Raw genomic sequence first — 56,571 nt, 5'->3', positions numbered from 1 at the left:
GCCGGTCGGGTCATCCGGTGGTGACGGCGGCCCGGCCGTACGGCGTGAGGACCACCGGGCCGAGCAGGCCGTTGCCGGTGCGGGTCCGGCCGCTCGCGCCGGTGCCGGGGGCGACCCGGACGGCGTTGACCAGCGGGGTGGCGACCTGCACGGTGATGGTGTTGTCCCCGCTCCTCAGCGCGTCGCCGAGGTCGATCCGGGACGGGTCGGCGAAGTCCACCGGTGGCAGCGGCGTGCCGTTGACGGTGACCTCGGCGGTGTCGGTGACGCGGCCGAGGTCGAGGAAGGCGTGCCGGCCGCCGGTCCAACCCGGCGGCAGGGTCAGGTGGGTGGTGTAGTCGGCGGTGCCGGCGACGTCCTGGAGGTCGACGGGGTAGCCGGCCGCCTTGGTGACGGCGGTCCAGGCGGGCAGCGCGCCGGTGCCCGGGTCGGCGCTGACGGCGATCGGGCCGATCATGGTGTGGGCGGTGTCGCCGGGCGCGCCGCTCCGGCCGGGGGTCCAACTGTCCACGGTCAGCTGCCAGTTCGCGAGGGTGGCGGCTGCCGGCACGTCGCTGATGGCGGTGCCGGCCGTACGGCCGTCGGACAGCGTGGTGCGGAACGTGCCCGGGTGGCTCGACTCGATCGCCAGGCCCCCGCCGGCGTCGAAGACCGCCCGGTCGGCGGTCGTGGCCGTGGCGGAGACCGGGCCGGGACCGGTGCCGAACTTCCCGGTGTCGGTGCTCACGGCGACCACCGTGGCGTCGTGGGCGCCGAGCCGCACGTCGAGCGTGACCGCGCCGCCGGACGCGGTGTACTGCGCGAGCGGGGTGACGGCCCCGGTCCACGTGTCCAGCGCGTAGGGCGTCCCCTTGCCGGTGAGGGTAAGGCGCTGATCCACCGCCCGGGCCGAGTTGTTGTACAGGTAGTAGTACTGCGTGGCGCCGTCGTCGCGGCGGACGTCCAGGAGGGCGCCGCTGGTGGGGTCACCGGTGTGCGCGGCGGCCGGGGTGATGCCCAGGCGCGCCAGCGCGGCGGGCACGGCCGCCTCCGCATCCACCCGCACCACATGGTGCCCGGCCGCCTTCGCCGTCGCGCCGTCCTCGCCGGCCAGGGCGTAGAGGGCGTCCCAGTCCGCCTGGACACTCCGGTCGGCCGGGCCGGCGTCGTATCCGGGGGTGGCCATCGCCGCAGGCGCGGCCGGGCCGATGACGACCACGGGCAGGCCCGCCCGGGCGAGCGCCAGGATCTGGGCGGCGTCGGCGGCCTTCAGCGACCGGGGGTCGTCGAGGACCAGGGCGTGGTAGTCCGACGCCCCGGGGAAGAGCACGCCGTCGCGGTAGTCCTTCGACGCGTCGGTGAGGAAGGCGGAGTCCGCGTAGCCGTAGGTGTAGCCGGCCGCCGCCATCGCCGAGGTGTTCTTGACGACGCTCGCCGGGTCGTCGTACGCCTGACCCGCCAGCCCCACGTTCTGGTAGTAGACGCCGACGTCGTAACTGGGCCTGCCCTGGCGCAGCACCAGTGACATGCGGGCGATGTCGTCGTTGAGTGCCCTGGCGTCGCGCCACTGCGGCATCCGCGGGCCCCACGCCTCGGAGAAGCTGGTGTTGCCGCCGTAGCTGAAGCCGGGCCAGACCGACCCGGCGCCCGAGCCGGCCGGGGCGGTCGGGTAGGGCATGCCGTGCCAGACGATCTGGTTGTCGCCGCCGGCCATGTCGACGTAGACCTCGCTGGTGAGGTTCTGCGCGGCGGTGGTGGCCCAGACCTGCGTCTTGATCGCGCAGCACTCGCCGGACACGATGGTCGCGCCGGTCCGGTCGGCGCCCGCCGCGATGACCTTGAAGTCCTGGTCGGGGTTCTTGCCGTTGAACTCGAAGCCCTCGCCCTCGGGGATGCCGACGTGCGTGCCGGCCTCGGCGGCGTCGATCGGGGCGCCGTACGCCTGCGCCCTGACGGTCAGGCCGTTGGCCTCGGCCCAGCTCTCCAGCGTGGTCAGGTAGCGGTTGCCGTACAGGTCGCTGAAGGTCTGTTCGTAGTCCCTGACCATGCGGGCGCTCTGGCCGTCGCTGTAGGTGAACGCGACCGGGTGGCCGCTCACCCGGCGGGCGTCGAAGCCGGCCAGCGCGGGCAGCGCCTGGTCGACGGAGTAGCCGCGCGACTGCCGGAACCGGTCGGGGAAGTCCCAGGTCCAGGTGAGCTCGTCGGACAGCTCCAGCGAGTCCTCGAAGATCGCCGGGGTGCCGGCGGTGCGGGCGGTCCGCGCGATGGCGTCCTTGACCGCCGGGTCGGCGAGGATGTTCCGGTCCCAGAAGCCGGTGAGGGCGGTCGCGCCGTCCGCCGACAGGTGGTCCAGGACGTACGCGGAACCGGTCGGCGAGACGTTGGTCGCCGCCTGGCCGTCGGCGGTCTGGTAGAAGTCCAGCACCACCCACGGATGGCCGTTGCCGCGCGGGAACGTGTGGCTCAACCCGCCCCGGGCGTCGAGCTTCCCGGTGACGTCGGTCACCGAGGAGCGGTCCAGGGAGACCGGCGCGGTGGAGGCGTCGCAGGCGGTGGCGCACTGCGCGACCTCGACCGCGACGAGTTCCTCGGCGGCGGTGTCCACCGCCCGCTCGCCGACGGCGTGCGCGCTCGCCACCGGGGTGACCGTGACGCCGGTGCCGGGCGCGACGATCCGCTCGCCCGCCGCGTGGGCGTGCGCCAGGGCGGTGGTGAAGGTGAGGTCCTGCCCGGCGTCGCTCACCGCGGCGCCTGGCGGGTGCGCGGCGCCCAGCGCGGTGCGGACGGTGACCTGCCTGGTGGCCGGGTCGACGGCCGACACCCGCGCGGACTCGACGGCGGCGCCCGGGTCCACGGTGAGGGTGTCGCCGGCCTCGATCCCGGCGACGGAGGACAACACGAGCGTGGTCGCGCCGGCGCTGGTGGCGGTCGACAGCGTGGTGCCGCCGGCCGCGCTGCCCGCTGATTTGATCGTCGCGGTGTCCTGGTCGGCGCCCGACCCGATCGTCACGGTCACGCCCGCGACCAGGTTGGTGTCGGTGGTCGCCGTCACCACCCGGGTCGCGCCCGCACCGGTGGCGCCGGCGAGGGTGGTGCACGGGGAGGAGGTGCCCACCTTCCGCACGGTCACCACGTCGGTGGCGGTGTCCGTCCCGGTGGCGCCGGCCGGGCCGAGCGCGATCCGGTCCCCGACGGCGAGGTTGCGCGTGGAGTCGAGCAGGACCGTGCCGGCGCCCGCGGCGACCCGGCCGCACAGCGTCCTGGTCACCGACGGCGGCGGCACGAGCGTGGCCGGCAGGGCGCCCGCGCGGGTGCTGCCGGGCGGGTCGAACTCCCGCCCGTAGAGGACCTGCTGGGCCACCTGCGGCTGGTTGAAGCTGTCGACGCTCGGCACGGTCGGCGGCCACCTCGGGCCGGCGGCGAGGTCCAGGATCAGCCCGTCCTTCACCGCCTCCGCCTCCATCACCCGCACCCGGTGCGACCACAGGGCAGTGCCGTAGCCGTACGTCGACAGGTACGGCTCGCTGCTGTGCAGGGTGCTTCCGGGGGCGTTGGGGGCAGGGAAGGCCGTCACCTCCGCGCCGCCGGCGCCGGCCGCGGCGATCTGCCCGAGCTGGGAGCGCAGTTCGGCGTCCGACTCGTCGGCGACCGGCAGCCACCAGCGGTACTTCGGCCGGTCCACCGCCGGCGGGTCCGCGAACGAGGCGGCGGTGAGCACGGGGTTGGGCTCCTTCACCCGGGGCGCGGCACCGGCTGTGGCGGCGCCCTCGCCCGTAGCCGTGGCCGTGCTCGCCGTCGTCGCGGAGGCGAGCAGCGCGGCCGCCATGGCCAGTGCCGCCCAGGAACCGCGCCGGGTCCGGTGCCCGCTGCCTCGTGGTCTGGTCACTGCGCCTCCGGACGTGTGGACGCGATCCGGACCGACCGACGTCAGAACGCCCTTTGTATCCGGCGGATTCGCGGGAGAAAAGCACGACACGTCCGTGTTCGCGCGGAGATGTCGACGAGCGCCCGCCGTCCACCTGACCGGCCGTCACGCGCGGTGCCGCGCAGGGCGCGTGGCCGCGCCGACCGCGTGCCCGACCGAGACGCGCGGGAAGGGGATGCGCGGGAAGCAGGGGCGTGGGGGAAGAGCGGGAGCGTGCGGGAAGAGGGTGCGCGGGAAGCGGACTCGGGGGCCGGGAGAAGCGGGCCGCGGAGGCGCGGGAGCGGACTCCGCTTGTGCGGCCGGGCGCGATTGGCCATGATCGAGCGGTGAGCGACGGTGTACAGGGCGTGTTCAACTCCGTGGCCGCCGACGTGTACGCGCCGGTGGTCCAGGCGGGCTCGGTCACCGGCGGGGTCACCATCCACCACCACGGGACGGCCCGCCGGCCGGTCACCGCGGTGGGCAGGCTGGCGCACCGCCCGCCGTGGCTGGCCCGCCTCATGTCCGCCGACGGCGGCACCGCGCAGGCCGGCGCGCTGGTGGACGACCGCCACCTGATCACCTCGGCGCGGGCCGCCGCCGGGCAGACCCCCGCGTGCGCGGCGGCCCCCGGCGCGCAGGTCCTCGTCGAGTTCCCCTTCACCGGCGAGCCGACCGCCCACCACGCCACGACCGTGGAAGTCGTCGAGGGCGCCGCGCTGTTGCGGCTGGACCGGCCGGTCCCGCACACCCCCGCGCCGCTGTCGGCACCGCCGGAGCTGTACGGCCACGGCTTCTGGGTGCACGGCTTCCCGGCCGGCCAGCCGGGCGCGCGCCAGGAGCACGGCACCCTCGACGGCGCCGCCGGTCCGGGCGGCCGCTGGCTACAGGTCACGGGGCCGACCGGCTGGCGGACGGACCCCGGCTTCGCCGGCTCGCCCGTCTTCGACGACGACCTCGACGCCGTGGTGGGGATCATCGGGTGGCACGACGGCCCGTACCGCGGTTGCCATGTGCTGCCGGTGTCCGCCTGGCTGACCCGGTGGCCGTTCCTGCGGGCCCGGCTCGGCTGGCGGCTCGACCTCGATCCGCACCTGAAGACGCACTGGCTGCCCCGCGCCCGCGGCTCCGAGGTGGAATCCGACTCCGGCGCCTGGTACTTCACCGGCCGGCACGCCGCGCGGCAGGCCGTCTGCGACTGGCTCGCCGAGCCGCACCGCCCGCTGCTCGTGGTCACCGGCGGCCCCGGCACGGGCAAGTCCGCGCTCCTCGCCCACCTGCTGGTCTCCTCGGAGCCGCGGTGGGCGGGCGAGGTGCCGACCGACGGTCCCCGGCCCGCCGCCGGGTCGTTCGACGCCGCCGTGCACATGAAGGGCAGGACCCGCGACGAGGTCGTCGAACTGCTCGGCTCGCTCGCCGACGTCCGCGCCGGCAGCCAGCAGGAGCTGCTGATCGGCCTGCGGGAGCGGCACGCGGCGACCGGTGAGGTCTTCACGGTGCTGGCCGACGCCGTCGAGGAGGCCGCCGGAGTGGAGGAGGCCACCCGGATCGCGAGGCTGCTGCGGGAGTTGGCGAGCACCTCAGCGGTCCGGGTGGCGGCGGCGGTGCGGACCGCGCCGGCCGGCACCGAACGCGCCCGGATCATGGCGGCGTTCGGCCGGACCGCCCCGCAGATCGACCTGGAGTCCCGCGAGTACCAGCGCAACTTCGACGTCGCCGACTACGTACAGCGCCGGCTGACCCACGAGGACGCCGAGAGCCCGCGCTACCGGCGGCGAACGGAGGCCGAGACCCGCGCCATCGGCCGGGCGGTGGCCCGCAAGGCGGGCTACAACTTCCTGATCGCCCAGGTCACCAGCCGCTGGCTGCTGCTGCCCGACACGCCGCCGCTGGACCTCGACGACCCGGAGTGGGACCGGGCGCTGCCGGAGACCATCGGCGAGGCGATGGAGAAGTACCTGGACGCCTTCGGCGACGACAAGCCGCTCGTGGAGCGGTTGCTCACCGCGCTCGCCTTCGCCCGCGGTGACGGGCTGCCGCGCGGCCCCGGCTGGCTCGCCGTCGCGGACGCGCTGCACCCCGGCCACGCCCATACCGGCGCCGAGCTGGCGAAGGTCTTCCAGAGCGCCGCGAACTACCTGGTCGAACGCATGACATCGGCCGACGGGGAACCGGCGTACCGGCTCTACCACGACGCGCTGGACGAGCATCTGCGCGGCCGCTGCCCGGAACGCGACCCGCACCGCGCCATCGTGACGACGCTCCTGGCGGCGGTGCCCGCGCACGGCCGCGGGCGCGCCTGGGCGGACGCGGACCACTACACCCGGGCCCAACTCGCCGTCCACGCGGCCGACGTGGCCGACCCGGACGGATCGTGCGAGCTGGACCTGCTGCTGGCGGACGGCGGCTTCCTCGGGCATGCCGTGCCCAGCCCGCTGCTCGCGGTGCTGCCCCGGGCCGGCACGGAAGAGGGCCGGCTCGCGGCCGCCGTCTACCGCGCCTCCAGCCACAAGCACCGCCACGCCGAGCCCCGGACCCGGTGCCTGCTCCTCGCGGTCGACGCCGCCCGGTTCGGCGCGCACCACCTGCGCGAGAGCCTGAACCGCGCGCTCGCCGACCTGTCCGGTCCTGCACGGGACCTCGGCTGGCAGGTCGGCTTCGCCACCGGCGGCAAGGTGCACGCGGCGAACACCGGGACGCTCGACGGACATCGGACCGTGGGCGTGGTCAAGGTCGTGGCGGCCGGCGCGTTCGACGACCGCGTGCTCGGGGTGAGCGGCTGCGGGCAGGGCATGGTCCAGGCATGGGACCTGACGGAGCAGCGCCCCATCGGCGACACCTTCCTCGCCATCCCCACCAGCGTCCCCGGCACCGAACACCGCAAGGAGATCACCGCACTGGCCGTCGCCGAACTCGACGGCCGTCCCGTCGCCGTGTCGGCGGGCCAGGACGGATGGCTGCGGGTCTGGGACCTGGCCGGGCCGCAGCGGATCGGCGAGATCCCCACCGGACAGGGCGGTGCGGTGCAAGGACTGGCGGTCACCGAACTCATGGGCGCCCTGGTCGCGGTGACCCTCGGCAAGGACGGGACCCTCCGGATGTGGGACCTCGCCGAGCAGCGTGCGTGCGGCGGCCCGTTCGCCGGGCACCGGGGCACCATGACCGCGGTCGAGGTGGTCGACATCGACGGCGGTCCGGTGGCGGTCACGTTGGAGATGACCGTGGGCCCGTTCGGGCAAGGCGGGGTGATACGGCAGTGGGATCTGCGGGCGGGTGCGGAGATCGGCGCCCCGATGGAGATCAGCGGCTGGGTGTGCGGCCTCGCTGTCGCCCAGGTCGAAGGCCGTCCGGTGGCCCTGACCGCCGGCCAGGCGTTGTGCGTCTGGGACCTGGCACGGCGCAGGAAGCTCGCCACCCTCACCACGGACGACAGCTCTCTGGTCGCGACCACGGTGCGGAACGGGCGCCCCGTCGCCGTCAGTTGCCGGAGCCGCGAGGACGGGGCGGGCACGCTCCAGGTGTGGGACCTGGCCGAGCACCGCAGGATCGGCGGCGACCTCACCGGCCACACCAACGGCATCGTGGGCCTGGCGACCGCGACGGCCGCGGGCCGGCCGATCGCGGTCACCTGCGGGGCCTACCAGAGCACCTTGCGGCTGTGGGACCTGGGCGAGGTCGAGCACCGCCGGATCGGCGCCCCGCTGGAGGGACATCGCCAGCAGACGACAGGAGTCGCCGTCCTGGAGCGGGCCGGCCACCGGTTCGCGGTCACCAGCAGCCTCGACCGGTCGGCGCTGGCCTGGGACCTGCACGGCGCGAGGCGCGCCCACGCCCCGCTGCCGGTGTCGTACGTCTACGGCATGTCCACCGCGATGGTGCGTGACGAGCCGAGCGCGATCGTCTGCACCACCGACAGGGTGCACCTGTGGAACCTGCGCACCGGCAGGTCCGTCCCGTTCCCGCTGGTGGCCGTGGTACGGCAGCGGTACCCGGAGTCGATGGACGTCGCCGAGATCGGCGGTCGGCCGGTCATGGTCGGGGTGGACTCCGATCGGCTGTACACCTGGGACCTCACCAGAGGCCGCCGGCTGACCGGACCCGTGGACATCGGAACCAAGGCCAAGGTCCGCCTGGTCGAGATCGACGGCCGTCCCGCCGCTGTCACGGCCGGTGTCGTGGACAACGGCGACGCGTGTCCCGTACGGCTGTGGGACCTCGCCGCCGGCCGGCTGATCGGTGAGATGGGGTCGGCGGTGTCCATGGCGCTGGCGGTCACCGAACTGCACGGCCGTCCCGCCGCCGTCACCGCGGGCGCCGACGGGGCGGTTCAGGTGTGGGACCTGACCGGTGGAACCAGGATCATGGAACTGGGCGGTGGCACCGGGGTGTTCTGGTACGTCGTGACCGGGCGACTGCCCGACGGGAGCCCCGTCGCCCTCACCGTCGGACGCGACCGGACGCTGAGGGTGTGGGACCTGGACGCCCGGCAGGCCATCGAGGAGATCGCACTTCCCGGCGACCCGCACGGGCTGGCGCTCGGCGAGGAGGGCACCGTGGCCCTGGCCCTCGACGACGACCTCGTGGTCCTGGAGACGAACCTGACGAGCACGGGGTGGGCACCCGCGTCCGCGCCACCCCGCGGCTGAGCCCGAGCCGCCGCCCGCCCCGGCCCGTACCGGTCGGAGCCGCCAGGGCAGGCCACGGCGCCGCCGCTCGACTCGGCGGTCGGGATGATCCATGGGATAATCGGATAAGCGCACGGACGAGGCGCACGCCAACGGTGTGCGCGGTGCGTGCCGGTGAGGGGGCTCACCAAAACCGCGGCTCTCCGCTGCTTACGGTCCCTGGTCGATGCATCGATCAGGAGGCGCCGTGCCCGTATCCGTACCTCCCCCGCCGACGGCGACGCGCCGCGGTACCCGTCGTGCTCCGGTCCCGCAGCCGCGCCCCTTCCCGCCGGGCGGGCCCGCCACCGCCCGTACGCCCTCGGTCGCCCCCCGTACCTGGCCGCGGCTCGCGCGCCCGTGAGCGGTCCTGACCAGCGGTCCTGACCAGCGGTCCTGATCATCGGGGGAGTCCGACCACCGGACGAGGAGGACGTCGTGGAAGCGGAATTCGACGTGACCGTGGAGATCCCGCAGGGTTCGCGGAACAAGTACGAGATGGACCACGAGAAGCACCGCATCCGGCTGGACCGGACGCTGTTCACCGCCACCCGCTACCCGGCCGACTACGGCTACATCGACGGAACGCTGGGCCGGGACGGGGACCCGCTGGACGCGCTCGTGATGGTCGGCGAGCCCACGTATCCGGGGTGCGTCATCAACTGCCGTGCGGTCTGCGTGTTCAGGATGAGCGACGAGAAGGGCCCGGACGAGAAGGTGCTGTGCGTGCCCGCCCGCGACCCGCGGTACGCGTACCTGCAGGACATCGGCGACGTGCCGCGGTACGACCTGCTGGAGATCACCCACTTCTTCGAGGTCTACAAGGACCTCGAACCCGGCAAGTCCGTCGAGGGCTCGCACTGGGACGGCAAGGACGCGGCGTACGCCGAGATCGACGCGTCCCGCGAGCGCGCCGCCCACGCCCGGGCCCGGACCTGACCGCCGCGGACCGGTCGTCCCGACGACGCCCCGCGCCCCGAGAACGGACCAGCCATGACTTTGCGCATCTCCGAGTTGCACGCGGTCGAGATCCTGGACTCGCGGGCTCGCCCGACGCTCGCGGTGACCCTGGCCACCGCGGACGGGACGCGGGTGCGGGCGGGGGTGCCCTCGGGTGCTTCCACCGGCAGCCGTGAGGCGGTGGAGCTGCGTGACGGCGATCCGGCGCGGTTCGGCGGGCAGGGTGTGTCGAGGGCGGTGGCGCAGGTCAACGGTGAGATCGCGGAGGCGCTGGCCGGGCGGGACTTCGGGTCGGCGGCGGACGTCGACGCCGCGCTGATCGAGCTGGACGGGACGCCGACCAAGTCGCGGTTGGGTGCCAACGCGATCATCGGTGTCTCGATGGCGGCGGCGCGTGCGGAGGCCGCGGCGCGGGGCGCGGAGTTGTGGGAGTCGCTGTCGGCGGTGGCTCACACGCCACCGCGGCTTCCGGTGCCGCACTTCAACGTCGTCAACGGCGGCGCCCACGCGGCGAACGCCCTGGACTTCCAGGAGTTCATGCTCGCCCCGCTGGGCGCGCCGGGTCTCGCCGAAGCGGTACGGGCCGGTGCCGAGGTGTACGGGCGGCTCAAGGCGCGGCTGGCCGCGGCCGGCCATGCGACCGGACTCGGTGACGAGGGCGGTTTCGCGCCCGCCATCGACAGCCCGGAGGAGGTGCTGGGCCTGCTGGTCGAGGCGATCGAGGACGCCGGCTACACCGCGGGCCGGGAGGGCGTGGCGATCGCCCTGGACCCGGCGGCGAGCGAGTTCTGGCACGAGGACCACTATGTGGTGGCCGGCGAGCGGCTCTCCTCCGACGAGTTGATCGACCGGTACGAGGAGATCGTCGGGCGGTTCCCGGTCCGGAGCATCGAGGACGGGCTCGCCGAGGGGGACTGGGACGGCTGGGTCCGGCTGACGGCGCGGCTGGGCGAGGAGGTCCAGATCATGGGGGACGACATCTTCGTCACCAACCCGGCGATCATCACCGAGGCGATCGACCGGAAGGTCGGCAACTCCGCGCTGATCAAGGTCAACCAGATCGGCACCGTCACCGAGACCCTGGAGGCGATGCGGATCTGCCGTGACGCGGGCTACACCCGGATGGTCTCGCACCGCTCGGGGGAGACGGCGGACACGTTCATCGCCGATCTCGTGGTGGGTACGGGTGCCGGTCAGCTCAAGTCGGGGGCGCCGGCGAGGGGCGAGCGGGTGGCGAAGTACAACCGGCTGCTCGAACTCGCCGACATCCAGCCGGAGTTGCCGTACGGCCTGGCCTGAGCCGCAATCCGTGGGGCCGGCGGCGCCTCGTCGGGACCGGTGGGGCAGGCGGGTCCGGGATCAGCCGGCGGTGTTCGAGCCGATCCCGCTGGGCCCGGTCGAGATCCTTGCGGGCGTGGCCGTCTCCGCGGGCGAGGCGATTCCCGCGGTGTGACGGCCCGCGGCCGGCCGAACCGGCCCCGGGCGTACGCCTGGAGGGGCGTTTCGGCGGGGCGACCGCGGAGCGTCGGCGGGCCGACTACGTCGCGCGGCCGGCCGCCTCGGCGAGGTGGCCGGCTACGGTCCGGGACCCGGACCCGCCCAGCAGCAGCGAGTAGTGGTTCTCGTCGGGCACGAAGCACACGTCCACGCCCTCGTCGGCCAGCCCGCTGGAGGCGATCACCTCCGGCGGGTACAGGCCCACCGGCTCGTTCCGCAACCCGCGCTCGGCCCACAACAAGGTGGCGGGCAGGGTCAGTTCGTGGATCGCGGCGAAGACCTCGGGGTTGCGCAGCTGGTCCCTGCCGTCCTCCCGGACCGCCGCCGCCCGGCACGCCGAGCGCAGGTGCGGCTCCTCGCCGGTAAGGTCGCGCTCCAGGTACCGGGCCAGCGCCGGCCCGCCGAGCCGGCCGAAGGCCGGATGCCCGGCCCAGAACCGGTGGTAGGCCGCCCGGTCGGCGAACTCCATGTCCAGCCTGGCCATCGCCGGGCCGAGCACCGAGCGCAGCATCGCGTCGACGTCCGCCCCCGCCGGCACCGGGACGCCCAACCCGCCGTCCACGAGGACCAGTTCGCTGTAGCGCCCCGGGTCGCGCCGGGCCGCGGCGCACGCGGCGTACCCGCCCATCGAGTGGCCGGCCAGCACCGCCCGCCCGATCCCGAAATGGTCGAGTACCGCCACCAGGTCCTCGGCGTGCCGCGCCATGCCGTACGGGCCCGGCAGGTCCCGGCTGTGCCCGCGCCCGCGCAGGTCGGGGGCGATCACCTCCACGTCGCCGAGCGCCTCGGCGACCAGCGCCCAGGACAGCCCGTTCCCGGAGATGCCGTGCGCGGCGAGCACCACGCCCGCGCCCGGCCGGCCCGGCCATCGCCGTACCGCCAGCCGCCCGCCCGCCACCTCGACAGCCGTGTCCTCCCACGCCCGCATGCGCGACTCCCGCTTCCCGCCGTCCGATACGGCCCGAGCAGGATCAGGATAAGGACCGCGGGGCCGCACGTCATGGGCGCGGCGCACCCCGCGCGCACGCCCCCCCACGCGCCGGACGGCCGTATCCGGCGGGCCGGGGGCATCCAGGGGCGGGTGTCGGGTGTCCGGGAGCGGGTGCTCAGGGGCGGGCGCCCTGCTCCAGCCGGGTGCGGAGGGTGGCGGCGAACTCCTCGGCCCGGGCCAGCTGGACCCGCAGGTCCTGGATCTTCGTCGCGGCGGTCTGCTCGTACGCCCTGACGCGTTCGAGCAGGGCCTCGCGCTCGGCGGGGGAGGGGGCCGGGGTGTCCAGGCGGTCGGTGGCCGCCAGCAGGTCGCGCATCTCCTCCAGGGTGAAGCCGAGCGGCTTCATCCGGCGGATGACCATCAGGCGGGCGACGTCGGCTTCGGTGTAGAGGCGGAAGCCGCCCTGGGACCGGGCGGAGGGGGTGACCAGGCCGGTCTCCTCGTAGTGCCGGATGGTTCGCAGGGACAGTTCGGTCCGTTCGGCCACCTCGCCGATCTGCATGTGCCTGCTGTCCACGACCGTGTTCCCGGCCCCTTCTCTTCCGTGGGTTCTCTTCGCTGGGACGTCACGCCGACGTCACGTGCCGCGGGCCGATCGCCAGCCATCTCTACCCTAACGTTAGGGTAGAGTTTCCGATGGTGAGGGCGGCCCGCGCCGCCCCCCACCAGTGTGCGGGCTTCCGTGCTCGCGCGCTGCCATGTCGGGGCCGACGACGCCCCCGCCGAACCCGCGAGCAGGAGAGACGAGGCGTGCGCATGTCCCAGCCGCTCGCTGCCGCCTGCTGTCCGCCGTGAGGCCATGAGGCCGCCCGCGCGCTGAGCCGGTCGGCCGCCGTGCGCCCGGCCGACGCCGGGCACCCCCTCGTCGCCCCATCGGACCCCGCGCCGCATGCCGGCCCGCTGCCGAACTCCCCCCGGCCGCACGCCACTTCCCCGACCTCCGCCCGCCCCGACGGGCGATCCGCGCACCGCCGCCTCGGCCCCGCGCGTCCTCCTCGCGCGGCCGTGACCGGCCGCGCCCGAGCCCGACAGGCACCCGGTCTTGCTGACATCGCCCTCGCCCCCTCCGCCCCCTCCGCCCTCGCCTTCGAACGTGCCCGTGCGTCCTCGCGGCCTGCCCCGACCGCCCTGGCTGTCCCCGAACGTCTTCCGGGTGGAGGTGCTGGCCGGCCTGGTGGTCGGACTGGCGCTGATCCCCGAGGCGATCTCGTTCTCCGTGATCGCCGGTGTGGACCCCAAGGTCGGGCTCTTCGCGGCCTGCACGATGGCGATGGTCATCGCGTTCGTCGGCGGGCGGCCGGCGATGATCTCCGCCTCCACCGGCGCCGTCGCGCTGGTCGTGGCACCGGTCGTCCGCCACCACGGACTCGGCTACCTGATCGCGACGGTGATCCTGGCCGGCGTCTTCCAGATCGTGCTGGGCTCGCTCGGGGTGGCCAAGCTGATGCGGTTCGTGCCGCGTTCGGTGATGGTGGGCTTCGTCAACGCGCTGGGCATCCTGCTGTTCACCGCGCAGATCCCCAACCTCCATGACGTCCCCTGGGCGGTGTATCCGCTGGTCGTCGCGGGGCTGGCGATGATGGTGTTCTTCCCGCGCCTGACGAAGGCGGTGCCCGCGCCGCTGGTGTCCATCGTGATCCTGACGGTGGTCACGGTGGCGGCGGGGATCTCGGTGCCGACGGTCGGCGACAAGGGCAGGCTGCCGTCGTCGCTGCCGGCGCCGGGACTGCCGGACGTACCGTTCGACCCGCACACGCTGACCGTGATCGCGCCCTACGCGCTGGCGATGGCACTGGTCGGCCTGATGGAGACGCTGATGACCGCCAAGCTCGTGGACGACATCACCGACACCCCCTCCAACAAGACCCGCGAGTCCATCGGGCAGGGCGTGGCCAACATCGTCACCGGGCTCTTCGGCGGCATGGGCGGCTGCGCGATGATCGGACAGACCATGATCAACGTCAAGAACGGCGCCCGAACCCGGCTGTCCACGTTCCTGGCGGGGTTCTTCCTGCTGATCCTGTGCATCGTCCTCGGGCCGGTGGTCTCCCGCATCCCGATGGCCGCGCTGGTCGCGGTGATGGTGCTGGTGTCGGTCGGCACCTTCGACTGGCACTCCGTCAAGCCCGCCACGCTGAAGCGGATGCCGATCGGCGAGACCACCGTGATGGTCGTCACCGTCGCCGTGGTGGTGGCCACCGGCAACCTGTCGATCGGTGTCGTGGTCGGCACGGTCCTCGCCATGGTGATCTTCGCCCGCCGGGTCGCCCGACTCACCGACGTCACCGCGGTCCTCGACCCCGACGGGAAGAGCGTCGTCTACGCCGTCACCGGCCAGCTCTTCTTCGCCTCCGCCAACGACCTGGTGGCCCGGTTCGACTACGCCGGCGACCCTGACCGGGTCGTCATCGACCTCAGCGGCGCCCGCGTCTGGGACGCCTCCTCCGTCGCGGCTCTGGATGCGATCACCACCAAGTACGCGGGCCGCGGCAAGGCCGTGGAGATCGTCGGGCTCGACGAGCACAGCGCCCGGGTGCACGGCGACCTCAGCGGCGCGCTCACCGGTGGCCACTGACCCCCTCCCGCCGCGCCGGCGGGGAGACGCGTACGGCCGACCGGGTCGCGACCGCCGGCCTGCCGCAACCGGGGGCGGCCGGGGTGCGTTGTACACAGAGCGGGGGCGGATGCCGCCGGGGCAGGTGCGGTTGCGGAGGAGCGAGGGACCGATGGGACGAGAGCGCCGGCGTGAGCGGGGAACGGCGACGGCCGCGGCCGACGGCGGTGGTCGTGGAGCGGCGCGTGCCGTGGCCGCCTGCCTTGCCGTGATGGCCGCGGGCGCGGTGCTGGGGGCGCCCGACACCGCACGCGCGGCGTCCACCGCCACGGTGCCGGGCTCGGTCTCCCCGGCGGTGCCCGCCGCGACTCTCGTCGGGGCCGCGCCCTCCTCCCAGGCGATGACCGTCCAGGTGTGGCTGGCGCCCGACCTCGCGGGCGCCGAGGCGTTCGCGGACGCGGTCGCCACGCCGGGCAACGCCGAGTACCGGCACTACCTGGCGCCGAGCGCCTACACCGCGCGGTTCGCCCCTACGGCCGCACGCGCCGAGGCGGTCGCGTCGTGGCTGACCGCCAAGGGGCTCAAGGCCGTTCACGTCGACGGCGGGCGTGACTACGTCTCGGCGACCGGGCCGGTGTCCGCGGTCCAGTCGGCGTTCCAGGTGCGGATCGGCCGGTACCGCGCGAAGGACGCGGCGGGCGGTGGCGCGGAGTTCCAGTCCAACGACCGCGAGGTGTCGGTGCCGGCCGCGCTCGCGCCCGACGTGCTGGGCGTGACCGGGCTCGGCGACGGTTCCGCGGCACGACGCGGCACCGCTCAGTCGGCCCCGACGGCTCCGACGGCATCGAACTCCCCGGACTCCCCGAACTCCCCGGACTCCTCGAACTCCTCGAAGCCGGCGACGTGTTCCCGCTCCTGGGCGCAGCACGTGCACGGCTTCCACCCGGCCTACCGGGGGCTGACCAAGGCGTCGCTCCCGATCTGCGGCTACTCCGCCGCCCAGTTGCGCGCGGCCTACGGGGCGACGTGGACGGCCACCGGCAAGGGCCAGACCGTCGCCCTGACCGAGGAGACATCGCCGACCGCGATGTTCCAGACGCTGACGGACTACGCGAAGAGCAACCACCTGCCGCTGCCGAAGCGCTCCCAGTTCAGGCAGGTCACCGCCGGCAGCGCCTGCGCGTCGCCGACCCGGGCCCGCGACGCGGCGGACGGGCCCGCCGTCGACGACGAGGCGGAGATGGACTCCGAGGCGGTCTACGCGATGGCGCCCGGCGCCGACCAGTTGATGGTCGTGGGCCAGGGCTGCGACGAGGACCAGGCGCTGCTCGACGCCGCGCTCGCGGTACTGAACGGGAAGGGCGACCGTCCGCGGGCCTCCCTCGTGTCCAACTCGTGGCAGATCCCGCTGGGAGAGGTGCCGGCGAAGACCGTGCACGCGATCGACGTGCGGGCCGCCGCCGAGGGGGTCGGCATGTACTTCGCGTCCGGTGACACCACCGGCCTGACGGTCACCGACTCCGACCCGTACGCGGTCGCGGTCGGCGGCACCACCGTCGGCCTCGGGCCGGCCGGGAACCGGGTGTTCGAGACCGGCTGGTCCGACGACTACGGCTACCTGGACGGCGGCAAGTGGACCGACGTCGGCATCAGCGGCGGCGGCGGAGGCACCAGTGGCGTGTACCGGCAACCCGCCTACCAGAAAGGCGTCGTGCCCCCGTCGATGGCGCGGGTCCGGGTCGGCAAGCAGACCGTCACCGGCCGGGCGGTGCCCGACATCGCGGCCGACGCCGACCCCGACACCGGCATGCTGACCGGCTACATCGACACGGTCAGCCACGGCAAGCCGGGGCCGTACCACACGATGCCGAACGCCGGCACCAGCCTGGCGTGCCCGCTGATCGCCGGGCTGGTCGCCGACGCGCAGCAGGGCCGCGAACCCTTCGGCTTCATCAACCCGCTGCTCTACCGCCTGGCCGGCACCCGAGCCCTCCACGACGTCCTGCCGATCCGCCCCTCGGCGCCGCAGCAGGACCGGAGCGCCTGGATCGCGGCCGACGGCGCCGGGACCAGCCCGGGCATCGACGTCTTCGACGCCCAGGACCCCGCCCAGACCCAGCAGGTCACCGCCAAGGGCTACGACACGATGACAGGCGTCGGCACCCCGAACGGCCCCGCCTTCCTCACCGCCCTGCGCCGCGCCCCCCGCTGACCGTCCCCCGACGCGCACCCGCTGGACCCGCACGCCCGGCGCACGGTCCACCAGAGGTCGTGCCCGAGGGGTCGCCGAGATGCCTGCCGGCGCGATCGTCACGCCGGGTCCGGGCCGCCCGAGGGCGGGAGGGCGCCGGCGGGGGAGACGGGGACGGCGGCGGGGGAGACGGGTTCGGCGGGGGTCGGTCGGTCCGTCGAGGTGGGTGCGGGGCGGAGCGGGCCGCGGGCGAGGAGGTAGAGGAAGAGGGCGGCCATGACGGCGACGCCCGCCCACATGGCCCGCTGCCAGCCGTCGACGAAGGACCGCTGGGCCGCGTCGACCAGTTCGTGGGCGTGGGTGCCGGCGCCGTTCGCGGCCTCGACCGCGTTGGCGACGCCTTCGCGCGCGGTGGCGGCGGAGCCGCGGGGTACGCCGTCGAGCCGCCCGTCGATGGCATGGCGGTACCCGGCGGACAGCAGGGCGCCGAGGAGCGCGACGCCGAGCGCGGTGCCGAACTCCCGGGTGACGTCGTTGAGCGCGGAGGCCACGCCCTGGCGCTCCCGCGGCAGCGCGCTGGTGATGGCCTCCGTCGAGGGCGTCATCGACAGTCCCATGCCGATCCCCATCGCGAGCATGCCGGGCAGCACCGACAGGTAGCCGCCGCTGACGGAGACGAGCGCCGCCATCAGGGCCAGCCCGGCACCGGCCAGGAAGACGCCGGCCGCCATGGTGGACCGGCCGCCGATCCGCGCGGCGAGCTTGGGCGCGAGGCCGGAGGTGAGCATCATGAGCACCGCCATGGGCATGAGCGCCACCGTGGACAGCAGCCCGGACCAGCCCAACACGGCCTGGAAGAACGGGAAGAGGACCACGAAGATGCCCGCCTGCACGCCGAAGACCGCCAGCAGCGTGATCGATCCGGCGGCCGGCCCGCGCGCGCGGAAGAGGCGTACGTCCAGCAACGCGGCGTCGCGAAGGCGCAGTTGCCACGCCACGAATGCGGTGGCGGCGACCACCCCGACGGCGAGGGCGAGCAGCGTCGCGGGAGCGGTCCAGCCGCGTTCGGGACCGTCCTGGAGGACGAGGATGAGGCCGACCACCGCGACGATCGAGGTCAGCGCGCCGACGGTGTCGAAGCTGTGCCCCGACCGCTCACGGGAGTGGGGAACGAACCGCAGCGCCATCACGAGCGCCACGACGACGAGCACGACCGGCAGGACGAACAGCCAGCGCCAACTCGCCAGGTCCACCAGGGCGGCGGACAGGAACATGCCGACGATGCCGCCCCCTCCGGCGACCCCGGTCCACACGCCGATCGCCCGGCCGCGCTCCTCCGGCGGGAAGGTGGAGGTGATGACGGCGAGCGTGATGGGCATGATGATCGCCGCGCCCACCCCGCTGAGCACCCGCGCGGCGAGCATCACCTCCGTCGACGGGGCGAGCCCGGCCGCCGCGCTCGCCGCACCGAAGACGGCCAGACCGGTCAGCAGCATCGGTTTGCGGCCCACCCGATCGCCGAGCGAGCCGAGCGGCAGGAGCAGCGCGGCCAGGGTGAGCGTGTAGATGTTGATGATCCACAGGATGGTGCTCTGCGAGGCGCCGAACGCGACCGCGAGGTCCGGCTGCGCCACGTTGAGCCCGGACACCGACGCGATCACGGCCATCAGCGCGACGCAGACGGCCACCAGGATGGTGCGACGCCGGCGGGCGTCCGGCACGCCCTCGCCGGTCGCGCCGACCGGATCAACGGCGCCTACCTGGGGGAACGGGTTCGTACTCAAGGGGTCCTCCGGACAGCGGGAAACGGACAGCGGGAAACGGACAGCGGGACTGCGGAAAGGGGCATGCGGACAAGCGGCGCGCGGCGGTCGCCGGGCGCGAGGGCGGGTGTCGTGAACGGGTCCGCGGGGCACGTTCGTCCGCGGATACGTGCGCGGGCGGTAGCGCGGGCGCGGATACGACGCGCCGCGGGGGGCGGGTTCACCGGTCTACGGGCCTACGGGATCGGGGAGTTGCGGGGCCGCTGGGCGTTCACCGGCGGCAGGCGGCGCCAGTCGGCGTCGGCGGGTTTCAGGCGGCGCTGTCGTCGCGCCGCACCGCCGCGAGCGCCGCCTCGGTGTCGGCCGCGGCCAGGTCGGCGTTGATGTGGGCGCCGGCCAGCGCACCCGCCGCCGCCGAGGCACCGACCTGGGCGGTGAGGTCGGTGGCGTTGCCGGCCACCCACACCCCGGGCACGTCGGTGACGCCGGCCGGGCCGGCGGAGAAGCGGCGGCCCATTCCGCCGGGGAAGTCCTCCATCGGAAGGCCGAGCCCCTCCAGCCCGTCGGTGCGGGCGAGCATGCGGGTCACGACCGCGAGGAATCGGCGGGCCACGAGGTGCCCGTCGGCCAGGCGCACGCCCGCGATGCCGCCCGCCCGGTCGGTGACGACCCGTTCCAGCGGGGCGTCGACGATCCGGATGCCGCGGGCGGCGAAGCGCGCCCGGGTGTCGCCGTCGAGCTCGGTGCCGCGGCTGAAGTAGACGAGGTCGTCGGTCAACTGGCGGAAGAGCAGGGCGTGGTGGACCGAGGCGGAGCCCACGGCCAGCACCCCGACGGACTCGTCGCGCACCTCCCAGCCGTGGCAGTACGGGCAGTGCACCACGCCGTGGCCCCAGTGCTCGGCGAGCCCGCGCACGTCGGGCAGGACGTCGCGCAGCCCGGTGGCGACGAGCAGGCGTCGCGCGGTCAGGGCGCCGCCGTCGGCGAGGGTGACGGTGAAGCGCGGGTCGTTGCCCTCGGCGGAGGCGGAGGCGGAAGCGGAGGTGGAAGCGGAGGTGGGGGTCGAAGCGGAGGCGGGTGCGGCCGAGGCCACCTCACCGGCGACGACCAGGCCGCCGTAGCGGCGTACCTCCTCGCGCCCCCTTCGCAGCAGCTCGGCCGGCGCGGTGCCCTCCAGGCCGAGCAGGCCGTGCACGGCGTCGGCGGGTGCGTTGCGCGGGGTGCCGCTGTCGATCACGACGACCGAGCGGCGGGAGCGGGCGAGCATCAGCGCGCCGTTCAGTCCCGCGGCGCCGCCGCCGATCACCACGGCGTCGACCGTCCCGCCCGGCAGCTGGTCGGTCTCCCACCCGGAAGCGGTCACAGCCATGGCGTCGTCCTTTCCCTCTGGCCGGCCGCGGCTGTTCCGGGGCCGTACGCGTACTCACGACGATAGGCACGCCTTGCGAGAGGGGCATATGATCTTGCCTATGGCGCAAGACGATGGTGAGCTGGAAAGCCTGGTACGCAAACGGATCAGGGCCTTGCGGGTGGCGCAGGGCTGGTCGCTGGAGGAACTGGCCGGCCGGGCCAAGGTCAGCCAGTCCACGCTCAGCCGGATCGAGAACGGGCAGCGCCGGCTGGCGCTCGACCAGCTCGTCACCCTCGCGCGGGCCCTGGACACCTCGCTGGACCAGCTCGTCGAGACCGCCACCGACGACGTCATCACCAGCCCGATGATCGACGCGGCCCACGGGCTGATGCGCTGGCCGATGAAGGCGTACCCGGGCATGAGCGTGCTGCGGCAGCGCATGACGAACCCGCCGCCCGACAACCCGGCCCGCATGCGCGCCCATCCGGGCCGCGAGTGGCTCGTGGTCCTGTCCGGCACCGCGGTCCTGCTGCTCGGCAACCGGCGCATCCGCGTGGAGGCGAACCAGTCCGCGGAGTTCCCCACGATGCTGCCGCACGCGATCGGCGCCGAGGGCGGGCCCTGCGAGATCCTGGGCATCTTCGACCGCGACGCGCGCCGCGGCCACCAGCGCGGTGAGGACGCCTGAGCCGGCACCCCCGGCCTCTTGCGCGTCCGGCAGCCCATCCGGCCCTCGTCTTGCGCACCCCGGGAACCGTGGTGCCGCGCCGGCGCGGTCCTCCTAGCGTGGCCGTATGACCCACGCTTCCCCGCACCAGGCACACCAGGCGCAGCAGGCTCGCACAGCAGACCCGGCGCACCCGGCGCAGCACGGCGCGCGCCCCCTTCCCCCGCACACCCCCGACTCCGACGGCCAGGCGGAGCTGCTCGACCTGGACGCGGAGGTGCTCGCCGAGCACACCGCGGCCATCACCGCGTGGCTGCCGCTCGACGTCGAGCCGCGGCACATCGTGGACCTGGGCTGCGGCACGGGGGCCGGCACCTTCGCCCTGCTCGCGCGCTTCCCCGCGGCGGAACTGACCGCCGTGGACGCCTCCGCGGGCCACCTGGAGCGGTTGCGGGAGAAGGCCGAGGCGCTCGGGGTCGCCGACCGGGTGCGCACGGTGGCGGCCGACCTCGACGGGGATTGGCCCGACCTCGGCCGGCCCGGGCTGGTGTGGGCGTCGGCGTCGCTGCACCACCTGGCCGACCCCGACCGCACGCTGCGCGCGGTCCGTGAACTGCTCGCGCCCGGCGGCCTGTTCGCCGTCGTCGAACTGGCCGGCTTCCCGCGCTTCCTGCCCGCCGACGCGCCGCGGGAACGGCCCGGCCTGGAGGACCGCTGCCACGCCGCCCTCGCACGCCACCACGCCGAGCACGTGCCGCACCGCGGCGCCGACTGGGGCCCCAGGCTGGCCGCCGCCGGGTTCGCCGCCGCGGGCGAGCGGACGATCAGCGTGCGCGTCGACGCCTCCCGTGACGACGCCGTCGGCCGCTACGCGCTCAGCAGCCTTGAGCGTCTGCGCGCCGGCGCCGCCTCCGCCCTTCCTGCCGAGGACCTCAGCGCGCTCGACCGACTGCTCGACACCGGCGGCCCCTTCAGCATCCTGCGCCGCGACGACCTCGCGGTCCGCACCGAACGCACCGTATGGGCCGCCCGCCGCGCCTGACCCGGGGGAGGTCCGCCGGCGGACGTGTTACCCGGACGTTAGGTCGCGGCGGGAACAGTGGACGGGCAACCAGCCCGCCTGCTGGAAGAAGCTGCCATGACGAGGACGAGTGGTGCGCTCAGCCGTCCGGACGGCCGGCACCGTGCCCGGACCGTGCCGCCGCTGCGACGGCCGTTGCGAGGACCGTTACGTCCCGGCGTGGTGTACGGCGCCGTGCACGGCACGGTGTACGGCGCGCCGCACGGCACGGCGTACGCGTCGGCCGCCCGCGCGCGGTCCCGGCGGGCGGCCCACTCCGCGGCCGGGCGCTGACCGGTGCGCACCGCGAGGGAAGGCGTCCTGGGCGCCAGGATCTCGATCGCGGCCCCGGACGCCGTCGACTTCGGCACCTTCCACCGCGCGACAGGGGCCGCCTTCGCCTTGCTGCACCGCGTCGAGGAGGCCATCTGCGCTCCCCGGCAGGGCAGTTCGGTCCGCCTGATCTGCGAGGGACTGCTCGGCGCCGCCGACCTCGACGGCCACCTCGGCGGGCGGGAGAGCCACGAGGCGCGGGAGCTGTGCGAGACGCTGCGGGCCGTCGGGGAGCGCGCTTCAGCCGCCTGGGACGGCGGAGGCCGCGCCGGACGCGGCCAGGACAGGCGCGGCCAGGACAGGCGCGGGCAGGACGGACGCGGCCAGGACGGGCGCGGGCGCGTACTCACAGGACAGGACGGCGGGGTTCCGCGGTTCGATCCGCGCGAAGCGGTCAAGTGCTGGGCGGCGGAACGCGCGAGCGTGCTGCTGGCCGCCCGCGGGCTGTCCCGGCACGTCTTGAACGCGGGCGGCGACCTGCGGCTGCGATCCGATGCCGGCGCCGGCGCCGCCTGGCGGGTGCGGCTGGCCCACCCGCGCGTGACGGGCGGGCTGCTCGCCACGCTGGAGATCCTCGAAGGAGCGGTCGCCACCTGCCAGGCCGCCGAGCGCGCCGCCTCCGTCCGCGCGCCCGCGACCGGACCAGGTGCCACCGGCCTCACCCAGGTCACCGTGACCGGCCCCGACCTGGCCCGGGCCGACCTCCATGCCGCGGCAGCGATGGCGCAGCCGACCACCGCGCGCGCCCGTGCCTGGCTCGACCGCCTCGCCGCCGCCACCCCGTACCAGGCGCTGAGCGTCGACACCCGGGGCCGTATCCACGCCACCTCCGGTCTGGCCGGCCTGATCCGCCTGGAAGGGGAGCCGGCGGCCGGGGAAAGCGGCCAGGGGACAGGATGAGGCCATGCGTATCCTGATAGTCGAGGACGAGCAGCGGCTGGCGGCCGTCATAGCCGAAGGGCTGCGTGACCAGGGCATGGCGGTGGACGTCAGCCACGACGGCGACGACGCGCTGACCAAGGTCGAGATCAACGGCGGCTACGACGTCCTCATCCTCGACCGCGACCTGCCCGGCCGGTCCGGCGACGAGGTCTGCGCGGAACTCGCGGGCCGGGCCGAACCGCCGATGATCCTCATGCTCACCGCCCTGTCGGGCATCGACGACCGCGTCGACGGGCTGGCCCTCGGCGCCGACGACTACCTGGGCAAGCCTTTCTCCTTCGCCGAACTCACGCTGCGCGTGCGGGCCTTGGGCCGACGCAAGGGATCGCACGGAGTGACCCTGGTCTGCGGTGACCTGACGATGGACACGTTGCAGCGGACCGTGGTGCGCGGCGGCCGGCCGGTGCCCCTCACCGCCAAGGAGTTCACCGTGCTGCGGCTGCTGCTGGCCGCGGACGGGGCGGTGCTCAGCCATGAACAGCTCCTGGAGCGGGCCTGGGACGAGAACGCGGACCCGTTCACCAACACCGTACGGGTGACCGTCAACCGGCTCCGGCGCAAGCTCGGCCCGCCCGACCTGATCGAAACCCTCGTGGGCGCCGGCTACCGGATCGCCCGGTGACCGCGCCCGGCCCCACGGCCGGCCGGCTGCGTCGTATGGTGCGCCGGCTGCGTCGGCCGTCCCTGACCATTCGCACGCGCCTCACCCTCACCTACGCCGCCTTGTTCACGGTCGGCGGCAGCGCCCTGGTGCTGGCCATGACCACCGCGCTCTACCACGAGATCTTCCGCCCGCTGCCCGCCTCCGCGATACCCGGCAGCCTGGACCCCGACCACGACAACTTCGTGGGCCTGTCCGACCAGATCCGTGACGCGGCGGCGTCGCGCCTGCTGGTCATCGCGCTGCTGCTGCTGACGGTCGTCGTCGCGCTGTCCACCCTGGTGGGCTGGTGGGTCGCGGGCCGGCTGCTGCGGCCGATCGCCGAGATCACCGCCGCCGCGCGCAAGGCCACCGACGCGACCCTGCACGAACGGCTGCGCCTGTCCGGGCCGTCCGACGAACTCAGGGAACTCGGCGACACCTTCGACGAGATGCTCGAACGCCTCGACCGCGCCTTCGGCGCCCAACGCCGGTTCGTCGCCAACGCCAGCCATGAACTGCGCACACCGCTGGCGCTGACCCGGGCGGCCGTCGAGGTCACCCTCGCCAAACCCGTCGTCACCGAGGCGCAGTGGCGCACCATGGCGGCCGACGTCGCGGACGCCACCGGGAGCGCCCAGCGGCTGATCGCCGCGCTGCTGGTACTCGCCCGCTCCGAGCGCGGCGCCACCGACCTGGTCGAGGACGACCTCGCCGACGTCGCGGCGGAAGCGCTCGACCAGGTCGCCGGCCGGGTCCGGGTGCGGGGCCTGCGCCTGGAGACCGACCTCGTCTCCACCCCGCTGCTCGCGAACATCGCGCTGCTGGGCATCGCGGTCGCCAACCTCCTGGAGAACGCGGTCCGTTACAACAGCGAGGGTGGCCTGTTACGGGTCACCGCCGCCCCGACCGGCGACGGCGCGGCGCGGCTCACCGTGGTCAACGACGGGCCTGCCCTGCGACCCGACCACGTGGAGAAGCTGTTCGAGCCGTTCAACCGCGGCGACCGCACCCGGCGCCGCAGCGGCCCGCGCGACCTTCCGGACGGCACGGGACTGGGCCTGTCCATCGTGCGGGCCGTCGCCCGCGCCCACAGCGGCAGCGCCACGGCGACGGCCCGCACGGAGGGCGGCCTGAGCGTCACCTTGCGACTTCCCGCGGACGCCGGCCGCGACACTCCGCCCTGACCGGCACGCCCCTTACGCGTGCTGGTCCTGGTGCGCGGGCTTCCGGTGGACGGGCTTGCCGTGCGACGGCTTCTTGTGCGGCGGTTCGTGGTGCGGGGGCCGCGGGCGCGGAGCGCTGCCGACGGTGATGGTGACGCTCGCGGGCCGGCTGGCGACCTGGTTGCCGTGCGGATCGGTCCCGGCGGCCACGGCCACGTTGGTGACCGGGCAGTCGCAGCCGTCCCCGCCCTTGCCCTTGGTCGTCCCCTCGGCCTTCCCGCATGCCTCGGCGTCGGCCTTGGTGATGGTGTAGCTGCCCTGGCAGGTGGTGCTCGCCCCGGGCGCCAGCGTGGTGGCGTCGCAGGTGATGCCGGTGACGCGGTCGTCGCTGACCAGCACGTCGTGGAGGTCCGTGCTGCCGGTGTTGGTGACGGTGTAGGTGTACCGCACGGTGTCGCCGGCGGCGTAGGGGCCGGGGGTCGCCACGCGCTTCTTCAGGGTGAGGTGCGGTGCCCCGACCGGCAGCGTCTGCTGGGTCGGCGGGGAGGTCACCGTGCGGTCGTCCGAAGTGCCGCTCGCCGTGGCGGTGTTGGTGACGAAGCCGGCCGTTCCGTCGGCCGCGGTGATGGTGTAGCTGCCGTGGCAGGTGGTGCTGTCGTCAGGGCTCCCCGCGGGGGCGAGCGTGGTGGCGTCGCAGGTGACGCCGGTGATGTGGTCGTCGTCGACGCGGACCCCGGTCAGCCGCGTGCCGCCGGTGTTGCGTACGGCGTAGGAGAACTCGACCGTCTGGCCGACGGAGTACGGTCCGGGGGTCTGCGCCTTCTTCTCCACCACGACGCCGGGCGGCAGTTCGATCGGCACGTGCTCCGACGACGGCGGTGACGTGACCGTCTGGTCGTCGGAGGTGCCGCTGGCGGTGGCGGTGTTCTCGATGGAGCCGTGCGCCACGTCCGCGGCGGTGACCGTGTACGTCGCGGTGCAGGTCGTCGTCTCGCCGGGCGCGAGCGTCGTGGTCGGGCACGACACGGGACCGGTCTTCGGGTCGTCGACGGTGAGGCCGGTGAGGTCCGTCCCGCCGGAGTTGGTGACCACGAAGTCGTAGGGGACCCGCGTGCCGGCCACCAGGTCGCCGGGCAGCGGCTGCCGCACCTGCTTGACCAGGTCGAGCCGGGGCAGCGGCTGATCGCTGCTGACGGCCACGTTCCGGATGAGGTGGACGTCGGTGAACAGACCGGTGGAGGCCGCGAACCCGAACTTGTACGTGGCGGGCAGCGGTTGCGGTGCGGGGGTGCTCAGCACCTGGTGGGGGCCGGTGCCGTCGTTGAAGTCCACCGAGACGTCCACCACCGGGTCGGGCGCCGGGGTGATCTGCACGTGGACCCGGCGGCGCGACGGTTCGAGCGCGGTCTCGGCCTGGACCGGGGTGGCGCCCGCCGGCAGCTCGGTCAGGGGCCCTTGCAACCGCCCGGGAAGGGTCGAGGGCCAGGGCCCGGTGGTGCTGAAGTTGTTCGTGGTGGCGGTCAGGAAGCAGTAGCCCTCGGTGCCGTCGCCGGGGCCGCGCAGCGTGACCATGTTGGCCCCGGGGGCCGGCACGCGGAACTGGGTCCCGGCGGGGGACCGGTCGGCGCAGCCGTTCCCGCGGTGCTCCCAGTCACCGAAGTAGTTGCCGAGGACGTCGAGGCCGACGCCGAGGTAGCCGCCGTCCACGCCGGGCAGGAAGGTGGCGGCGGGGTCGTCGTCGGGGAGCTTCTGGGCGTAGCCGAGACTGCCGCCGAAGGCCCCGGGGTGGGTCAGCGCGCGGTCGCCGTCGACCAGGAAGAACGAGATGCCGTCGGCGGGGGTGGCCGGGGTGGTGCTGCCGTACTGCCACTGGTCGAAGGTGACGTCGAGACCCTGCGTGGCGGGCAGCGCGTGGTTGTAGAGGACCGCTCCTGACTGGTCGTTGGACGCGTCGGTGAGCCGCAGGTAGCCGTGCGGCGCCCCGTCGGCCGGCGGCACCGGCCCGGTCCCGTCCGGGCAGCCACCCAGCGGATGGTCCCCCGGGCCCGGCGCCGGCGCGGCGGCGGCCCCGGTCAGGCAGGCCGACCCCACACCGGTGAAGTCCGGCGCGGTGGCCTGGGTGAACGTCTCGCCGATCAGGGGCGTGCCGCCGGCGCGGGGCTGGGCGTGGGCGCTGGTGTCCAGCGACAGGGCCGCCCCGGCGCCGAGCGCGAGGGTCAGCGCGGCCGCGGTGACCCTCGCGGTCCCGACCCGGGGCAGGCCGAACCGCCATGGCTTCAATCGTCTCGTCATACCTTCAGATATCGACCGTTCGCCGGGAGTCCGACCCCGGTCGGCGCGCCGGGTACGCCGGACGGCTGCGCGATGATCCCCACCTGGCGGCGGGCGTGGCACGGTGGAGGGATGTGCGGAAGGTATGTCGCGGCCAGGGCCGCGCAGGATCTCGCGACCGCGTTCGCCGCCCAGGTGCAGGTCAGGGAGGGGGAGCAGGCGCCGGCGGTGAGCTGGAACGTGGCCCCGACCGACCAGGTGTGGGGCGTGGTGGAACGCAGGGGCGAGGAGGCCGCCGAGCCGGTCCGGCAGCTGCGCCCGCTGCGCTGGGGGCTGGTGCCGTCCTGGGCGAAGTCGCCGTCCTCGGGGGCGAAGCTGATCAACGCGCGGGCCGAGAGCGTCCACGAGAAGCCCGCCTTCCGCAGGGCGTTCGCCACCCGGCGCTGCCTGCTCCCCGCCGACGGCTACTACGAATGGGAGACCGTCCCGGCGACCGAGCACAGGAAGGCGGCGAAGAAGCCGTACTACCTGCACCCGGCCGACGGTTCGCTGCTGGCGATGGCCGGCCTCTACGAGTTCTGGCGGGACCGGTCGCTGCCGGAGGACGAGCGGGAGTGGATCGTCTCCTGCACGATCATCACCACCGACGCGACCGACTCCTCCGGCCGGGTCCACCCCCGGATGCCCCTCACGATCGCCCCCGAGCACTACGCCGAGTGGCTCGACCCGGACCAGCACGCCCCGGACGACCTGCGCGCCCTCCTGGCGCTCCCGTCCGACGGCGACCTGGACCTGCGCCCGGTCCCGCCCACCGTCAACAGCGTCCGCAACGACGGGCCCGAACTGATCGCCGAGGCACGCTGAGGGCATGAGCACGGGCCGGGGCAGGCCGGCCGGGCCGGGCGGGCGGTTCAGGTGGTGGACGGCGCCGGGCCGAAGGGCTGGACGTCGCCGCGGCAGTGGGTGACCTTCGGGGCGCGGGCCAGCGGCCTGAGCAGGTAGTCGAACGCCGTGTCGTCCACGCAGGCCGATGTCCCCAATGCCTCGTGGCCCCAGCTGTCGCTGGAGACCAGCCGGCTGTTGGGCAGCAGCCCGGCCACCTTCACCGCGCTGTCGTAACTGGTCACCGGGTCCCACAGGTCGCCGATCACCAGCACGGGCGCGGCGGTGCGCCGGTCGAACGGGCCCCGGTAGACGGCCTCGTCCTGCGCGGGCCAGGTGCTGCCCGCGCACTGCACGCTCAGCCAGGCGTAGTACGCCCCGAAGTACGGGGCGTCACGGTCCGCCGCCGCGGCGGCGGCCGGCCACGACGCGGCGCGCGCGGCGTGCGGACCGTCCGCGCACACCTTCCCGGAGAAGGCTTCGAGCCGGTTGTCGTAGCCCGCCGCGGGCTGCGCGGCGGGGTGGCGCGCGAGGAAGCGCCGGACCACGGCGGCGTGATCGGCGCCCGCGCTGCCGGGCGCGGTGAGCCGCGCCAGGTCGGTCAGGTCGGCGAACAGGCCGACGTACCCGTCCGGGTCGTGCAGCCACTGCTCCGTGTCGCGCACCAGGTTGGCGTACGTGTAGGTGGTCGTGGTGACACCGGGCGCGGCGAGGCGCAGCGGGTGGGCCCGCAGCCGATCGGCCAGCCGGCCGAACCGGGCCTGGGGGTCCGCGTCGGCGAAGGAGCAGACGGACGGCCCGGCCCGCCCGCAGCGGTCGAGCAGTTCGTGCAGCGCGCGGTAGCCGGCGGCGGCGGAGCCCATCCGGTCGAAGACCGGCTGATCCGCGCGGGCCGCTGTGCCGGCGATCGCCTGCGGGTCGACGATGCCGTCGAGCGCGATCGCCCGGACCCGGTCCGGGAACATGTTCGCGTAGACCTGCCCGAGGTAGGACCCGAAAGACTCGCCGAGGTAGGTCAGCTTGCTGTCGCCCACGGCCCGCCGCAGCACGTCCATGTCGCGGGCGTCCTGGGTGGTGGACATCGCCGAGGCGACCTGCCGGCCGGTGGTCGCGCAGGCCCGGCCGAACGTCTCGGCGGCGCCGACCCAGGAGCGCTGCTCGGCCGCCGTCACGGGAAAGGGGGCGGAGGTGAGCGGGCCCAGTGCGCGGGCCTGCCGCGCCGTCGTGCCGAAGCACCGGATCTGCCGGCTGCCGCCGACCCCGCGGGGGTCCACCCCGACGATGTCGAACCGGTCGAGGATCGGCTGGCTCACGCCCTGCGGCAGCAACGCGGCGAAGTCCCTGGCCGAGTCGCCGGGCCCGCCGGGGTTGACGAAGAGCGTGCCCAGGCGGTGCGCGGGGTCCTTCGCCCCGACCCGCAGCAGCGCCACGTCGATGGTCGCGCCGAGCGGCTTGCCGTAGTCCAGCGGGAGGCGGGCGGTCGCGCACGCGTCGGTCTTGCGGCAGGCCGTCCAGCGCAGGACAGGCGTGGGCACACGGTCCACCAGGCGGGCCTCGGCGCCGGCGGTACGGGCCGGGGACGGGGTTGAGGCCGGGGTCGAGGCCGTGACCGGGGCGGCGGCCCGTACCGCCCGCGCCGGTCCGGGTATCCAGGCCAGGCCGGCCAGGGCGAGCAGGGCCGCCGCCACCGCGAAGGCCACGACGAAGGGTGTACGGCGCCGGCCGTGCCGGGTCCTGGGCCGCCGCGGCATGCCCGGGAAGTGAGGTCTCGCTGTCATGCGGACCACCGTCGCGTACCGGCGGGACCCCGGTCACCGGAGCAGGCCGGAGGGTTCGGGGTGTGGCTGGCCCCACCCCCCGCCCGGTCAGGCCCTGAGGTAGGCGAGGACTGCGAGCACCCGCCGGTGCCGGGCGTCGTCGGGCGGCAGCCCGAGCTTGGTGAAGACGTTGCCGATGTGCTTCTCGACCGCGCTGGCGGAGACCACCAGCCGCCGGGCGATGGCCGCGTTGGAGTGGCCCTCGGCGATCAGCGCCAGGATCTCCCGTTCGCGGGCGGTCAGCCGCGCGAGGGCGCTCTCGCGGCGCCGCCCGGTCAGCAACTGCGCGACGACCTGCGGATCGAGGACCGTCGCACCGCGGGCGACCCGGGCCAGTCCGTCCAGGAACTCCTCGACCCGGGCGACCCGGTCCTTCAGGAGATAGCCGACCGCGCCGGCGCCGTCCGCCAGCAGGTCGGCGGCGTAGGACGCCTCCACGTACTGGCTGAGCACCAGCATGGGGGCGCCGGGCAGTTGCGAGCGGGCGGTGATCGCCGCGCGCAGGCCCTCGTCGGTGTGGGTGGGCGGCATCCGCACGTCGACGACCGAGACGTCGGGGCGGTGCCGCAGCACGGCCTCGACCAGGGCGGGGCCGTCGCCGACCGCGGCCACCACCTCGTGGCCGTCCTCGGCGAGCAGGCGGACCAGGCCCTCGCGCAGCAGCACCGCGTCGTCGGCCACCACGATCCGCAGCGGGTCGCGGGCGGCGCCTTCCAGCGGCGGTACGGGCGCCGTCCCGTACGGGGTCAGCACGGCAACTCCGCGGTGATCGTGGTCGGGCCGCCCTCGGGGCTGCTGATCCGCAGCCGGCCGCCGACCGCGTGCAGCCGGTCGTCCAGTCCCCGCAACCCGTGCCCCTTGTCCAGTGCCGCGCCACCCGCTCCGTCGTCCGTCACCCGGACCCGCAGGACGCCCGCAGCGTAGCGCAGCCCGACCGTGCACCGGCCGGCGCGGCTGTGCTTGGCCACGTTGGTCAGCGCCTCGGCGACCACGAAGTACGCGGCCGTCTCGACGGCGGCGTCCAGCCGGCGCTCCAGCGGTTCGGCGTCGATCTCGACCGGGACGGTGGAGCGCGCGGCCAGCGCGGTGAGCGCCTCGCGCAGGCCGCGGTCGACGAGGATCGGCGGGGCGATGCCACGCGAGAGGCCGCGCAGTTCCTCCAGCGCCTCCTGGGTCTGGACGATCGCGTCGGCCAGCGCCGCCCTGACCGCCTCCGGCCGGCTGTCGAGGTGGCGCTGGGCGCGGCCCAACTCCATTGCCAGCAGCACCAGTCGCTGCTGCGGCCCGTCGTGGATGTCGCGTTCGAGCCGGCGCAGCGCGCTCGCCTCGGCCGTCACCGCGGCGACGGTCTGGGCGCGCGCGGTGTCGCGTTCCTGCTCCAGCCCGCTGATCCGGCGGTGCACCGCGGTCGCGCCGGACAGCAGCGACCGCCCGAGCCCGGTCTGGGCGGCGACGCACGCCCGCGTCACCAGCGGCAGGGTGACCAGCACCAGGACGCCGAGCGCGGTCCCGAACGCGGCCCGCTCGGCCGGTGACGCCAGTCCCAGGCTCAACGCGACATGCGAGCGGTCGCTGCCCGCGTACAGGGACATGGGCCGCATGTGCCGCGACCCGGAGGGCGCGTACTGGTAGCGCAGCGCGGCCGTGGCGCCGCTGACGCCGACGAACCACCACAGTGCCGTGACGGCCGCGGTGACCAGGGCGAGGGGGAGTACGACCACCGGGTGCGCCACCTCCAGCCACAGCCCCGGGTCGGCCCCGGCGACCGTCTCCCTCGGCGTGGCCCCCTCCGGACGGAACTTCCTCGGCCCGGACACTTTCGGCCCCGCGCCCGGGCGCCGCGCCCCGGCGGGGAGGGGGCGGACCGCGGCGATCCGCCACCGTTCCACGTCGGCGAACCACCGCACCGGTGCCAGCGCCCACGCCGGGACCCGCGGCCCGCCCGGCCGCAGCGCACCGGCCGCCCGGACACCCAGGCCGCCCAGCACCAGCAGCAGGCCGGCCGCGGCGGCCACGGGCGCGGTGAGCAGGTACGACGACTCCAGGAGCGCGCGGCGCCCGGTACGCAGGAGATACCGGCCGCCCGGCCGCCACCAGCCCCGAACCGCAGCGGGGAACGACTCGGTCATGGCCGCAGCCTAACCAAGCGTGCCGCCGCCCGGTCCGCCCACGGGGCCGCGGACGCGGCGCTGACCAGGCGGCTCACGCAGCTCACACGGCTCACGCGGCCCGGGCGGCAGCCGGGGCAGCCGGGGCAGCCGGGGCAGCCGGCCGGCTTCGGCTCGGTCGGCCGCCGCTCAGCCGGTTTTGACGAGTACCGCCTGGAGGAGCCGGGCCCGGTCCTGCTCCAGGTTGCCGAGATACGTCTCCAGCTTCCGCTCGAAGTCCGGGACGTACACCTGCAGCCCGAGCGGGGGCAGCGGCTCGGCCAGGAGCGCGCGCGTGAACGCCGCCGAGTCCGCCGTCAGGTCGTTCCACGCGCGGACCTCGAACCCGGCCGCCCGCAGGATCTGCCGCAGGACCTCCGGGGTCACCAGGTGGCTCAGTTCCGGGCGCTCGGCCCACATCACGGGGAAGCGCAGCGGCCGGACGGGGCCGGCCACCACGTCCCACAGCGCCAGCCGGCCGCCCGGCGCCAGGACCCGGGACGCCTCGGCGTACAGCCGCGCCTTGTCGGCGATGTTCATCTGGACGTGCTGGCTGACGACGACGTCGAACGCGCCGTCGGGGAACGGCAGGTCGAGCACGTCCCCCTCGCGGACGTCGATCAGGTCGCCCAGGCCCGTCCGCGCGTTGAGCCGGCGGGCGGTGTCGCAGTACTCGGGGGTGAGGTCCACGGTCGCCACCTGGCAGCCGACCTGCCCCGCGAGGTGGCGCGCGGTGCCGCCCACTCCGCTGCCCGCGTCGAGCACCCGGTCCCCGGCGGTCACCTCCGCGAGCCGGACCAGGGAGTCGGTCGCGAGGCGGCCGAGGAGGTGGAACTCCTCCAGGAAGTCGAGGTCGGACGGGCTCAGGGAGCCGCCGGGCGGGTGCCCGGCGGCCAGGAGCGCGCGTTCGATCCGGTCCCACGTGCTGCCGGTGGCATAGGGCATGTCGGTGGTCATCCGCGGTGTCCTCGGTGGTCGGCGGGCGGGGACGGGACGGGCAGGACGTCCCGCTCTGACGATACGTCAGGAGGTCGGCCTGGGTGGTGGATTGGGGCATCGGGGCGACCGCACCGGGCGGGCGGGGTGCGGGGCGTCGCCCACCGCCGCGCGGCCGGGCTCGCGGGTGGTGCGGGGCGCGGCGGCGGTCGCGGCTGGCATTATGCAGGTGAATACCTGCATAATGGGGGAGTGAGCTTCCCGAGAGCGATGGACGCGGTGTTCAAAGCACTGGCCGACCCGACCCGGCGCCTGCTGCTGGACCGGCTGCGCGAGCAGAACGGCCAGACGCTGGGCGAGCTGTGCGAGCGGCTGGACATGGCACGCCAGTCGGCGACGCAGCACCTCGACGTCCTGGTCCGGGCCGGCCTCGTGACCGTCGTACGACGCGGACGGGAGCGGCTGCACTACCTGGACCCGACGCCGATCCACGAGATCGAGGAGCGCTGGATCTCGGGGTTCGACCGGCCCCGCCTGCAAGCGATCAGCGCCATCAGGAACCGAGCAGAGGAGTACGCCATGAACGACGCACCCACGACCGTGCCGACCTACGTCTACGTCACCTACATCCGCGCGAGCGCGGAGCACGTGTGGCGGGCCCTGACGGACGCGGACCTCACGGCGCGCTACTGGGGGCACGCCAACGTCTCGGACTGGCAGCCCGGCTCGCCCTGGGAGCACCGGCGGACCGACGGATCAGGCGCCGTCGACGTCGTCGGCAAGGTGATCGAGGCGGAGCCCCCGACCCGCCTGGTCATCACCTTCGAGGACCTCCCCGACGCCCGGACCACCAGGGAGCCCTCGGTCGTCACCTTCCTCGTCGAGCCGCACGAGGACATCGTCCGCCTCACCGTGACCCACGAGAATCTGCCCGACGAGGACATGCGCAAGGGGATCTCGCAGGGCTGGCCGGCCGTGCTGGCGAACCTCAAGTCGCTGCTCGAAACCGGCGACGTGCTGCCGCAGGCCCCCTGGGAGATGTCCTCCGGCGGACACGCCTGACCCGGCCCGCACCGACCGACCGACCGACCGCCCGCACCGACCGAAGGAAGCGGACATGATGGACACCACCCCGCTGCGGGACGCCTACCGCGCCCTGCTGGACGCGGCCGCCACCGTGGCCGATGCCGATGCCGATGCCGATGCCGGTGCCGGTGCCGAGGCCGACGCCGACGCCGACGCCGACGCCGGTTCCGTGCCGCCGGCCGGCGAGTGGGACGCCGACCAGATCCTCGCGCACGTCACCCTCGTCAACGCCGCGACCCTCGCCGCCGTCGCCCTGGTCGCCGCCGGGTCGAGCGCGACCTACGACAACCGCGTCGCGCTCGACCCCTGGACCCTCGCGCGCACCATCGCGCGCGCCGGCGGCAGCGCGGGGCTGCGGGACCGCGTCCGCCACCAAGCGGACGCCCTGTGCGCGCTCGCCGGTCCCGCCCTCGGCGAGGCCGAACTCGACACGCAGGTCCCCACGTTGCTGCTGTCCAACGGCGAGCTCCTGGTCGACCGGCCGATGCCGCTCAGGGACCTCGTCACGGGCCTGGCGGAAGCGGAACTGCCCGGCCACACCGCACAGCTCCTGGCGCTGCTGCCGCGGTCGCGCCGCGAGCCCGATTGTTCGATGATGAACTAGAGGCGTACGGAACGAGGGGCGTGCGGAAGCGGAGGCACCGGGCAGCGCGACCGGACGAGGTGAACGCTCATGGGCGCAGACCATCGGGTCCTCGTCGGCTATGCGTCGAAGAACGGATCGACCGCGCAGATCGCGGAGTGGATCGGCGCGCGGCTGCGGGAGCGCGGCCTGGAGGTCGAGGTGCGGGCCGCCCGGGGAACGCTCGACTGCTCGTACTACACCGCTGTCGTCCTCGGCTCGGGACTGTACGAAAGGCGCTGGCTGCGCGACGCCGTCCGCTTCGTCCGGCGGCATCGGCACGAGCTGCTGAGGGTTCCGGTGTGGCTGTTCAGCAGCGGTCCGCTGGACGGGGCCGCCGGGGCGCGGGCGATCCCGCCGGTCGAGCGAGTGGCCCGGCTCGCCGAGCGGGTCGACAGCGCGGAGCACGTCACCTTCGGCGGCCGGCTCGCGGAGGGGGCCGGCGGCCTCGTGGCCCGCCAGCTCCTGGCCCAGGGCAAGGGCGGGGACTTCCGCGACCGCGACCGGATCGTGCGCTGGGCCGACCACATCGCCGACGAGCTGCTCGCCGGGGCGGACACCCCGCCCGCGCGGGTGTAGCGCCCTGCGGGTGGAGCGCCGCGACCACGCGACGCGCCCTGCCCGGGTTCCGGGCGGGGGCGGGTCGCGTGGAGCGCGATGCGGGGGCGGGCCGGCCCTGGGTGCGGCCCTGGGTGCCACCGGTTCGCGCGGCCGACGCTGATGGCGCGTCAGTTCCGATGCGTCAGTCGACCGTGACGTTCACCGTCGGAGAGTGGACGTTCCCGGAGGTCACCAGTACTCCTGAGACGGCGACTTTGTGATCGCCTTCACCAACGTCACACGCGCGATGTCTGCCCGCGTCCCAGGCCGGGCGGCAACCGCCCCACCAGCGCCTCACATATCGCATAGCGGCAGGTGGCGGCATATGCCGAAGCCGAGGATCTTTACCCGCTCTACCCGTCTCCCGGGATCATGCTCCGTCGATGGTCCGGCCCGGCATCGGCTCGGCGAGCGCGATCCGCCCGGCCGGTGCGCGGAAGGGGTCGGCGAAGTACTGCGTCTCGTGCACCACCTGCCGGTCGGCGAACTGCATGACGCTCACCGTGTACGACGGCACACCGTCGTAGGTGATGGTGCACTCGCTCACCCACAACTCGGCGTGGCCGGTGATCTGTCGGACGGTGAAGTGCCGGTCGGCCGGGTGCCCGCCGCGCTGCGCCGCGATCGTCGCGCGGCCCCGGAACCGCTCACCCGACTGCGGGTAGTCGAGGATCGCGTCAGTGGCGTAGAGGGCGTGCTCGGCTTCGATGTCGCCGCGCTCCGAGGCGCGCCAGTGCTCCTCGATCGCCGCCCTGATCAGGGAGTCGGCATCCATGGCACCACCTTTCCGGGGTGCCGCCAGGCTAGGCGCTCCCGGCCGCGTCAGGTGCGGCGGCGGGCGGGGGCGGGGCGGGGGAGTCCTTCTTTCGGCCCCTACGCTCCGGGGCTCGCGTCGGCGTGCGGGGTCCAACCGGTCGCGGTGGCCCAGGACTCGGCGACCGCGATGACGAGGTCGACCACGGGGTCCTTGACGTCGGCGTAGGTGCCGACGTCGTTCACGGTGCCGGCGAGCACGCTCTTGAAGCGGGCATAGCCGGGGACCGCCTCCGGGTGGGCCCGGAACCAGTCGCGGAACAGCAGGGCGAGCCGCTCGTTGGGGGCTCCGAAGAGGCGGACGTGCAGATTGACGTCCTCGCCCGCGGTGCCGCGCCGTGACCACTGTCGCTTCGTCCAGCGCTCCCGGTCGTCGTCGAGCCCGGCGGGAACGTGGTCGTGCTGGTAGGGGGCCCGCTGGAAACCCCGGTCGGCCAGGGGCCGGTCGAACGCGCGCTCCGCCGCCCGCAGATCGTCGACGGTGACCTGCAGGTCGAAGACCGGTTTGGCGGCCATGCCGGGGATCGCTGTGCTGCCGATGTGCTCGGCGTACCGCGCCGACGGCCCGAGCACGGCACGCAGTTCGTCGGCGAGGGCGAGTCCCCGCGCCTGCCAGCTGGGGTCGGGTTCGACCACGATCGGGGCGAGCGTCACGTCTTCGGGCATGCGACCCAGTGTAGGGAGGGCGGCCGGCGGCCCTTCACGAAGCGGCCGCGCTGTCGCTGTCGGTGACCTGCCCGGGCTGCCCGGGCTGCGCGACCTGTTCGGGCTGTTCGGGCTGCGCGGGCGAGGAGGCCACGACGCCCTGCGGCGGGGTGACGGCCGCGGTGATCGCCGCGGCGATACCGAGGAGGACGGCGACGGAGGTGAGCGCCCGCAGGATGGTGATGTGGTCGGCGAGCAGACCGATCGAGGGCGGGCCCGCGAGGAACGCGCAGTAGCCGATGGACGCGATGACGCTGACCCGGCCGGCGGCGTACTGCGGCTCGTCGGCCCCCGCGCTCATGCCGACCGGAAAGCCCAGCGAGACACCGAGTCCCCACAGCACCGCGCCGACGAACGCCAGCGGCGTGGCGGGGGCGAACACGAACAGCACCGTGCCCGCGATGCCGAGCACGGCCAGCACGCGGATGACGGGCACCCGGCCGTGGCGGTCGAGCAGCGTGGGCCCGAACCAGCGGCCGAGCGTCATCGTGGACAGGAACGCGGCGAACGCGAGGGTGCCGACCAGCGCCGAGGTGCCGTAGCCGTCGATGGTGGCGATCCCGATCCAGTCGTTCCCGGTGCCCTCGGCGAAGGCGAAGGCGAGCACGAAGACGCCGATCAGCAGCGTACGGGGTTCGCGCCATGCCGCCAGGGCGCTGCGCGCGGCGGGGGCGGGCTCGTCGGAGGGAGCTTCGGACGGCACGTCGGACGGCTCCTCGACCGGGGAACGGTCGGACACGAAGCCGCGGGTCCCCCAGGGGACGGCCACCGCGACGGCCGCCGCGGCCAGCAACAGGTGCGCGGTGACCGGCACATGGAGGGCGACCATCCCCGCGCCGATCAGCGCGCCCGCGACCGTACCGAGGCTGTAGCCGGCGTGGAAGCGGGACATGATCGACCGCCCGAGGTGCCTCTCGACCAGCGCCCCGTGCACGTTCATCGCCACGTCCCACGCGCCGGTGGCGAAACCGAGCAGGAACAGCCCGGCCACCACCGGGATCGGGCCGCTGGGGTACCCGACGGCGACGGTGGCCAGACCCGCGGACAGCAGCACCGACATGCCCGCGACCGTGCGCCTGGTGCCGATGCGGTGGATGACCGGCCCGGCCATCGGCAGCGCGATCAGCGAGCCCGCGGCGATGGCGAGCAGCACGAGGCCGAGCCGCGCGGGGGAGAGGTGGAGGTGGTCGCGGACCTGCGGAATCCGCGAGGCCCAACTCGCGAACGCGAGACCGCAACCCGTGAAGGCGATGTACGTGCCCCGGACGGCACCGCGTATCTGCGCGGGCGAGGGCACGGCGAGGGCGGGAGTGGACGGCATGGGTGGCGGCTCCGTTGCGGATGGTGGTCGGGCCGCCGCGGTTCCCCTGCTGGCCGGCAGGCCAACCGTAGCAGCCGGCGGCGGGGACCTGGCCGGGTTCTGACGTGCGGAAAACGGCGCCGAGGTCGGGATTCCGGCCCCCGGGTGCGCGCTCTCCCGTCCGCTAGGTCCGCTAGGTCCGCTGGATGCGCGGGGCCCTGGTACGCAACCGGTCGATCTCGCCGCGCACATGGTCCACGTGCGGCCGGGCCCGCGCCCGCAGCGTCGGGCTCCACCGCTCCTCGGCGTATGTGCGGTCGAGGTAGAGCTGCCGGGCGTGTTCGAGGACGGGGCGGTGTTCGGGCGGGAGGCGCGCCAGCGCCCAGTCGGCGGCGGCGTCCTTCGACCTGATCTCGCCGGTGCCGAGCGTGGTCCAGATACGGGCGAAGGTCAGCAGCACGTTGCGGGTGTCGGCCGCCAAGTCCTCGATCAGGCCGGGGATGCCGGCCACGCTCGCCCGGACCAGGTCGGCGTGCGGGACCGGGTCGAGGACCCGCGCGGGGTGCGGACCGGTGAGGGCGCGGCCGCCGGCGAGGGCCATGCTGATCAGCGGCGCGAGATCGGGCATCGGCTCCGGGCGGGGCACCTGCCCGGCCAGGTACGCGGCGCGCAGCCACTCGCCGTACTGGAAGTCGCAGGTCGGCGCGGGGCGCCACGGGGTGACCTCGGAGTGGACGACCACGGTGAGTTCGACCGGGCGGGCGCCGTTCGGGGACCCGGAGATCCCGAGCAGGCCGTCGAGCAGCGCCCGCCGCTCCGGGTCGGACATCCGCCGCCGGGAGACGACCAGCACGTCCACGTCGCCGGCCGGGCGGAGACCGCCGAGGGTGGTGGAACCGTGCGGGTAGCTGCCGACGACGGCCGGGCCCAGCACGTGCCCGACCAGCGCCACGATCTCCTTCGTCTGGTCCACTCCACCAGTCTCCCCGCTGACCCGGCCCGATCACACAGGATCAACGGTCTGCCGGTGGATCTCCGCCGGCCGTCACCGGCTCCAGGCGTCCAGCGGGCGGAGCACGTGCTGCGTCGGCGTCGGACGCGCCGCGGGCTCGCGGGCCCGCGGCGCGTCAGGAGACGGCTGTGTGGAGGACCTCGGCGAGTTCGGTGGCGGCGGACAGCATGGGCCAGTGCCCGGTGGAAATGTCGACTCGTCGCCACGGCGGCTGGTCGAGGAACGCCAGCATCGGCACCCCGGCTTCCAGCAGCGTCCTGAAGTCGTCGCAGGCGACCAGGACACGATCCACCGCGGGGCCGACGGCGACGGGACCGGTGAGCCGCTGCTCGTAGGTGCCGAACGGCTGGGGAACCGCCTGCGCGCGCATGAGGTGGCGCTGCTCCTCGCCGAGTCCCTCCAGGCTGCCGAACGAGCCGAGGGCCTCGAAGCGCGGCAGCGGCAGTCGCCACCCCTCCCCGTGGTCGGCGACCTCTTTGCCCAACTGCTCGGCCACCTGCGGCGGCACGAGGTCCAGCATGCGCATGCCCTCGGCGAGCGGGGCGCTGTCGAGGTGGACCAGACGCTCCAGCCGCGATCCCAGGCGCCCGGCGGCCCCGGTGACGGGCGCAGCGGCGTAACTGTGCGCCACCAGGGTGACATCGTGCAGGTCGTGCTGGTCGACGGCCGCGACGATGTCGTCGATGTGGGTGTCCAGGTTCGTCTCCGGAGTCGCCTCGCCGACGCGTTCGCCGAGTCCCGTCAGCGTCACCGGCAGCACCGTGTGGCCCCGCTCGCGCAGCGCGCGGGTGGTGCCCTCCCAGGCCCAGGCGCCCAGCCAGGCGCCGGGGACGAGTACGAAGGTAGCCATGGGTCTTCTCCCGTTCGAGGTGGTGGAATCCGTGGTGGTGGACGGAGCGTAGGGTCGATGCAGGACAGTTCCCGCCCTGCTTTTGCGAGTGATCCATGTCTCACCCTCTGACGCGTGTGCTCGCCCTGCTCGAACTCCTCCAGACCCACCCGGGACTCACCGGCCCCCAACTCGCGGACCGGCTGGGCACCGACGTCCGCACCGTGCGCCGATATGCGGCGCACCTGCGGGAGTTGGGCATCCCGGTGGAGTCCGATCGCGGCCGTTACGGTGGCTACCGGCTGGCTCGCGGCTACCGGATGCCGCCCCTGGTGCTCACCAATGACGAGGCCCTCGCGGTCGTCCTGGGCCTGCTCGCGGGAGAACGGCTGGGCATGAGCGGCACCGCCGGCGCCGGCGCCGGCGCTCTGGCCAAGATCGAGCGGGTACTGCCGCAGACGGTGCGGGAACCGCTCGCCGCCATGCGCGACGCCCTGTCGTTCACCGCCGGCACCGTCACCGCGCAACTCCCCGCGACCGGAGTCCTGCTGACCCTGGCTCAGGCGTCCCGCTCCCGCCACGGCGTCGCCCTGCGCTACCGGTCCTGGCGCCAGGAACACAGCGAACGCGTCCTCGACCCCTACGGCGTGGTCTTCCACGACGCGCGCTGGTACGTCATCGGCCATGACCACCTCCGCGGCGCCCTGCGCACCTTCCGGATCGACCGGATCGCCTCCGTCGCACCCCGAGACGCGACCTTCACCCTGCCCGCGGGCTTCGACCCGGTCGCCCACCTCACCGCCACCCTTGCGCAGGCGCCCTACCGCTGGCAGGTCGAAGTCCTCGTCGACGGCCCCCTCGGTGAGCTCGCGCGGCGGCTGCCGAACGGCACCGCCACTCTCACGCCCCGGCCCGACGGTGTCCTGATGCGGGCCCGGGCGGACCGCCTCGACGGCATGGCCCGGCTCCTCGCCTCCCTGGAATGGCCCTTCACCGTCCACAGTCCGGACGAACTACGCCAATCCCTCCGGGACCTGGCACGTCAGCTCACCGCGGCCGCCGACCGGCCGCCGGAGTTCCCGTCGCACCGCTGCGGCGCCTTGTGACCTCAGAGGCTCGGGAGCCGTGCCATCCAGGCGTCGAAGAGATCCACGTCGTAGTGGGCGCGCCGCACCAGCGGGTGGGTCCGCTCCGGCCAGTGCCGGATCACGCGCCCGGGGTCGGTGGCCTCCAGCGCGGCGTACCACTCCGCGAGGGGGCCGGCCAGCCGGAGATGCGACTCGAAGTGGCGACGGCGCCGGGTGGTGTCGCCGGCCCGGCGCTCCCGCAGCGCGGCCTCGGAGGGCACGACACACGCGACGAGGTCGGCGGCGCCGAGGCGGCGCCGGGTGATCGCCTCCCGCGTCAGGCGCAGTTGGCGTGCGAACGCGTCCGCCGCCGAGCTCTGTCCGGCGCGCGCCAGGGTCCAGGCGTAGTGCAGCTTCAACGGGTCCGTGTCGCACACGGCGAGACCGTGCGCGGCCTGCGTGCGCAGCGCGCGGGCCCAGCGTGCCTCGTTCCGCCGGACCCAGAAGGCGCTCTGCTCCTCAAGGCTCGCCGTCGCGTCCGGCGTGACGTGGCCTGGGTGCTCGCCGACCACCAGCGCCGGCCGGAACGCGCCGGCGTGGGTGCTCTTGCCCGCGGCGCTCGGCCCTTCGACGACGGTGATCACCCCGGCACCGTCTCACAGGGTCGCGGTCGCGGCCGGGGGTGGGGCCGTGGTGGCGCGGGGGATGAGGTGGGTGGGGAGGATGGTGGTCTCGGGGACTTCGTGGCCCTGGAGTTTGGACATCAGGAGGTCGACCGCGCGGGCGCCGACCTGGGCGGTGGGGATGGAGACGGACGTGATCGGGGTCGCGGCCGGTTCGGCGATCTCGTCGGGGCAGATCGCCGCGACCGAGATGTCCTGCGGGATGCGCAGCCCGAGTGCGGTGAGCGCGTCGATGAGCGGGTGCACGATCGGTTCGTTGTGGACCACGACGCCGGTGAGATCGGGCTGTTCCCGCACCAGCCGCTCGGCGAGGGTGCGGGCCGCGACCGGGGTGTCGACACAGGGGTGGATGGAGGAGAGCAGGCCGTGCCGGTCGGCGGCCGCCGTGAACCCGGTGGCCACCCGCCGCGCGAACCCGGTCTCGCGGACGTAGACCTCGGGGTGCGAGCCGATCAGCGCGACCCGGCGGTGCCCGAGCGCCGCCAGATGGTCGACGCAGGCCTCGGCGGCCTGCTGGAAGTCCAGGTCGACGCAGGTCAGACCGGTCGGGTCGGCCGGGTAACCGATCAGCACCGACGGCTGGTCCAAGGTGCGCAGCAGCGGCAGCCGGCGGTCGTTCAACTCCACGTCCATGATGACGAAGGCGTCCGCCATGGCGCTTCCGGAGACCCGGACCAGCCCCTCCTCACCCTCGCTCTGGGTGAGGAGGAGCACGTCGTGGTCGTAGTCCCGCGCCGCGGTGACCACCGACGTCGCGAACTGCATGACCACCGGCAGGTGCATGCCCTTGCGCAGCGGCAGCACGAGCGCGAGCACCCGGGCCCGGCTGCTGGCCAGTGAACGGGCGCCGGCGTGCGGCCGGTAGCCCAACTCGCGGATGCTCTGCTCGATCCGCAGCCGCGTCTCCTGGGAGATCGGGCGCTTGCCGCTGAGCGCGTAGCTGACGGTGCTCGGCGAGACGCCCGCGTGCGCCGCGACGTCAGTGATCTTGACCATGGCACTCCCTCGGCCGGCGGCCCACCCTGCGGGCTTCCATCAGAAGCCGGACAGATCGATGGTGACAGTACCCGTTCCGGCCGCGGCCCGGACCGAGGGCCCACCCACCACCTCCACGCCCCACGGCAGCGACGCGTCGGTGGTCTCGGCCCGCAGCGCGTCCCCGTCCCGGACGACGGTGACCTCGACCGCGGCGCCGCCGTCCGGGCGCGGCACGCGCACCGTCCTGCGCTCGCCGTCGGCCGGCCGGAACACCCGCAGCGTCATGTCGTCGGCCCAGACCCGGTCCGGACGGTCGCCGGCCGCGGCGACCGGGACGACGGCGCCGGGGCGCACCAGCAGCGGGACGCTGAGGTAGCCGTGCGTCTCGTGCACCCAGCGCGGCCCGGTGACCTGCTCGCCGGTGCTGAAATGCGTCCAGGTGCCGTCGGGCACGTAGTACGACACCTCGCCGGTGGGGGAGAGCACCGGCGCCACCAGCAGGTCGCCGCCCAGCATGTACTGCCGCTCCAGGTGGGTGCACCCGGGGTCGTCGGGGAACTCCAGCACCATCGCGCGCATCACCGGGACGCCGTCGACGTGCGCCTGGTGGGCGGCCTGGTAGAGGTACGGCATCAGGCGGTGCTTGAGCCGGGTGAAGGCGCGCAGCACGTCGACCGCCTCCTCGTCGAACAGCCACGGCGCCCGGTAGGAGGACGAGCCGTGCAGGCGGCTGTGCGAGGAGAGCATGCCGAAGGCGATCCAGCGCTTGAACAGCCCCGGGTCCGGCCGCCCTTCGAAGCCGCCGATGTCGTGGCTCCAGAAGCCGAAGCCGGACAGGCCCAGCGAGAGCCCGCCGCGCAGCGACTCGGCCATGGACACCCAGGTCGACTCGCAGTCGCCGCCCCAGTGCACCGGGAACTGCTGGCTGCCGGCCGACGCCGAGCGGGCGAACACCACGGCCTCCGCGTCGCCGCGGTGCTCGCGCAGCACGTCGAAGACGGTCCGGTTGTACAGGAACGCGTAGTAGTTGTGCATGCGTTCGGGGTCGGAGCCGTCGAAGTAGGCGACGTCGGTGGGGACCCGCTCGCCGAAGTCCGTCTTGAAGCAGTCCACGCCCATCGCCAGCAGCGCCTCCAGCTTGCCGGCGTACCAGGCGCGCGCGTCGGGGTTGGTGAAGTCCACCAGCGCCATGCCGGGTTGCCACAGGTCCCACTGCCAGACGCTGCCGTCGGGCCGCTTGAGCAGGTAGCCGCCCGCCTTGCCCTCGGCGAACAGCGGGGAGCGCTGGGCGATGTAGGGGTTGATCCACAGCGAGATCCGAAGCCCGCGCTCCTTCAGCCGGCGCAGCATTCCCTCCGGGTCGGGGAAGACCCGCGGGTCCCAGACGAAGTCGCACCAGTTGAACTCGCGCATCCAGAAGCAGTCGAAGTGGAAGACCGACAGCGGCAGTTCGCGTTCCGCCATGCCCTCGACGAAGCCGGTGACGGTCTGCTCGTCGTAGGAGGTGGTGAAGGAGGTGGTGAGCCACAGGCCGAAGGACCAGGCCGGCGGGAGCGCCGGACGGCCGGTCAGGGCGGTGTACTTGCGCAGGATCTCCTTGGGGGTGGGGCCGTGGATGACGTAGTACTGGAGCTGCTGGCCCTCGATGCTGAAGCCGACCCGGGAGACCTGCTCCGAGGCGACCTCGAAGGAGACCCGGCCCGGGTCGTCGACGAAGACGCCGTAGCCGGCGTCGGTGAGGTAGAACGGGATGTTCTTGTAGGACTGCTCGCTGCTGGTGCCGCCGTCGGCGTTCCACATGTCGACGCTCTGGCCGTTCTTGACCAGCGGCCCGAACCGCTCGCCGAGTCCGTAGACGCTGGTGCCGACGTCGAGCCGGAGCTGCTCGCGGACGTAGTGGTGGCCGTCGGCGGTCTCCATGAAGCCCATGGACTTCCGGCCGCTGCCGGTCAGGGTGCGGCCGCCGGCGAGAAAGTCCATCGTCCACTCCTCGCCCCGGCCGAAGCGCACGCTCAACGCGCCCGAGGTGAGGGTGGCTTCGCTGTCGGAGACGGCGGCGACGGGCTCGTGGTCGGCGCCGGCGACCGTGAACCGCGGGCTCCTGGGGTGCCCGCCGTCGAAGTGCGTGACGCGGACGCCGATCACGTCCGGCATCGGCGCGGTGCAGTCGACGGTGACGAGCGGGCCCTTGAGCAGGTCGCCGCGGTGCCGGACGGGCTGGGTGGGCGCGTGGACGGTCAACGTGCCCTCGCCGGCGGTGGCGTCGAGCACCTGGGCCGGGTAGGCGGCCGTGACCCCCTCGCGCAGCAGCCAGTATCCGTCGGTGAACTTCATCGTCAGGGCCTCTCCTGGTAGGGCCACCCGCACGCGGGCAGGGTGGGGCGGGGCAGGCTGGGGTGATACGGCGAAGGTGGTGGGTGTGGCGGGGTGGGGTGGCGGGGTGGCGCGGCGGACGTGGCGGTGCGGAGGGCGGGGGCCGCGGGCGGTGCCGGCGGCCCCTCGCCTCACTTGACCGCGCCCACGGCGATGCCGCGGGTCAGCGTCCGCTGGAAGACCAGGAAGAAGGCGATGGCGGGCAGCGCGCCGAGCAGGCCGGCCGCGTTCGTCATCGTCGCGTCCATCAACCGCTGCCCCTGGAGCACCCCGAGGGCGACCGACACCGTCTGGTTGTCGTTCGACGGCAGCAGCACCAGCGGCAGCAGGAACTCGTTCCAGGTCCAGATGAAGAAGAACACCATCAGGACGCCGAGCGTGGACCGGCTGACCGGTACCACGATCCGCCACAGCACCTGCCAGCTGTTGGCGCCGTCGATCCGGGCCGCCTCGATGATCTCCCGGGGGAACGCGCCCAGCACCGACGACAGCAGGTAGGTGCCGAACGCCGACTGGATGACGCTGAAGACGATGACCAGGCTCAACCGGGTGTCGTACAGGCCGAGTTGCTTGGACAGGTAGTAGAGCGGATAGACCAGGGCCTCCTGCGGCAGGACGTTCGCCAGCACGAAGAAGGCGAGTATCCAGGCGCGGCCCCTGATCCGGCCGATGCCGATCGCGTAGGCGTTGAGGACCGACAGCAGGACGCCCGCCAGGGCCACCGACCCTGAGATCAGCGTGGAGTTGAGGAGCACCCGGCCGAAGTCCACCCGGGTCCAGAAGCTCTTCAGGCCGTCCAGGTAGATCCCGTGCGGCAAGGAGAGCGGGCCGTGGGCGGAGTAGTCGCCGGGCGACTTCAGCGCGTTGTCCAGCACGATCAGCAGGGGCAGCACCATGAAGACGGCGCCCAGGGCGATCGCTGTCAGCGCGGGGAAGCGCTTCACCGTGTTCACCGTGCGTCCTCCGCCCGGGTCTGGAAGCTCAGACCGACCACCGTCAGCGCGAGGATGAGCACGGTCATGACGGTCGCGATCGCCGATCCGTATCCCACCTGGGTCTTCTCGAAGAAGGTCGCGAAAGAGAAGTACGACGGGACGTCCGTGGCGTCGGCGGGCCCGCCCTTGGTCAGGACGTAGACCGCGCCGAAGACCTTGAGCGCCGCGATGGTGCACCAGAGCATCACCACGTAGATCTCCGGGCGCAGTTGGGGCAGCGTGACATGCCAGAACCGCTGCCACCAGGAGGTGCCGTCGAGTTCGGCGGCCTCGTGCAGCGCCGGGTCGACGCGTTGCAGGCCCGACATGAAGATGACCACGGGGAAGCCCAGTTGGACCCAGACCATGACCGCCATCACGCTGTACAGCGCGAAGTGCGGGTCACCCAGCCAGTCCTGCCGCAGCCCGCCCAGGCCCACCGCCTTGAGCAGCTCGTTGAGCGAGCCGTTCTCGGGGGCGAGTATCCAGCTCCAGACGATGCCCGCCACCGTGATCGGCAGCACCTGGGGCAGGTAGAAGCAGGCCCGCAGGACGGCGGCGAGCTTCGACCCGAAGTGCTTGGCGACGAAGTCGAACAGGGCGGCGGCCACCACCAGCCCGATGACGGTGGGGACGACCGCCATCGCCACCACCATGGCGAGGCTGTGCTGGAAGGACTGCCAGAACTGCGAATCCTTCATCAGCTGCCGGTAGTTGGCCAGCCCCGCCCAGCTCGGCGAGCCCACCCCCTGCCAGTTCGTGAAGCTGTAGTAGACGTTCAGCGCGAACGGGTAGACGATGACCGCGAGAAAGGCGACGGCCCCGGGTATCAGGTAGAGCGGGTAGGTGCTCGCCGGCTGGTGGCGTCGGGCGGTCATGACTTCGGCGCACCCGCGTCGTACGCCTTCTGCAACTCGTCCAGTACCTGGTCCGGCTTCGCGCTGCCGGTGAGGAGTTTCTGGACGGCGGAGACGAGGTCGTCGTAGAAGCCGGGCACCGGCCAGTCGGGGTAGAAGGCGAGGCCGTCGGCGGCGGAGATCTTGTTGAAGTTCTCGATCAGCGTCTTCGAGGCCGGGTCGGTGATGGCCGTGGGAGAGGCCGCCACCGGAATGCCGCCGTTGTTTCCGAGGGTGTTCTGGATGCCCTGCTTCATGGTGATGTTGATGAAGTCGTAGGCGAGTTGCTTGTTCTTGGCCTTCTTGGGAACGACCCAGAGATTGCCGCCGGAGCCGAGGGTCAGTTTCGATCCGGGCCACAGGAACGAGCCCCAGGCGAACTTGTTCTCGGTCTTGAACCGCCCGTACCACCAGCTGCCCGAGAAGAAGATCGGGTACTTGCCGCTGATGAAGGAGACGCCGGCGTCCTCGGCCTTGGCGCCGCTGGCGGTCTTGGCGAGGTAGCCCTTGGCGACCCAGTCCGCGAAGGTGTTCGCCGCGTAGGTCCAGGCCGCGTCGTGGAAGTCCACCTTGCCCTGGTAGAGCTGGTAGGCGTTCACCCAGGCGCGGTCGGCCTTGGTCAGCGCCAGCTGGTAGAGGTACTGCTGGGCGGGGTACTCGGCGCCCGCGTCGGCGAGCGGGGTGATGCCCTTGGCCTTGAAGGCGGCCAGCGCGGCGGTGAACTCCTCGGGCGTGGTGGGGACCTTGACGCCGTTCTTGGCGAAGAGGTCCTTGTTGTAATACACCATCGTGTACTCGCCGAAGTTCGGGACGCCGTACCAGTCGCCCGACCCCATCACGCCCTGCGTGTTGTACCTGCTGGTGGTGGTCACGCTCGGGCTGAGCAGCTTGTCCCAGCCGTACTTGGTGACTTCGGGGGTCAGGTCGGTGAGCAGTCCCTGCTTGGCCAGCAGCCCGGCGGTGGAGTTGCCCTTGTTGTACTCCATCACGTCCGGTGCGTCATCGGAGTTGAGGACCATCGAGGCGGTCTTCTGGATCTGCTCGAAGCCCTTTGCCTCGAACTCCACCTTGACGCCCGGGTGGGTCTTCTTGAATTCGGCGATCGCCTGGTTCCAGGCGATGCCCATCGCGCTGTCGGGGCCTTCGTAGTGCCAGAGCTTGAGGGTCTTGCCGTCGCCTGTCGAGCCGCCCGAACTCCCGCACGAAGCGAGGAGCAGGGCGCTTGCCAAGGCCATCGCGGTCACGACTGTTCGGCTGCGCGCCTTCGACATTGAAGGGACCTCCACGGGGGTCGGAAGGGTGGCGAACGCTGCGTCGAATCGCTTCGACGAACCGCGTCGAAGCGATTCGACGGTGAAACGTAGAGGGGTGCCAGGTATATGTCAATGGCGTTGACAAATCGGGTGGGTGGGGGTGGGGCCGGGGTCGCTTCGGGGCGGCGAAGGCGCGGTGGGGGCGTCTCGGAGCGGCGTACGCGCGGGCGCGGCCTACCTCTGGCGGGCCGGGCGGGCTTGTCGTGCCTCCCGGGCCGCCCGCACGGGTGGGGCCGGCCGAACCGGCTGCGGCAGCGCGGGAGTCCGCTTGGCGGCGCGGCTGACGACGGCCGTCTCGACATGGGTGATGCCCAGGCCGACCAGGTCCCGGGAGAGGAAGCCGTACAGGGCCGTCAGATCCGGAAAGTACGCGGCCGCGTGCAGGTTCGAGGGGCCCGAGGTCGCGAACGCGCCGTGCACCGCGGGGTGATCGGCCAGCGCCTGCCCCGCGGCGGCCAGGTGGTCCGGCGCCACGTGCAGCAGCAGCTTGGCCTCGATGGGCAGCCCGAGGCGGCGCGGATCGACCAGCACCTGGGTGACCAGCCGGCCCTGGTCGGCCAGCCTGGCCAGGCGGCGGCGCACGGTGCTCTCCGGATGACCGGTGCGCTCGGCCAGCGCCGCCGAGGACAGCCGCGCGTCGGGAGTGAGAGCGTCGATCAGAGCCTGCTCCACCGCGTCGGTGTCGACACCGTACGGGCCGGGGGAGCCGTCGGCGGCCGACCCGGGTCCCGGGCCGGCCGGGCTCAGCGCCGCGCGTTCCGCCGCGGTCAGCACCTGGTGCCGCCACTCGGAGGTGAGCCGGAAGACGTGCAGGATCGTGGCGCTCTCCAGGGACGTCACCGCCTGGGTGGAGGGCAGTTGGCGGAAGACCAGCGGGTCGCGCGACCCCGGCTCGGTCCGGGCGACGGCGAAGATCTCGTCACCCGAGGTGGTGATGTCGATGAACGGGATGTCCTCGCGCGCGGCGAGCGCGGCCACGATCGTGTCGAGCTTCCCCCGCAGCACCCGGATGCGCAGGAACAGGGCGCCGGCCGAGCCTCCGTTGCGCGGTCGCGCGACCGGTGAGACCACGACACGCAGCGTGCCGTCGGCGCCGAGCGCGTGCAGGCGGCGGCGCACGGTGGCGGGGTTGAGCCCCAGCACCTGGGCCGCCCGCTCCGCGGTCAGACGGCCGTCGCACTGCAGCGCGGCCACCAGCCGCTGGTCGATGAGGCTCAGTGCGGAATCCGCCGTTGCGCGCGCCATGCGAGCAAGTTTCGCCCATTCCACCGCCTCGCGCTGCCCGTTTCGGGGACGGCGGCCCAAGCATGGAGGACATCCACCCCGCATCGTCCCGAAGGCGCCTCGCCGCTCGTGGACCCGAGCCATGGAAGGAGCGCACGATGATCCTCGACCCGCGCAACTGGTTCCCCGTCCTGACCGGCTGACCGCCGGTACCCCGGGCCGTCACCGCGGTGGCGACCCGGTGCGGGGGCCTGCGGCCACGACGACGCCGCGGGCCCCGCACCCCAGCGCACCCGCAGCGCACCCACATCGCACCCGCGTACGACGCAATCACCACGGAGGTCCACGTGCCCGTGATCAGGCAACGGGAGAAAGTACGTTTCGCCAGCGGCGACACCTCATGCGCCGGCTGGCACTATCCGGGGGCCAACGGCGGCTGCGTGATCATGGCCGGCGGGACCTCGGTCACCAAGGAACCGGCCTCGGACCAGTTCGCCGCGCGGTTCAACGAGGCCGGGTTCGCCGTCCTGGCCTTCGACCACCGGCGGTTCGGGGAGAGCGGCGGCACACCGCGCCAGATCGTCGATTTCGACGAGCAGGTCGCCGACTGGCACGCCGCGATCGACTGCGCGACCGACCTGCCCGACGTCGACCCGGACCGGATCTCGGCCTGGGGCTTCTCGCTCGCGGGCGGCCACCTCTTCCGCGTCGCGGCCGACAACCCGGGACTGGCCTGCGCCATCTCCCAGACCCCGCTGGTCGACGGCCGCGCGGTCGCACCCCACGCGCTGCGCTGCATGACGCCCCTCGCGGCGCTGCGGCTCTTCGGCCGGGGCGTCGCGGACGCGCTCGGCGGCGCCTTCGGGCGCCCGCCGCTGCTGGTCCCGACCGCCGGTCCGCGCGGCGCCGTCGCCTCGCTCACCACGCCCGACGCCATGGACGGCGACCTGGCCCTGGACCCCGACGGCCGGCACACCGGCTGGGAGCAGACCGTTGCCGCCCGGATCGCCCTGCGGATCGGCGGCTACCGGCCCGGCCGCCACGCCTCCCGGATACGCTGCCCGCTGCTGGTCGTCGTCTGCGACCAGGACCAGAGCGTGCTCGCCGACCCCGCGGTCCGCGCGGCCGGGAACGCGCCGGCCGCCGAGGTGGTCCACCTGCCCGGCAGCCACTACGCCCCGTTCCTCGCCGCGCACGAAGAGGCCGTCGAGGCGCAACTCGCGTTCCTGCGGAAGCACGTGGGTCCCCGTGAAGCCGTCTGAGCCGGACCGTTCGTGGCGCGTTCGCGCGTCGTCGTTTCTGGGGTGTGTCCGGCTGCCACGGGGGTGTGGCCGGGGGCGGTGGAGGCGGCTGTCGGTGCCGGGCGGGTGGCGCGGGTGCGGTGGTCCGGGTGGGGGCCGGACCGTTCGTGGCGCGTTCGCGCGTCGTCGTTTCCGGGGTGTGTCCGGCCGTCACGGGGGTGTGGCCGGGGCATGGCGGAGGCGGCAGCAGATACCGGGCGGGTGCGGGGGTGCCGTGGGCCCCGCCGTCCGGGCGTCGCGGCAACGGCCTTGCGGGCAGGCCGGGTCGGTGCGTTACCGGGGTGCGGGGTGGCGACGGCGGCGGGTGTGTTCGAGCAGCAGGACGTTGGCGAGGGCCGCGCCGACCAGGAGGGCGACGTTGAGCGTGGCGCTGCCGGCGCTGAGCCAGGCGGCGTCGCTGCCGTCGGGGCGGGCGGCCGGCGCCAGGAGGCCGCCGACGCCCTTGAGGACGGCGTACCCGCCGTAGACGAGCACGAGCGCCGGCACTCCGAACGGCAGCGTCAAGGCGACCGCCAGCAGGTAGAAGAGGGCCTCGCCGTGGACGGCGCCGAGCACCGCGAGGGCGCCCACGGCCGCCACGTACAGCCCCTCCACGGACCGAAGCCCCCGTCGTGCGGCCATCGTTGGCCTCCCCCTCCGCCGTCGGACCCGGGTCCGCCGATGCCCCGTCCCCAGTGTGCGCCCGCGGTGGGCGTTCCGTCGCCGGTTCGGGCTCCAGGCGCGGCCCGCGCGCCGTACGGGGCGGTCTACCGTTCGGGTATGCGCATCGTCTCCCTGCTTCCCGCCGCGACCGACATCGTCGTCGAACTCGGCCTCGGCGGCGACCTCGTCGGGCGCACCCACGAGTGCGACTGGCCGCCGGACGTGGTCGGTCCGGTGCCGGTGGTGACGTCCGCCGAGTTCGACGCCGACGCGCTGAGCAGCCGGGAGATCTCCGAGGCGGTCGGGGGAGCGGCGCACCGGGGTTCCTCCCTGTACACCCTGGACGCCGGCCTGCTCGCGGACCTCGCGCCCGACGTGGTGCTCACCCAGGACCTCTGCCAGGTCTGCGCGGTCTCCTACGAGGCGGTCGCCGACTCGGTACGCGTACTGGACGGCGACGGGCCCCGCGTCATCAGCCTGGAGCCGCGGACCCTGCCCGACGTGCTCGCCTGCGTGCGGCGGGTCGGCGACGTCCTGGGCGTACCGGAGACCGCCGCGCGCCGGGTGGCCGAGGCGTACCGGCGGCTGGACGCCGTACGGGACCGGACCTCGGGTCGGCCCCGGCCCCGCGTGGCCGCGATCGAATGGCTCGACCCGCTGTGGCCGGCCGGGCACTGGGTGCCCGAACAGATCCGCCGCGCCGGCGGCGAACCCCTGCTGGTCCACCCGGGCGAGCACACCGCCGCCATGGACTGGGCCGCGCTGTGCGACGCGGCCCCGGAGGTGATCGTGCTGATGCCCTGCGGCTTCCCGCCCGAACGCACCTTCACGGAAGCGGACGTGCTGACCGGACACCCCGCGTGGGCGGACCTGCCGGCGGTCCGCGACGGCCGGGTCTGGGTCCTCGACGGCCCCGCCCACTTCAACCGCCCGGGCCCGCGGGTGGTGCGCGGCGCCGAGATCCTGGCGTACGTCCTGCACGGCATCGAGCCGGACGAGCCGGTGACGGACCGGGAGGCCCGCAGGCTCCTCCCCGCGGCCCCCCGGACTCCCGCCGGCCCGTGACACGTGTGCGCCGCAACTCGCGTGCCGGCGTGAGCCGTTGACGGGTTCCGTCGACCCGCCGCGTGGACCGGGGGCGTCGGGCTGCCCCGGTGGGCGCCCACTCCCGGCGGCGCGGGACCGTCGACCCGACCGGCCGCGGGACCCGCTAGTGGTGTGACCGCGTAGGTTCACCGGCTTGGCTAGGAGCCTGTCTCAGTAACCGGCGAGCAGCCAGGCGGTCGTGATTGGCGGGATGAGTCGTCCGCCGCTCGCGGGGCTGTCGGTGTCGGAGGTGTCGTTCGCGGGTTCGGGAATCGGTGCCGGGGGTCGCCGGTTGCGGGCGGTCCGGCGAGCGCCACGGCCAGTCCGGCGGCTCCGGTGTGGCGGAAGATCTTGCGGAGGTTGTGGCAGGCGGCCGGCAGGCGCCACTCGCCGCGGGCGCCGTCCTCGCCGCGCAGGAGGAGTCGGCGGCCGTTGTGGCAGGTCATGATCTGGCCGAAGACGGGTTCGACGATGGTCTCGCGTCGGCTGTATGCGGCCCGGCCGGGCTTGGTCCGCAGTTCGCGGGCCATGCGCTCCTTCAAGGTCGCGTCCTTGGGGACGCGTCCGCGGGGTGCGGGCGGGACCCGCTCGTCGTGGGACAGGCAGCCGGTGGCCATGAACGTGTCAGTGGGGGAGTTCAGTCGGCGTTCCTTTGCGGCTTCGAGGTTCGTCTCGGAGCAGTAGCCGGTGTCGACGAGGGCCTGCTTGGCACGTCCCGGTGCCGTCAGGCAGGTTCCGCAGGCGTGGGCCCCAGGGCGCGGATCGCGAGATCGATCGCGGTGGTCAGACGCTCGATGTCGTGGCCGGCGCGTTCCCGCACCCGCAGGCCGAGCACCGTGGTGAACAGCAGCTCCACGGCGCCGTCGATGTCGAGACCGGCGGACAGTTCGCCACGGTCACGGCCCTCGGCCAGCACGGACCGCAGGGCCTGCCGGGTGACCTCGAAGGCGGCCTCGGTCCGCCGGCGGACCTTTTCGTCGGTGGTGCCGAGCTCGGTGGCGGTGTTGACCACGAAACACCCGCGGCCGGACTTGCCGTCGGCCGGGCAGGTGACCAGCCACAGCATCCATTCCCGCAGCACCTGCCGAACGGGACGGTCCGCCGTGTCCAGCCGCTGCTGGGCCTCCGCCGAGTCGGTGGCCCGGTAGTGGTCGAGCGCGCGCAGGAACAGCGTGTGCTTGTCCGTGAACGTCCGGTACAGGCTGCTGGGCGTGAGCTTCAGCTCGTCGCCCAGGTCGCGCACCGAGGTGGCGTGGTAACCGCGTCGCCAGAACAGCTCGGTCGCCGACCTGACCGCGTTCTTCTCGTCGAACTGTCGGGGGCGTGCCATGTGTTCACCTTACCCAACTTGTGGAGCGGTCGCTCCCATACTAGCGTCTGCCGTATGGGAGCGATCGCTCCCGAATCTTTGCAGGAGGCTCCGTTGACGACCGCAGAACAGACCCCCGCCCCGACACAGGAACCAGAGGTCCCGGAGAAAAGTCGCTGGACGGCGGTCTCCGCGGTGGCTCTGGGCACCTTCCTGCTGGTGACCGCCGAGCAACTGCCAATCGGCCTGCTGACCTCCGTGGGGTCCGCACTGTCGGTCTCCGAGGGGACGGCCGGGCTCATGGTGACAGTGCCCAGCATCGTCGCCGCGTTCGCGGCACCACTGGTTCCGATGCTCGTCGGGTCGATGGACCGGCGCATCCTGCTGCTCGGCCTGATGGCCCTGATGACCGTCTCCAACCTGGCCTCCGCCCTGGCACCGAACTTCGCCGTCCTGGTGGGCTCCCGAGTGCTGGTCGGTATCGCGATCGGCGGCTTCTGGGCCGTCGCCAGCGGCCTGGCCGTCCGGCTCGTCGCCCCCGCGGACGCGCCGCGAGCCACCGCGGTCATCTTCGGCGGCGTCGGAGCCGCGAACGTGTTCGGTGTCCCGCTCGGCACCCTGGTCGGTGACCTCACCGGCTGGCGCACCGCCTTCTCCTCACTGAGCGCCCTGGCGCTCGTCACCCTGATCGTCCTGCTGGCGGTGCTGCCGGGGCTGGCCGCATCCCAGGCCATCCGGCCGAAGCTGCTGATGGAGCAGTTCCGCAACCCGGGCGTGCGCGTCGGCATCATCGCGACCGTGCTCATCGTGTTCGGGCACTTCGCCGCCTACACGTTCGTGAGCCCGGCGCTCCAGAAGCTGTCGGGGATCGACGAGCGCTACGTCGGTCCGCTGCTGTTCGGGTTCGGTGCGGCCGGCATGATCGGCAACTTCGTCGCCGGCGCGGCGCTCTCCCGCCGGGTGCACCGGAGCGTGCTGATCATCTCCATGGCCCTCGCGGTCGCGATGCCGCTCTTCCTGCTGCTGGGCCGGACCGCGGCCGGCGGCGCCATCCTGCTGATCGTCTGGGGTCTGTCCTACGGCGGTGTGTCCGTGGGCCTCCAGACCTGGATGATCAAGTCCGCCCCGCAGGCCGTGGAAGCGGCCTCCTCGCTGTGGGTGGCGGTGTTCAACCTGTCCATCGGCATCGGCGCACTGGTCGGCGGCGTCATCGTCGACACGCTCACCCTCCAGGGCGTGCTGTGGCTCGGCGGCGCCTGCGCCCTGCTCGCCGCCCTGGCGATCTGGACCGCCCGCACCAACGACGCCCTGCGATGACCGAGCCCTCCTCAGGGCCCACCGGGGACGCGTAGCCACAACGGTGCCGACTGGCGCGCCGCCGTTACACCGGCGGCGCCCCACTCGGCACCGCATTGTTTCGGGCTCCGGGCGTGTCGTCGCCTATCGAGTGGCAGCCGCGGAAGTAGCGGACGCCGTGGGTGCGGTGGTAGGTCGCGGGGTGCCGCTCGGGGCGACCGGCCCGGGCCCAGCATGAGCCGCCGGCGGGACGGATGCCAAGCGGGCCGGACTCGTCCAACGCGAACGCCCGGTCCGGGAAGCGGTCCAGGACGTGTTCGATGCGGTCGAGCTTGGCATCGCGCTCGGGGTCAGGGGACTTCTTCCATGTCTTGGTCCGCTGGAAGGTGACGCCGCGGCGGACGAGCCGGCACCGTAAGGCCTCGCGGCCGATCCGGATCACGCGGCCGTGGACTCTTTGCAGGTAGGCGGCGAGTCTGCGGATCGACCAGCGGGTGAAGGGCTGGCCGAGCTTGGTCGGCGGCGCACGATCTGCGGCAGCATCTGCCCCTCCTGGTCGGTCGCCGAGCCGGGCGGGCCGCACCGTGGGCGCGGTCGTGCGGTCGTGCGGTCGTGCGGGTGTGCGGGTGTGCTGTCGTGCCGGGCCTACCGGCCGGATGCCGCGCCGGCCTGCTCCCGGCGCGCGCGGTCGAAGCGTTCCCGGGACTCCTCGATGTGCTCCAGATGCAGCCGGGTCCACGCGCACATGCCGTAGACGGTCGCGCGCAGCGCGTGGCCCGCGTCCGTGAGCGCGTACTCCACGCGGGGCGGCACGGTCGGGTGGACGGTGCGCTCGACGAGCCCGTCGCGTTCGAGGCCGCGCAGCGTCTGCGTGAGCATCTTGTGGCTGATGCCCTCGACCTCGCCGCGGAGTTGGGTGAAGCGCAGGGTGCGCTCGCCGAGGATGGTGACCACCAGCAGCGTCCACTTGTTCGCGATGCCCGAGAAGATCTCCCGCGCGAGGGAGTGGGCGCGCGTCACATCGGCGTCCGCGTCCCGTGAAACCCGGCCGGCCTCCTCGGTCACCACCAGGTGCCTCTCTTTCGAAAAAGTGCGTTCTTCCCTCTGAACTGCTCACTCTCCTACGGTGCCCAGGTATGCACAAGTGACCGTGAGGACCCGTCATGACCATTCTCAAGACCTACGCCCGCCTGTGGACCGATGCGCTCGACCCGTCGCTGCCCCTGCTGCGCGAACTGACCGGTGCCGAGCCCGATCTCCGTTTCGCCTTCGACTCCGTCGAACTCGCGGCGATCGGCGACTTCCTCGTCATCGCGGGACCACCCGCGGAGCGGGCCCGCTACGCCCACGCCGGCGCCACCGTGATCGTCGACGACCTCGACGCCCTGACGGCGGTACTCGCGGCCGCCGGCGCCGAGATCACCACGCCGGAGAGCACCAGCGCCACCGGCCGGTTCCTGTACGCGCGCCACCGCGGCGGCGCGGAGGTCGAGTACGTGGAGTGGGTGCCGGAGTTGGTGGAGCGCATCGTCCGGGCGTAGCCGGGCGGTCGCCGGCGTGGGGCGGTCGGTCGGCGTGCAGCGGTCGGCCGGCGTGGAGCGGTCGGTCGTCGCCGCCGGACGCGCCCGCGGGTGTCTGGTAATCGCCCCGCTGTCTCGAAAGAGGGGGTGTTGTCATGGCGGTGTCAGGATGTAACGTCCCGGGGTGCTGTCACTGACGCGGAGACCCCGCACCCACTCGATGTCCG

General features: G+C 73.7%; 46 protein-coding genes and 2 pseudogenes (1 of these 48 only partly in view). 21 read left to right on the top strand and 27 right to left on the bottom strand.

The features are described 5' to 3' along the window. Window positions 1–10 precede the first annotated feature (10 nt). Window positions 11–3,865: a glycosyl hydrolase gene (locus ACIPAE_RS29745; RefSeq protein ID WP_402449313.1), complete on the bottom strand. Its 3,855-nt coding sequence runs from the start codon at window positions 3,863–3,865 to the stop codon at window positions 11–13. A gap of 365 nt (window positions 3,866–4,230) precedes the next feature. On the opposite strand from ACIPAE_RS29745, the gene ACIPAE_RS29740 reads away from it, so the two are divergent. From ACIPAE_RS29740 to eno, 3 genes are all read left to right on the top strand, one after another. Continuing rightward, window positions 4,231–8,529 carry a hypothetical protein gene (locus tag ACIPAE_RS29740; protein ID WP_402449311.1) on the top strand — a complete coding sequence of 1,433 codons (4,299 nt, stop codon included), beginning with the start codon at window positions 4,231–4,233 and terminating at the stop codon, window positions 8,527–8,529. A 516-nt stretch (window positions 8,530–9,045) separates the two neighbouring features. After that, window positions 9,046–9,486, top strand: a complete 441-nt coding sequence (locus ACIPAE_RS29735; protein ID WP_402449417.1) for an inorganic diphosphatase — start codon at window positions 9,046–9,048, stop codon at window positions 9,484–9,486. A gap of 54 nt (window positions 9,487–9,540) precedes the next feature. Continuing rightward, the gene (gene eno / locus ACIPAE_RS29730) at window positions 9,541–10,806 is read left to right on the top strand and encodes a phosphopyruvate hydratase (RefSeq protein ID WP_329372396.1); all 1,266 of its coding nucleotides are present in this window, start codon (window positions 9,541–9,543) and stop codon (window positions 10,804–10,806) included. Between the two features lie 238 nt (window positions 10,807–11,044). Here the strand turns inward: eno and ACIPAE_RS29725 are convergent, their stop codons facing one another. After that, window positions 11,045–11,932 (bottom strand): alpha/beta hydrolase, encoded by an 888-nt coding sequence (locus tag ACIPAE_RS29725; protein ID WP_366412911.1) that lies wholly within the window; start codon window positions 11,930–11,932, stop codon window positions 11,045–11,047. Window positions 11,933–12,110: 178 nt separating this feature from the next. Further along, a complete protein-coding gene (locus ACIPAE_RS29720; RefSeq protein WP_329372400.1) occupies window positions 12,111–12,512 on the bottom strand; it encodes a MerR family transcriptional regulator in 402 nt (133 codons plus the stop codon). Between the two features lie 576 nt (window positions 12,513–13,088). Here ACIPAE_RS29720 and ACIPAE_RS29715 point away from each other — a divergent pair. Both ACIPAE_RS29715 and ACIPAE_RS29710 read left to right on the top strand, forming a co-directional pair. Beyond that, a complete protein-coding gene (locus ACIPAE_RS29715) occupies window positions 13,089–14,570 on the top strand; it encodes a SulP family inorganic anion transporter (protein ID WP_402449307.1) in 1,482 nt (493 codons plus the stop codon). 151 nt (window positions 14,571–14,721) lie between these two features. After that, entirely contained in the window at window positions 14,722–16,761 is a 2,040-nt protein-coding gene (locus ACIPAE_RS29710; protein WP_402449304.1) for a protease pro-enzyme activation domain-containing protein, read from the top strand. Between the two features lie 98 nt (window positions 16,762–16,859). Here the strand turns inward: ACIPAE_RS29710 and ACIPAE_RS29705 are convergent, their stop codons facing one another. Both ACIPAE_RS29705 and ACIPAE_RS29700 read right to left on the bottom strand, forming a co-directional pair. After that, entirely contained in the window at window positions 16,860–18,524 is a 1,665-nt protein-coding gene (locus tag ACIPAE_RS29705; RefSeq protein WP_402449301.1) for an MFS transporter, read from the bottom strand. A 289-nt stretch (window positions 18,525–18,813) separates the two neighbouring features. Beyond that, window positions 18,814–19,872: an NAD(P)/FAD-dependent oxidoreductase gene (locus ACIPAE_RS29700; protein ID WP_402449299.1), complete on the bottom strand. Its 1,059-nt coding sequence runs from the start codon at window positions 19,870–19,872 to the stop codon at window positions 18,814–18,816. Between the two features lie 100 nt (window positions 19,873–19,972). Between ACIPAE_RS29700 and ACIPAE_RS29695 the strand changes: the two genes are divergently transcribed. The 6 genes from ACIPAE_RS29695 to ACIPAE_RS29670 all read left to right on the top strand — a co-directional run bounded on the left by ACIPAE_RS29695 (window position 19,973) and on the right by ACIPAE_RS29670 (window position 24,683). Further along, window positions 19,973–20,542: an XRE family transcriptional regulator gene (locus ACIPAE_RS29695; RefSeq protein ID WP_366412915.1), complete on the top strand. Its 570-nt coding sequence runs from the start codon at window positions 19,973–19,975 to the stop codon at window positions 20,540–20,542. Window positions 20,543–20,648: 106 nt separating this feature from the next. Beyond that, window positions 20,649–21,563 (top strand): class I SAM-dependent methyltransferase, encoded by a 915-nt coding sequence (locus ACIPAE_RS29690; RefSeq protein ID WP_402449296.1) that lies wholly within the window; start codon window positions 20,649–20,651, stop codon window positions 21,561–21,563. A gap of 96 nt (window positions 21,564–21,659) precedes the next feature. Beyond that, window positions 21,660–21,875 (top strand): hypothetical protein, encoded by a 216-nt coding sequence (locus ACIPAE_RS29685; RefSeq protein WP_402449293.1) that lies wholly within the window; start codon window positions 21,660–21,662, stop codon window positions 21,873–21,875. Window positions 21,876–21,878: 3 nt separating this feature from the next. Then, a complete protein-coding gene (locus ACIPAE_RS29680) occupies window positions 21,879–22,814 on the top strand; it encodes an FAD:protein FMN transferase (RefSeq protein ID WP_402449291.1) in 936 nt (311 codons plus the stop codon). Window positions 22,815–22,818: 4 nt separating this feature from the next. After that, window positions 22,819–23,478: a response regulator transcription factor gene (locus ACIPAE_RS29675; protein WP_329372416.1), complete on the top strand. Its 660-nt coding sequence runs from the start codon at window positions 22,819–22,821 to the stop codon at window positions 23,476–23,478. After that, entirely contained in the window at window positions 23,475–24,683 is a 1,209-nt protein-coding gene (locus ACIPAE_RS29670) for a sensor histidine kinase (RefSeq protein ID WP_402449289.1), read from the top strand. Before ACIPAE_RS29675 ends, ACIPAE_RS29670 begins: the two co-directional genes overlap by 4 nt. Window positions 24,684–24,695: 12 nt before the next feature. Here ACIPAE_RS29670 and ACIPAE_RS29665 read toward each other — a convergent pair whose 3' ends face one another. Next, entirely contained in the window at window positions 24,696–26,954 is a 2,259-nt protein-coding gene (locus ACIPAE_RS29665; protein ID WP_402449287.1) for a hypothetical protein, read from the bottom strand. 111 nt (window positions 26,955–27,065) lie between these two features. Here ACIPAE_RS29665 and ACIPAE_RS29660 point away from each other — a divergent pair, with 111 nt between their 5' ends. Further along, a complete protein-coding gene (locus ACIPAE_RS29660; protein WP_402449284.1) occupies window positions 27,066–27,797 on the top strand; it encodes an SOS response-associated peptidase in 732 nt (243 codons plus the stop codon). A gap of 47 nt (window positions 27,798–27,844) precedes the next feature. Here ACIPAE_RS29660 and ACIPAE_RS29655 read toward each other — a convergent pair whose 3' ends face one another. From ACIPAE_RS29655 to ACIPAE_RS29640, 4 genes are all read right to left on the bottom strand, one after another. After that, window positions 27,845–29,593, bottom strand: coding sequence for an alpha/beta fold hydrolase (locus tag ACIPAE_RS29655; protein ID WP_402449282.1), 1,749 nt, complete (start codon window positions 29,591–29,593; stop codon window positions 27,845–27,847). A gap of 87 nt (window positions 29,594–29,680) precedes the next feature. Further along, window positions 29,681–30,325, bottom strand: a complete 645-nt coding sequence (locus ACIPAE_RS29650; protein WP_329374517.1) for a response regulator transcription factor — start codon at window positions 30,323–30,325, stop codon at window positions 29,681–29,683. A gap of 53 nt (window positions 30,326–30,378) precedes the next feature. Continuing rightward, window positions 30,379–31,761, bottom strand: a complete 1,383-nt coding sequence (locus ACIPAE_RS29645; RefSeq protein ID WP_402449279.1) for a sensor domain-containing protein — start codon at window positions 31,759–31,761, stop codon at window positions 30,379–30,381. 168 nt (window positions 31,762–31,929) lie between these two features. Further along, window positions 31,930–32,736 (bottom strand): class I SAM-dependent methyltransferase, encoded by an 807-nt coding sequence (locus ACIPAE_RS29640; protein WP_329372428.1) that lies wholly within the window; start codon window positions 32,734–32,736, stop codon window positions 31,930–31,932. A gap of 249 nt (window positions 32,737–32,985) precedes the next feature. Between ACIPAE_RS29640 and ACIPAE_RS29635 the strand changes: the two genes are divergently transcribed. From ACIPAE_RS29635 to ACIPAE_RS29625, 3 genes are all read left to right on the top strand, one after another. Beyond that, complete coding sequence (locus ACIPAE_RS29635) at window positions 32,986–33,777, top strand: metalloregulator ArsR/SmtB family transcription factor (protein ID WP_329374519.1); 792 nt, start codon at window positions 32,986–32,988, stop codon at window positions 33,775–33,777. Window positions 33,778–33,832: 55 nt separating this feature from the next. Beyond that, the gene (locus ACIPAE_RS29630; RefSeq protein WP_402449276.1) at window positions 33,833–34,405 is read left to right on the top strand and encodes a hypothetical protein; all 573 of its coding nucleotides are present in this window, start codon (window positions 33,833–33,835) and stop codon (window positions 34,403–34,405) included. A 69-nt stretch (window positions 34,406–34,474) separates the two neighbouring features. Beyond that, complete coding sequence (locus ACIPAE_RS29625; RefSeq protein WP_366412926.1) at window positions 34,475–35,002, top strand: flavodoxin domain-containing protein; 528 nt, start codon at window positions 34,475–34,477, stop codon at window positions 35,000–35,002. 391 nt (window positions 35,003–35,393) lie between these two features. Here the strand turns inward: ACIPAE_RS29625 and ACIPAE_RS29620 are convergent, their stop codons facing one another. The 5 genes from ACIPAE_RS29620 to ACIPAE_RS29600 all read right to left on the bottom strand — a co-directional run bounded on the left by ACIPAE_RS29620 (window position 35,394) and on the right by ACIPAE_RS29600 (window position 39,703). Then, window positions 35,394–35,798: a nuclear transport factor 2 family protein gene (locus tag ACIPAE_RS29620; protein ID WP_402449273.1), complete on the bottom strand. Its 405-nt coding sequence runs from the start codon at window positions 35,796–35,798 to the stop codon at window positions 35,394–35,396. A 98-nt stretch (window positions 35,799–35,896) separates the two neighbouring features. Then, window positions 35,897–36,502: a GrpB family protein gene (locus tag ACIPAE_RS29615; protein ID WP_402449270.1), complete on the bottom strand. Its 606-nt coding sequence runs from the start codon at window positions 36,500–36,502 to the stop codon at window positions 35,897–35,899. Between the two features lie 34 nt (window positions 36,503–36,536). Then, window positions 36,537–37,862 (bottom strand): MFS transporter, encoded by a 1,326-nt coding sequence (locus tag ACIPAE_RS29610; protein ID WP_402449268.1) that lies wholly within the window; start codon window positions 37,860–37,862, stop codon window positions 36,537–36,539. Between the two features lie 172 nt (window positions 37,863–38,034). Continuing rightward, complete coding sequence (locus ACIPAE_RS29605; protein ID WP_402449266.1) at window positions 38,035–38,814, bottom strand: aminoglycoside adenylyltransferase family protein; 780 nt, start codon at window positions 38,812–38,814, stop codon at window positions 38,035–38,037. A 154-nt stretch (window positions 38,815–38,968) separates the two neighbouring features. Further along, entirely contained in the window at window positions 38,969–39,703 is a 735-nt protein-coding gene (locus ACIPAE_RS29600) for an alpha/beta fold hydrolase (protein ID WP_402449264.1), read from the bottom strand. A gap of 95 nt (window positions 39,704–39,798) precedes the next feature. On the opposite strand from ACIPAE_RS29600, the gene ACIPAE_RS29595 reads away from it, so the two are divergent. Continuing rightward, window positions 39,799–40,788: a helix-turn-helix transcriptional regulator gene (locus ACIPAE_RS29595; RefSeq protein WP_402449262.1), complete on the top strand. Its 990-nt coding sequence runs from the start codon at window positions 39,799–39,801 to the stop codon at window positions 40,786–40,788. Between the two features lie 2 nt (window positions 40,789–40,790). Here ACIPAE_RS29595 and ACIPAE_RS29590 read toward each other — a convergent pair whose 3' ends face one another. The 7 genes from ACIPAE_RS29590 to ACIPAE_RS29560 form a co-directional block, all read right to left on the bottom strand. Continuing rightward, the gene (locus tag ACIPAE_RS29590) at window positions 40,791–41,393 is read right to left on the bottom strand and encodes a hypothetical protein (protein WP_402449260.1); all 603 of its coding nucleotides are present in this window, start codon (window positions 41,391–41,393) and stop codon (window positions 40,791–40,793) included. A 12-nt stretch (window positions 41,394–41,405) separates the two neighbouring features. Then, window positions 41,406–42,428: a LacI family DNA-binding transcriptional regulator gene (locus tag ACIPAE_RS29585; RefSeq protein WP_402449258.1), complete on the bottom strand. Its 1,023-nt coding sequence runs from the start codon at window positions 42,426–42,428 to the stop codon at window positions 41,406–41,408. 39 nt (window positions 42,429–42,467) lie between these two features. After that, window positions 42,468–44,744 (bottom strand): alpha-xylosidase, encoded by a 2,277-nt coding sequence (gene yicI, locus ACIPAE_RS29580; protein ID WP_402449256.1) that lies wholly within the window; start codon window positions 44,742–44,744, stop codon window positions 42,468–42,470. A 170-nt stretch (window positions 44,745–44,914) separates the two neighbouring features. After that, window positions 44,915–45,679 carry a carbohydrate ABC transporter permease gene (locus tag ACIPAE_RS29575; RefSeq protein ID WP_329374520.1) on the bottom strand — a complete coding sequence of 255 codons (765 nt, stop codon included), beginning with the start codon at window positions 45,677–45,679 and terminating at the stop codon, window positions 44,915–44,917. Between the two features lie 53 nt (window positions 45,680–45,732). After that, window positions 45,733–46,635, bottom strand: coding sequence for a sugar ABC transporter permease (locus tag ACIPAE_RS29570; RefSeq protein WP_366412935.1), 903 nt, complete (start codon window positions 46,633–46,635; stop codon window positions 45,733–45,735). Then, window positions 46,632–47,924 carry an extracellular solute-binding protein gene (locus ACIPAE_RS29565; RefSeq protein ID WP_402449252.1) on the bottom strand — a complete coding sequence of 431 codons (1,293 nt, stop codon included), beginning with the start codon at window positions 47,922–47,924 and terminating at the stop codon, window positions 46,632–46,634. The genes ACIPAE_RS29570 and ACIPAE_RS29565 overlap by 4 nt, the downstream gene beginning before the upstream one ends. Window positions 47,925–48,140: 216 nt before the next feature. After that, the gene (locus ACIPAE_RS29560; protein WP_402449251.1) at window positions 48,141–49,211 is read right to left on the bottom strand and encodes an Lrp/AsnC family transcriptional regulator; all 1,071 of its coding nucleotides are present in this window, start codon (window positions 49,209–49,211) and stop codon (window positions 48,141–48,143) included. A gap of 326 nt (window positions 49,212–49,537) precedes the next feature. On the opposite strand from ACIPAE_RS29560, the gene ACIPAE_RS29555 reads away from it, so the two are divergent. Further along, window positions 49,538–50,452, top strand: coding sequence for an alpha/beta hydrolase (locus tag ACIPAE_RS29555; RefSeq protein WP_402449249.1), 915 nt, complete (start codon window positions 49,538–49,540; stop codon window positions 50,450–50,452). 312 nt (window positions 50,453–50,764) lie between these two features. Here ACIPAE_RS29555 and ACIPAE_RS29550 read toward each other — a convergent pair whose 3' ends face one another. Further along, window positions 50,765–51,112, bottom strand: a complete 348-nt coding sequence (locus ACIPAE_RS29550; protein ID WP_402449247.1) for a hypothetical protein — start codon at window positions 51,110–51,112, stop codon at window positions 50,765–50,767. Window positions 51,113–51,250: 138 nt separating this feature from the next. Here ACIPAE_RS29550 and ACIPAE_RS29545 point away from each other — a divergent pair, with 138 nt between their 5' ends. Then, window positions 51,251–52,198, top strand: coding sequence for a cobalamin-binding protein (locus ACIPAE_RS29545; RefSeq protein WP_402449245.1), 948 nt, complete (start codon window positions 51,251–51,253; stop codon window positions 52,196–52,198). Between the two features lie 326 nt (window positions 52,199–52,524). Here ACIPAE_RS29545 and ACIPAE_RS29540 read toward each other — a convergent pair. Together ACIPAE_RS29540 and ACIPAE_RS29535 are read right to left on the bottom strand one after the other, a co-directional pair. Continuing rightward, a pseudogene (locus ACIPAE_RS29540) lies at window positions 52,525–52,926 on the bottom strand (transposase); the annotation flags it as partial. A gap of 17 nt (window positions 52,927–52,943) precedes the next feature. After that, window positions 52,944–53,549 carry a TetR/AcrR family transcriptional regulator gene (locus tag ACIPAE_RS29535; protein ID WP_402449243.1) on the bottom strand — a complete coding sequence of 202 codons (606 nt, stop codon included), beginning with the start codon at window positions 53,547–53,549 and terminating at the stop codon, window positions 52,944–52,946. A 93-nt stretch (window positions 53,550–53,642) separates the two neighbouring features. On the opposite strand from ACIPAE_RS29535, the gene ACIPAE_RS29530 reads away from it, so the two are divergent. Beyond that, complete coding sequence (locus ACIPAE_RS29530; RefSeq protein ID WP_402449240.1) at window positions 53,643–54,845, top strand: MFS transporter; 1,203 nt, start codon at window positions 53,643–53,645, stop codon at window positions 54,843–54,845. Window positions 54,846–54,957: 112 nt separating this feature from the next. Here ACIPAE_RS29530 and ACIPAE_RS29525 read toward each other — a convergent pair. Then, window positions 54,958–55,344, bottom strand: a pseudogene (locus tag ACIPAE_RS29525) (IS630 family transposase); the annotation flags it as partial. A gap of 125 nt (window positions 55,345–55,469) precedes the next feature. Next, on the bottom strand, window positions 55,470–55,889 hold the full coding sequence (locus tag ACIPAE_RS29520; RefSeq protein WP_402449413.1) for a winged helix-turn-helix transcriptional regulator: 420 nt from the start codon (window positions 55,887–55,889) through the stop codon (window positions 55,470–55,472). Between the two features lie 98 nt (window positions 55,890–55,987). On the opposite strand from ACIPAE_RS29520, the gene ACIPAE_RS29515 reads away from it, so the two are divergent. Beyond that, the gene (locus ACIPAE_RS29515) at window positions 55,988–56,365 is read left to right on the top strand and encodes a VOC family protein (protein ID WP_329372467.1); all 378 of its coding nucleotides are present in this window, start codon (window positions 55,988–55,990) and stop codon (window positions 56,363–56,365) included. 199 nt (window positions 56,366–56,564) lie between these two features. After that, a protein-coding gene (locus tag ACIPAE_RS29510; RefSeq protein ID WP_402449411.1) for a Xaa-Pro dipeptidyl-peptidase crosses the window boundary here: on the top strand, window positions 56,565–56,571 show its beginning. It continues 1,952 nt past the right edge of the window; 7 of the gene's 1,959 nt are visible here — the first part of the coding sequence; it begins with the start codon at window positions 56,565–56,567; its stop codon lies beyond the right edge, outside the window.

The sequence above is a fragment of the Streptomyces sp. NPDC087270 genome (genome assembly GCF_044744625.1).
In the GTDB taxonomy this organism is placed as follows: domain Bacteria; phylum Actinomycetota; class Actinomycetes; order Streptomycetales; family Streptomycetaceae; genus Actinacidiphila.
Note: the sequence above shows the minus strand (reverse complement) of the source record. Positions and strands in the feature narration are given on the sequence as shown.

What these genes read in the sequence shown, in the direction of transcription:
- ACIPAE_RS29575 (WP_329374520.1), bottom strand. Translation starts at nt 45,679, where the DNA reads ATGGTGCTGCCCCTGCTGATCGTGCTGGACAACGCGCTGAAGTCGCCC.
- ACIPAE_RS29625 (WP_366412926.1), top strand. Translation starts at nt 34,475, where the DNA reads ATGGGCGCAGACCATCGGGTCCTCGTCGGCTATGCGTCGAAGAACGGA.
- ACIPAE_RS29725 (WP_366412911.1), bottom strand. Translation starts at nt 11,932, where the DNA reads ATGCGGGCGTGGGAGGACACGGCTGTCGAGGTGGCGGGCGGGCGGCTG.
- ACIPAE_RS29655 (WP_402449282.1), bottom strand. Translation starts at nt 29,593, where the DNA reads ATGACAGCGAGACCTCACTTCCCGGGCATGCCGCGGCGGCCCAGGACC.
- ACIPAE_RS29600 (WP_402449264.1), bottom strand. Translation starts at nt 39,703, where the DNA reads ATGGCTACCTTCGTACTCGTCCCCGGCGCCTGGCTGGGCGCCTGGGCC.
- ACIPAE_RS29640 (WP_329372428.1), bottom strand. Translation starts at nt 32,736, where the DNA reads ATGACCACCGACATGCCCTATGCCACCGGCAGCACGTGGGACCGGATC.
- ACIPAE_RS29560 (WP_402449251.1), bottom strand. Translation starts at nt 49,211, where the DNA reads ATGGCGCGCGCAACGGCGGATTCCGCACTGAGCCTCATCGACCAGCGG.
- ACIPAE_RS29615 (WP_402449270.1), bottom strand. Translation starts at nt 36,502, where the DNA reads ATGCCCGAAGACGTGACGCTCGCCCCGATCGTGGTCGAACCCGACCCC.
- ACIPAE_RS29675 (WP_329372416.1), top strand. Translation starts at nt 22,819, where the DNA reads ATGCGTATCCTGATAGTCGAGGACGAGCAGCGGCTGGCGGCCGTCATA.
- ACIPAE_RS29700 (WP_402449299.1), bottom strand. Translation starts at nt 19,872, where the DNA reads ATGGCTGTGACCGCTTCCGGGTGGGAGACCGACCAGCTGCCGGGCGGG.
- yicI (WP_402449256.1), bottom strand. Translation starts at nt 44,744, where the DNA reads ATGAAGTTCACCGACGGATACTGGCTGCTGCGCGAGGGGGTCACGGCC.
- ACIPAE_RS29570 (WP_366412935.1), bottom strand. Translation starts at nt 46,635, where the DNA reads ATGACCGCCCGACGCCACCAGCCGGCGAGCACCTACCCGCTCTACCTG.
- ACIPAE_RS29545 (WP_402449245.1), top strand. Translation starts at nt 51,251, where the DNA reads ATGCGCATCGTCTCCCTGCTTCCCGCCGCGACCGACATCGTCGTCGAA.
- ACIPAE_RS29645 (WP_402449279.1), bottom strand. Translation starts at nt 31,761, where the DNA reads ATGACCGAGTCGTTCCCCGCTGCGGTTCGGGGCTGGTGGCGGCCGGGC.
- ACIPAE_RS29665 (WP_402449287.1), bottom strand. Translation starts at nt 26,954, where the DNA reads ATGACGAGACGATTGAAGCCATGGCGGTTCGGCCTGCCCCGGGTCGGG.
- ACIPAE_RS29735 (WP_402449417.1), top strand. Translation starts at nt 9,046, where the DNA reads ATGGACCACGAGAAGCACCGCATCCGGCTGGACCGGACGCTGTTCACC.
- ACIPAE_RS29515 (WP_329372467.1), top strand. Translation starts at nt 55,988, where the DNA reads ATGACCATTCTCAAGACCTACGCCCGCCTGTGGACCGATGCGCTCGAC.
- ACIPAE_RS29610 (WP_402449268.1), bottom strand. Translation starts at nt 37,862, where the DNA reads ATGCCGTCCACTCCCGCCCTCGCCGTGCCCTCGCCCGCGCAGATACGC.
- ACIPAE_RS29690 (WP_402449296.1), top strand. Translation starts at nt 20,649, where the DNA reads ATGACCCACGCTTCCCCGCACCAGGCACACCAGGCGCAGCAGGCTCGC.
- ACIPAE_RS29565 (WP_402449252.1), bottom strand. Translation starts at nt 47,924, where the DNA reads ATGTCGAAGGCGCGCAGCCGAACAGTCGTGACCGCGATGGCCTTGGCA.
- eno (WP_329372396.1), top strand. Translation starts at nt 9,541, where the DNA reads ATGACTTTGCGCATCTCCGAGTTGCACGCGGTCGAGATCCTGGACTCG.
- ACIPAE_RS29710 (WP_402449304.1), top strand. Translation starts at nt 14,722, where the DNA reads ATGGGACGAGAGCGCCGGCGTGAGCGGGGAACGGCGACGGCCGCGGCC.
- ACIPAE_RS29595 (WP_402449262.1), top strand. Translation starts at nt 39,799, where the DNA reads ATGTCTCACCCTCTGACGCGTGTGCTCGCCCTGCTCGAACTCCTCCAG.
- ACIPAE_RS29695 (WP_366412915.1), top strand. Translation starts at nt 19,973, where the DNA reads ATGGCGCAAGACGATGGTGAGCTGGAAAGCCTGGTACGCAAACGGATC.
- ACIPAE_RS29585 (WP_402449258.1), bottom strand. Translation starts at nt 42,428, where the DNA reads ATGGTCAAGATCACTGACGTCGCGGCGCACGCGGGCGTCTCGCCGAGC.
- ACIPAE_RS29550 (WP_402449247.1), bottom strand. Translation starts at nt 51,112, where the DNA reads ATGGCCGCACGACGGGGGCTTCGGTCCGTGGAGGGGCTGTACGTGGCG.
- ACIPAE_RS29685 (WP_402449293.1), top strand. Translation starts at nt 21,660, where the DNA reads ATGACGAGGACGAGTGGTGCGCTCAGCCGTCCGGACGGCCGGCACCGT.
- ACIPAE_RS29635 (WP_329374519.1), top strand. Translation starts at nt 32,986, where the DNA reads ATGGACGCGGTGTTCAAAGCACTGGCCGACCCGACCCGGCGCCTGCTG.
- ACIPAE_RS29630 (WP_402449276.1), top strand. Translation starts at nt 33,833, where the DNA reads ATGATGGACACCACCCCGCTGCGGGACGCCTACCGCGCCCTGCTGGAC.
- ACIPAE_RS29535 (WP_402449243.1), bottom strand. Translation starts at nt 53,549, where the DNA reads ATGGCACGCCCCCGACAGTTCGACGAGAAGAACGCGGTCAGGTCGGCG.
- ACIPAE_RS29660 (WP_402449284.1), top strand. Translation starts at nt 27,066, where the DNA reads ATGTGCGGAAGGTATGTCGCGGCCAGGGCCGCGCAGGATCTCGCGACC.
- ACIPAE_RS29620 (WP_402449273.1), bottom strand. Translation starts at nt 35,798, where the DNA reads ATGGATGCCGACTCCCTGATCAGGGCGGCGATCGAGGAGCACTGGCGC.